The organism is Flavobacterium sp. ZT3R18 (assembly GCF_007097385.1).
Classification (GTDB): domain Bacteria; phylum Bacteroidota; class Bacteroidia; order Flavobacteriales; family Flavobacteriaceae; genus Flavobacterium.
In genome coordinates, this window is sequence record NZ_VJZS01000014.1 from 1 (window position 1) to 57671 (window position 57671).

The window sequence follows — 57671 nt, forward strand, 5'->3', positions numbered from 1 at the left end:
ATAGGCAATGTTATTAGTCATAATGCCATAATAACCATAGGGGCATCCCGACAACATGTCTATTTGTTGGTCATTTCCTAAGGAACGGGTAACTACAATTCGATACGATTTATCACCGCCAAAAGGGGTGTAATTTGTGGTAGCCACTTCTTTTTTTTCAAAGTTAACTTCAATGGTTTCCCATGTTTTTATCAGAGCACAATGTTTTCTAAATGATTCGGAATTTACATTTCGGATATAAAAACAAGTAGCTCTTTGGCTTACCAATTCGACAACTAATTGTTGATAGGATGCTGAATCTGCTCTAAAATGCCCTATCTTCACTTTATTAGCATCCAAATTATCGAAACATCTTTTCAAAGTTTCGCTTTGTTTATATTTTGCAGGAGTATTACCATTATGATTTTCGATATGTACAGGTAAGCGACCGATGAAAGCAAAGTTAGGATGATAGCCATTTGTCTTTTTGTAACTCTTTTTTGCGTCTTGTTTTGCAGTTTCAACTACCACATTGTCAAAATCTAAAGTGTAATTTTTAACCATTGGGTCTAATTGTTTTGTTTTTACGCAAAGTGCTACAATAGAATCATTTAGACCGTTGTTGAAATTGATTTCATGTACAATCCCCTTACTGGTTACCTCTTTAATTGTTGTTGTTTTTAATTCTTGACAAGCATATTCAACGGTGTCTGCCGATGGGATATTAGCGAAGAATTGGTCGCTAAATTTAGATTTAAACTGCTTTAAATCAGAAATATAATCCCCTTGACATACAGCGTTCCCGAATAAAGATAAGATTATGTCAGAATACGAATATTCCGCTCTAAAATGACGAAAACCTATTTTATTATCAAGGAACTGAGGGATGCCTGAGCGATTTATAGCATTATAAATTAAATTTAAACCTCCAAAAGGAGTGACATTCTTCGAAGATATTATAACTTTGTCCATAGTCGCATTTTGTGTTTTCGCAAAGACAATTTACACCTTTTTGGTGAGACTATAACTGCCCTAAAGCTAGATTTATCAACACTTTGGGGCTTTTTATTGCAGTAAGTTGCGACTACTGGGAGATATTTAAACTAATTTCTAATGAAAAAAATTGCATTGCTAATGGCTGTATCTACTTCAATAGTATCTTTTGGCCAAAGCCCAAAAGAAAAAGGTATGAACTATCCTCAGACTCCAAAAGGAGAAACTGTCGACGTTTATTTTGACACCAAAGTCAGTGATCCCTATCGTTGGCTCGAAGATGATAAATCTACCGAAACCGCTGCTTGGGTAAAAAAAGAGAACAAAGTTACCTATGATTATTTGGACAAAATTCCCTTTAGAAATGCTTTAAAAATAAGACTTGAGAAACTCTGGAATTATGAAAAAATAAGTGCACCATTCAAAGAAGGGAATTTTATTTATTATTACAAAAACAACGGATTGCAAAATCAGTCGGTTTTGTATCGAAAAGATGGCAAAGGGAAAGAAGCCGTTTTTCTGGATCCGAATACCTTTTCAAAATTAGGAACTACTTCTTTAGGTGGAGTAGATTTCTCTAAAGACGGTTCAAAGGTAGCATATTCTATTTCTGAAGGTGGAAGCGATTGGCGAAAAGTAATGGTGATGGATGTCGATAACTTCAAGATTCTGGAAGATACTTTAGTCGATGTGAAATTTAGCGGTATCTCTTGGAGAGGAAATGAAGGCTTCTATTATTCCAGTTATGACAAACCAAAAGGAAGCGAACTCTCGGCCAAAACAGACCAGCATAAATTGTATTACCATAAATTAGGAACTGCTCAAAAAGACGATCTAGTGATCTTTGGCGCAGACCTAAAAAGACGTTACGTAAACGGTGGAGTTACCGAAGACAATCATTATTTAGTTATTTCGGCTGCCAATTCTACTTACGGAAACGAATTGTATATTCAGGATTTAACCAAACCCAATAGCCGTATTGTTTGTATAGTTGACAATTTTAATAGTGATAATGGTGTGATTGATAATGAAGGCGAAAAATTATTTATAGAAACCGACTTAAATGCACCCAACAAACACATTGTGAGTGTAGAGGTCAACAATCCAAAACCAGAAAACTGGAAAGACGTTATTCCCGAAACCGAGCATGTTTTAACCGTGTCAACAGGTAGTGGGTTTATCTTTGCCAATTACATGAAAGATGCTGTATCTATTGTAAAGCAATATGACTATTCTGGAAAATTAGTGCGTGAAATTCAATTGCCAGGTCTAGGAACTGTTAGTGGTTTTGGTGGTAAGGCAGCAGAAAAAACACTTTATTATTCGTTTACCAATTACACTACACCGGGAACTATATATTCTTTTGAACCAAAATCCGGAAAATCAGCAGTGTATCAAAAACCTGAAGTAGATTTCAAAAGCGAAGATTATGTTTCTACCCAAGTATTTTATACTTCCAAAGACGGGACAAAAATTCCAATGATAATTACCCACAAAAAAGGATTGAAACTCAACGGAAAGAACCCAACGATTCTTTATGGATATGGCGGATTCAACATTAGCTTGACGCCTAGTTTTGGAATTTCTAATGCTGTTTGGATGGAAAATGGTGGGATTTACGCAGTGGCCAACCTTCGTGGAGGTGGAGAATACGGTAAGAAATGGCACGATGCAGGAACCAAAATGCAAAAACAAAATGTCTTTGATGATTTCATCGCAGCAGCCGAATACCTAATTGCCCAAAAATATACTTCTTCTGATTTTCTGGCCATTCGTGGTGGATCAAACGGAGGGTTATTGGTGGGCGCTACCATGACACAACGACCAGATTTAATGAAAGTGGCCTTGCCAGCGGTGGGCGTAATGGACATGTTGCGTTACCACACTTTTACCTCTGGAGCGGGTTGGGCTTTTGATTACGGAACATCGGCAGACAATAAAGAGATGTTTGAATACCTAAAATCGTATTCGCCAGTTCAAAACGTAAAAGCAGGAGTTCATTATCCAGCAACTATGGTTACCACAGGGGATCATGACGATAGAGTAGTTCCTGCGCACAGCTTTAAATTTGCGGCTGAGTTGCAAGAAAAACAAACAGAATCGAATCCAGTATTGATTAGAATCGATATCAATGCAGGCCATGGAGCTGGAAAATCGGTTGCGGCAACGATACAAGAGAATGTCGATATTCAGGCTTTTGCACTCTATAATATGGGGTTTACAGAACTGCCAAAATAAAAATGGTTTAGTGACACAAATCCAGAAAGAGTAAACTTTTTCAGGACGAGACACTATCCTTTTCGTTTTCAGACACTTCTGTTTACACTTCAAAAAATGGCTGTATTCTTTCATAATGTTTTGCTAAAAGGAGAAAACTTTAGGAAATAATTTTTAACTTTGAGATATATCAATAAATATCAGAATATGAAAGTACAAATCAACACAGACAAGAATGTAGAAGGTAGCGAAAGACTTGATGCTTATTTTTCAAGTGAAATACAAAGAGTATTATCCCGTTTTGATGATAAGGTTACCCGCATAGAAGTGCATTTTGGAGATGAGAATAGTGTAAAATTAGGATTAAACGACAAGCGTTGTCTTATAGAAGCCCGACCAGCCAACATGCAGCCTATAGCGGTAACAGAACATGCCGAAACCATCGAAAAAGCTTTTAATGGGGCGCTGGATAAAATTAAGAAAACGTTATCTACTGCGTTTGAAAAACAAAAAGCATATTAAGACCAATCAACGCCAAAGAGCGAAAGAATATATAAAAGAGAGGCTGTCCCATAACGACAGCCTCTCTTGTTTTTGTAGCTATTCAGGTAGTTTTCAGTTTTTAGTCGCAGTTTTCAGTCCAAAAAGCGTGTTAATTTATAATTGACTCTCTTTTTTATAAATATTGTTAAGAAAATGAATTGCAATGTTTACAGATACCTATGAAAACTGAGACTGAGACTGAAAACTGCGACTTGAATAGTACTTGTATTTTGGGCCATAAAAAACTATTCATCAAACAACAAAGGAGCCAATTGCTCATCTCTCTGGTACACATCATCATAAAAACGAATCACCCCATCGGCATCTACCCAAGTAGTAAAGTAACCAATGAACACTGGGATTTTGCTTTTTAGAGTGTACCAGTTTTCTTCTCCTTTATTCATGGCGGCGTCTATTTTTTCGGGAGTCCAGTTTGGGTCGTCTTTCAGGATTTCATTCGCCAATTGTATGGGTTTGGCTACTCGAATGCAACCGTGGCTAAAAGCTCTTTTTTCACGGTTGAACAACCCTTTAGAAGGAGTGTCGTGTAAATAAATTGAATAGGGGTTGGGGAATAAAAATTTCACTAATCCCAACGAATTTTTTGGCCCTGGTTTTTGTCTTATAACACCGTTTTTACGTTCCATGTTGTGTTCTTCAAGATAATTTTCGTTTTCGGCTATGCCCGGCTTGATTTCTTTTTTGATAATACTAGAGGGAATGTTCCAATAAGGACTAAAAACGATATAGCGCATATTGGCACTAAAAATCACAGTTTTGTTCAAGTCTTTCCCCACGACAACCTTTGATGTCAAAACGGTTTTCCCCTCCTTAAAATAAGTCAACTCATAGGCGGGAATATTGACTACTATTAATTCTTTGGATGCAGCAATGTCGGCGGTTATCCAGCGGCAACGCTCCATATTGACCATAATGGTTTTGATGCGCTCTACAATAGGAGTATTCAAGGAAGCGATGGTTTTTTTGGTAATATGATTGTTTTTGAGACTTCCTGTACGGTTTTTGTATTTCAAAATTCCGGTAATAAGAGAATCGTCATAATTCGCGCTTTCAGAATCGTTCGCTAAATCGCCCAGTACAAACAAACGGTGTCTTATTTGTGCAATGGTTTGGGAAGAATCGCCAGGCTTAAAGGCGATGAAACTAGTGTCGGTCACAATAGGATCCCAAGAGTTGTCTTTTGCTATTTTTTTATATTTTTGAAGTACTTCTTTTAGACTATAATATTGCCCAAATACTTCTTTTTCGTTCTTTTCAATCAATGAAGGATTGGCCATTATAGAGTCTAAATAATTGATGTAGGATTGTTTTTTTCGAGGTAAAAACCAACCCAATTCAATAGTTTTTTTGGTATCCAGCCCTTTTAAAACTTTATGGACATATAAAAAATAAAAGGACGACATGAATAACTCATCCGTTGCATTTGGTTCTGAAACGGTTTCCGAATTTTGAAAAATAGCATCCAATTTTTTTTTGTAAGGGATGGTGGTTTTAATCCCTTCCTCTTCCAGATGGTTGATTTTATTATACAACAAATGCCCCACTTCTAAAACTCCTTTTTTGTCATACCAAATATATTGGTAGTTGCGTTTAAGGTACAACTGGGTTACTTCTTTTTGGTATTTTTCTAATTCAGGATATTTTTTAAAAAACGGACGAACTAAGGTACTATCAAAAGAAGGGCCATTGTTGACTTTAGCGGCCTTTAGTTTAGAATCTTTAGCGTTTTTTTGTTCACAGGAGAGAACGAGAAAAGAAAAACCAATTATAATGAGGGATAACAGTAATTTTTTCATGTCAAGGTAATATTTTTTTGTAGAATCCCGATTGTAGTTTTTTATTAGATATGGCATAAAATTACAAAAATAAACGCACTATTAAAATCATTATGACTGCTTTATATACTAAAAAAGCTACCTTAAAAAATGTATTTTAAGGCAACTTTTTTAGTAGTAAGAATTGTTGAATGCTTTCTTAAAATTGGAAAGCAGCTCCTATTTGAAAAACTTGGCTTTTTCCTTGACTATTGTAGTCTCCCTCTTTGAATACGCTATTAAAACTACTAATGAAACGACCATTTATAGACAGTCCTAAAGGCAGGTTCAATGATGCACCGAATGCCCATGCTGGATCAAAAGTTTCATAGTTAAAGTCTGGATCAATAAGTTGATTTTTAGGGTCTGATTTATCACCTATTTTAAAACCGAATTGTGGTCCTGTTTCAAAACTCAACATTTTTACCACATATACTTTCGCCAATACTGGTACAGTGATGTAGTCAATCGTGTAGTCCCCTATACTGTTACTGAAACCCTGACTAGAATACTGTAGCTCAGGCTGTATAAAAAGTAGACTTTTTATTAAAGGAATTTCCTTGTAGATACCCGCGTAATATCCCGTTTGAGTGCTTGAGTTGTAGTAATCGCCACTTATAGTCGATATATTTACCCCTGCTCTAACTCCGAAAGCTTGTGCTGAAACTGCATTAGATGCCAATACTATAAAAGCACCTAATAATAAAATTTTTAATGATCGCATAGTTTTTGTTTTTAGATTAACAACCCATTTGTAGGGTTTATTGACCCCAAAAGTACTATAAATTTCATTGATCTTTTGTGAATTTTGAATAAAATAGCATTAAAATCACTTCTGGATAAGGGTAAAACCTCCATTTTAGTTTTAAAAATAGGAATACTATATTGTTAAGATTTTTCAGGTATAATCGATGGAGTTGTGTTTTATTATACTAACTTTGATTTGTAGTGAATTATGATTTTTTTAAATAATTGTCTGATTTTATGTGATTTAAACAGGGATTTTTTACCCTATTGTACTTTTTAGAAAAAAAATAACAGCCATGAATCAAATTGTAGAAAAAAGGAAAGCGTTTTTAAAAACGAATCGATTTAGAAAGGTTTTGAAAATAATTGGGTATTTCTGTATTGGTTTTATAGGGTTGTTGCTTGTCTTTTTTATCGGATTGAGGGTTTATTTTAATCAAAATAAATCGGAGATAATGACAGAAATCAATCAGAAAATCAATGATAATATTTTGGGTCATGCCAGTATTGGCGATGTGGGTTATAAGTTCCTGATTGGTTTTCCTAATTTTACAGTGGTGCTGAACAAAGTAGAACTTCGAGACAGCTTGTATGCCATTCATAAAAGAAGCGTGCTTAAAGCAGAAGAAATTGAAGTGCGATTGAATGTGCTGAGTTTGTTGAATAAAAAAGTAGCTATAGAAAAGGTTGTATTAATTGATACTAAAATTGATTTGTTTAAGGATAAAAATGGAGTTTCAAATTCCAATATATTTAAACCAAAACCTAAAACAAATCAGCCAAAAAGCAAAACCGAGACCGAAATCGATGAGGTAGATTTTAAGAATGTGGTCTTTATTTCCCAAAATTTGCAAAGAAATAAATTATTCCATTTTGAAGTAGCGTTTTTAAAAAGTAAAATAAACTATACAGATGACGGCTGGCAAACGGATCTTTTTCTGGATGTTTTTGCCAAAAGCATGGCTTTTAATACCATCAAAGGGAGTTTTATAAAAGACAAAAGAGTACAAGGGAAGTTGGCTGTTCAATTTTCGAAAGAAAAAAATAGAATAGACGTGCTTACCGAAGGACTTGGAATTGGCGAGGATGATTTTGACATCAAAGCAAGTTTTGGTTTGGATAAAGATCATCCTATGATGGATATCAATATCAGCACTCAAATTTTATGGCTGGATGCGGCTCATTTGTTAGACCCGAATTTGTTTAAAATTCTGAATCATTTTAATATTACCAAACCACTCGATGCTCAATGTAGCATTATTGGAGATATGAATGCCAAAGGGGATCCCGAAATCATTGTTGATGCCCAAATAAAAGACAATGTTTTGGTTACTCAGGATGGTACTGTTACTGACTGTAATTTTTCGGGAAGATATATTAATAATTTCAAAAATGGGTTGGGATACAATGATATCAACTCTGCAGTTATTGTTAAAAACTTCACAGGAAACTACGAAGGAATTCCAGTGAATATACCAATAGCAGCGATTAATAATTTAGAGAAGCCTATAGCAACTGGAGATTTACATTCTAAATTTGATGTAGAGAAATTAGGAAGTATTTTTGGAGAGGATGTCTTTAAATTTAACGGAGGAACCGCTAATGTCGATTTTAAATTTAATGTAGATATAGTTGCATTACGTATTTCTAAACCTCGTTTTACGGGTAAAGTGAATATAATAAATGCCAACCTGCTTTATAAACCCAAAAACCTTGCTTTTCTAACGAACATTCTCCTTGATTTTACAGATGAAGCCTTGCATATTAGAAATATTAAATACCAAAGAGACAAAAACATCGTTTTCCTCGACGGAAAAATAGATAATTTTCTGAATCTGTATTATGATGATCCAGAAAATATGGTAGCGGTACTCAACCTCAAAAGCCCATTTATGGATTTAAAAAAATTAATGAGTACTTTGGCTTACAGTGAAAAAAAGGCGAGAGTTAAAAAAGTAACTGCTAAAGGAGGAAATAAAAAAAGAATAGCTCTTCTTCAAAAATGCCAAGTGGTTTTGAATTTGAATTTGGATAAAATGGTGTACGCAAATTTGACTGCCAAAAAGGCTAAAATTATTGTAGTAGCCAAGAATAGGCAGTTTTTTATCAAGCACGGATCAATTGAAACTTGTGGTGGGGAAATTGCATTTGCTTCTCAATTGATTCCGCAAAGTGATTTTTTTAATGTAAAAGCAAATGTAAATATTACAACTGTTGATATTCCTCAGTTTTTAACTTCGTTCAAAAATTTTGGAATTACATCATTTAAACCCAAAAATATAAACGGAAATCTTTCGGCAAACGTTGATTTATCTCTAAAAATGACAGCAAACGGCGATTTGGTAGATGAATCTGCGAATGGAAATTTGCAATACGATATCAAAAAGGGATCACTAACGGATTTTAAACCAATTATGAAAGTGGGTAAGTTTGCTTTTCCGAATAGAGATGTAAAGCATATCGTGTTTAATGATTTATCGGGACGATTAAACATGGATGGAAGTAAAGTGAATGTTGATTACTTCAAAGTGAGTTCGAATGTTTTGAATTTTGATGTAGAAGGTATTTATTCCTTTAAAAAAGGAACTAATTTGGGATTGACAATTCCACTGAGAAATCCAGAGGACGATTTTAAAATAAAAGATAAAAAGGAAAGAGCTGCCAAACGATACAAAGGGATAGTGTTGCATTTGTTGGTTGTGGATGGAAAAGATGGTGAAATGAAAATAAAAATGGGAAGTCTTCCAGATAAAAATAAAGTAACGGTTAAGTGATTCGATGTACTTGGAAATTCAGGATGTAATTATCAATGTCGTTTCCTTAAGGTTTGTTTTTGTCATTTCGACGAAGGAGAAATCACATATAGATTGCGTAATGTGATTTCTCCTTCGTCGAAATGACAAACTGGAGCCGATTAAATTCTTAAGGAAACGACATTGATATAATTAGTACCAAAAGCAATCAAAAACAAATATTATCCATATATGAAAACATTTTTTTTAAGTTTAGCCCTATTGGCAGTAGTTAGTTTTGATTCTTTGCAATATAAAGAATCAGATGAAAAACAACAGGTCAATGCAACCCTTGATGCTTGGCACAAAGCCGCTGCCGAGGCCAATTATAATGCGTATTTTGGGATGATGACCGAGGATGCAATTTTCATCGGAACGGATCCAACGGAGAATTGGGATTTAAAAGCCTTTCAAGCCTTTGCAAAACCTTATTTTGACAAAGGAAAAGCTTGGGATTTTAAAGCCATGGAACGCCATGTTTATTTTGATAAATCAGGAAAATTAGCATGGTTTGATGAGCTGTTAAATACACAAATGAAAATTTGTAGAGGCTCTGGAGTGCTTGTCAAAATTGATAAAGAATGGAAAATCAAGCATTATGTTTTGTCTATGACGATCCCAAATGACAATACCAATGAAGTGATTAAAATCATTGCTCCCATTGAAGATGCCTTGATTCAAAAAGGGCGATCTAAATGATAATTTTTGATTTTTTTGTTTTTAACAAAGCCTAAAGCTTTCGGTCTTATATAATTCCTTAATTTTGCCGAAATTGTAATTATATCGTGGGAAGTAAAAATAAATTAAAAAGGTTCAAAGAAAACGAAACATTTACTAATGTTTTTCAACCAACAAGAGAAGAAGTAGTAGGAGATTTGTTTCCGCTAAGAGGGAAATGGAATTCGGAATTTTTTAAAAACGAGAATCCATTGGTGTTGGAATTAGGTTGTGGTAAAGGCGAATATTCTGTTGGCTTGGCCGAGAGATATCCCAATAAAAACTTTGTAGGAATCGATATCAAAGGTGCTCGTTTCTGGCGTGGTGCAAAAACTGCCGTAGAGACAGGATTGCATAACGTGGCTTTTATTCGAACTCAAATTGAATTGATCAACCACATTTTTGCCGAAAATGAAGTCGATGAAATTTGGATTACTTTTCCGGATCCCCAAATTAAATACAAAAGAACCAAACACAGAATGACCAATTCGGAATTTCTGCAATTGTATAAAAAAATCTTGAAAAAAGAGGGGGTTGTCAATCTTAAAACCGATAGCGAGTTCATGCACGGCTATACATTAGGATTACTACATGGTGAAGGTCATGAGGTATTATACGCGAACCATAATGTGTATGTAAACGAAGGAAGTCCAGAGGAAGTTACGGCTTTTCAGACATTTTACGAAAAACAATATTTGGAAATTAACAAAGCAATTACGTATATTCGTTTTAAAATAAAATAGTTTTCAGTCGCAGTTTTTCGTTTTTAAACTGAGACTGCAAACTGAGACTGCGAACTGAATATGGCTATAGTATTACCCTTTTTTTTTGGATTCATCGCTGCAGCGGTTGGTATTACGCCGCCTGGATTGATTAATATGACCGCGGCAAAAGTAAGCTTGAAAGACGGCAGAAACGAAGCGATCTCTTTTGCTATTGGTGCTACCGTAATAGTTTTTTTTCAAACTTTTTTGGCTTTGTTATTTGCTAATTTTATTGATAGTAGACCTGATATCATCAATAAACTTCAAGAATTTGGACTTTTTATTTTTTTTGCATTAACCATTTATTTTTTTTGGAAGGCGAAAAAACCAAAAATCTCAAAATCTGAAACTAAAACACGCAGTAAAACCAATCGGTTTTTCCTAGGGATGTTGCTTTCTGTTTTGAATTTATTCCCTATTCCGTATTATGTTTTTATAAGCATTACGTTATCATCTTATGGGTATTTTTTCTTCACTAAAGGATTTATTTTGTCATTTGTTTCGGGTGTAGTTATCGGATCTTTTTTGGTTTTTTATCTTTATATTTTGTTTTTTAAAAAAAGAGAATCTAAATCTTCCTTTTTGATGGATAATGGAAATTATATTATAGGAACTATTACGGGATTGGTTTCTTTATTCACAATATTTAAATTGATTAAGGTTTATTTAGGGTAAAAATGGAAACTACAAGTGACAATTTTTTCGAAAGGGTTTATGCAGTGGCAAGACGTATCCCATACGGGAAAGTGACTTCTTATGGAGCCATTGCCAAAGTTTTGGGGTCTGCACGTTCTGCCAGAATGGTGGGCTGGGCTATGAATGCGGCCCATAATCTAGAGGATGTCCCGGCACATCGGGTGGTGAATAGAAAAGGGTTGCTTACTGGGAAACACCATTTTGATGGAACCAATCTCATGCAACAATTACTGGAAAGTGAGGGAATTGTTGTGGTGGATAATCAAATTATAGATTTCGAGTCTGTTTTTTGGGAGCCGGAAATGGCAGTGTAACTAAATTACTGAGCCCGTTTGTACTTTGAATTTTAATGGAGTGCGTAACCTTCAAAAATGCAGTTTCTATTATAGTTTTTATTGTACAGCACTATCAATAAATCCAATCCAAATCCTTTACAATTAGAACTTAATCCGTTATCTTTGCAATCTAAAATCAGTTTAAATAAACATAGTCTTTTTTGCTGAACACTGTCCCGATAGCTATCGGGAGAACACTGAAAAATTAAAAAAAATGAAATTAGATAGAAAAGATATTCTTAAAGCATTAGAAACAATCACTATTGCTGGTGAAGGTAAAAATATGGTAGAAAGCGGAGCCGTCGCAAACGTAGTCACTTTTGGAGATGAAGTTGTTGTAGACTTGGTATTGCATACACCAGCGATGCATATCAAAAAAAGAGCAGAGGACGATATCAGGAAAACGATACTTGAATTAGTTTCTCCAGAGGCCAAAATTAAAGTAAATGTAAAAGTTGAAGCTGCTGAAAATCCAAATCAAATCAAAGGGAAAGCCATTCCTGGAATAAAAAACATTATCGCTGTAGCTTCTGGAAAAGGAGGTGTTGGAAAGTCAACAGTAACGGCAAATTTAGCGGTGACATTGGCTAAAATGGGATTTTCCGTGGGTGTTTTGGATGCTGATATTTATGGGCCATCCATGCCAATTATGTTTGATGTAGAGAATGAGAAGCCAATTTCGGTTGAGGTTAATGGGAAATCAAAAATGAAACCGGTTGAGAGTTATGAAGTAAAAATGCTTTCTATAGGATTTTTCACTTCGCCAAGCCAAGCCGTAATCTGGAGAGGTCCAATGGCATCTAAAGCCTTGAATCAAATGATTTTTGATGCAGATTGGGGAGAATTAGACTTTATGCTAATTGATTTGCCTCCGGGAACAGGAGATATTCATCTGTCGATTATGCAATCATTGCCGGTAACCGGAGCAGTTGTGGTTAGTACCCCACAAGCCGTTGCCCTTGCCGATGCAAAAAAAGGAGTTTCAATGTTTTTATCTGATGCCATAAACGTGCCAGTTTTGGGGATTATTGAAAACATGGCTTATTTTACACCTGAAGAATTGCCTAACAATAAATATTATATCTTTGGGAAAGAAGGTGCAAGAGACTTGGCTCAAGATCTTGGCGTTTCCTTTTTAGGAGAAGTACCAATTGTGCAGTCTATTCGTGAGGCAGGAGATTATGGTCGTCCGGCTGCATTGCAAACAGGATCTGTAATTGAAAGTGTTTTTGAAGAAATTACACGTAATGTAGTAAGTGAAGTAGTGAAGAGAAACGAAAACTTAGCGCCTACTGAAGCTATAAAGATTACAACAATGGCTGGATGTTCAGCTGTTAAGAAATAAGATTCTAAACTTCTAAAGGAGAATATAAAAAATGATGAAAACAGAAGAATTAACAAACAATGTTTTAAAAGCGCTAGATGAAATCAGGCCTTTTTTGAATTCAGATGGAGGAGATATTACGCTTATTTCAATTGATGAAGGAAAACATGTGAAAGTACGTCTTGAAGGAGCTTGTACTAGTTGTAGTGTGAATCAGATGACTTTAAGAGCAGGGGTAGAAACGACTATCAAGAAGTATGCTCCACAAATAGAAACGGTTGTTAATGTTTTGTAAAAGCATGGCAAAAGTGACTGTTGTTTGGTTATAGCAGTCGCTTTTTTATATAGGGATACCATAGCTGTAATTTTTTAGTGAAATAAATACTACTATAAAATGATAAGATTCTGATTGTCCCTTGTTAAAGCTTTGGTTTACACTTGTTAAATCTCAATAAAAAACGAAACTTTTTGGCAATTATCATTAGAGAATTGCCAGTAAAACAGAGGCTTTTTCTATTTTAACTAGGAATTCAAGCAAATAATTCAACTTTTTTTTCTTTGAAAATTCAAATAAAAATTTACATTTGTAAAACTAACTTACAACCTTGAATTATGAAAAAACAGTACTTATTAATTATTCTATTTTTATGTTTTTATAAAAATTATGGGCAAGAGCCAATACAAGAATCATTTGTGTCCAAAACGTTAGTTAATATTGACGAAGAATGGAGTGAATTGAATTTTGGATCTATGGTTAATGTTTCCTCAAATAGTAAAGGGCAATTAAAGATAACCAATGCTGAATTTTTGACGGATCTTAGTGGAGGTAAAGCTAAAATGTTGGAGGGAAGCGCCTATAATTCGGCCGAATTTAGCTCACAAACATTGACTAAAGAAAAAACAGAAAAAAATGGTTTAGTAAACTTAACTTATGAAGGGAAGTTAATATTTAAAACTCATGACGGAGTTTATGCGCCCTCTTCAAAAATTATTTTTATAGTGAATCGAGCAGATATTATTGGGTTAAGAATTCTTAATAATGAAAATAGAAAAGAATATGTATTAAGCCTTGAAATTAAAGAATAAAAAATTGGAGTTTAAACGACTTCGATAAAAAAAAACACAAATTACACGAATGGACGTTTTAATAAAGATTAAAGATAGAGAAGGAGTTGTTCATGAATTGCAGGCGCCAACGGACATGGCAATGAATATAATGGAATTATGTAAAGCTTACGAGCTCCCTGTTGAGGGTACTTGCGGCGGTATGGCCATGTGTGCTTCTTGTCAATGTTATGTTCTTAATGATGTCGCTTTGCCTGAAATGGGAGATGATGAAGAAGCAATGCTCTCCGAAGCGTTTTATGTAAAATCGAATAGTAGGCTGGGATGTCAAATTCCAATTACCGAAAATCTTGAAGGCTTAGAATTAGAATTAGCACCAGAGAATTAGTATTCAGTTTTCAGTCTCAGTTTTCAGTAAGTAACTGGAAACTGAGACCGTGACTGAGCAGTTTTTAAATTATTGCTAGATGTTGTTCGTGAATGTGCTCTTCGATTGCATCCCAAAGGCCTATTCTTTTTTCTAAGGCTAAAATCGAAATTCCCTGTACTTCGGACCATTTTTTCGGATCCTCTCCACAAAGTTCAGTAATCATTTTCATTGCCATTGGTCCGTGTTCATCGGCATCCAATTCGATGTGTCTTTCAAAATAATAAATTAACTTACTTAAATCGTTAGCTGGAAAATTTTCTTGAAAATTTCTCAGTATTTCAGTAAACATACTCGGAATCAAATCTTCCCTGCCAAAAGTAAATGCAGCTGCAATTTCATGTGATTTTCCTTCTTCGATTACTCTAAAAGTAAAATCAAGGAACGCTTTAATATTGGGATGAAGATCACTTTTTTTAATAGCAACAAATATATTTTGAAGTGAATGAAGCTCTTCTAAAAAATGTTCTATTGCTGTTGTACGGGCTCCGCAATCTTGCATGGCCTCTAGATACATTTCAAAATGACTCAGACGTCTGCCGTCAATGGTCAAATCACTTTCCTCTGCCAACACAATTTCGTTAATTAAATACCTAGTTTCTGGATTAGAGGTCGCAAACCATGGCGTTGTAGTACATGTTAATTTAGCTTGTAAGGCTTTTAATAAAGACATAAAATCCCATACCGCAAAGACGTGATTTTCTAAAAATCGATGTAAATCTTCAATTGTATTTACTTTTTGGTATAAAGGATGGTTTAATAATTGTTGTTTTTGGGTTTCAATACCAGTATTTATTGTTGCAATATTCATTGGGGGATCTTTTTTTAGTGCAAAAATAAAAAAGCTTCTCGTTACCAAGAAGCTTTTACTATCAATTTTATAAATACTTTAATAGTTGTTTAGAACTATTTGAAAGCAGAGATTCCAGTAACATCCATTCCTGTGATTAGCAAGTGAATATCATGAGTTCCTTCGTAGGTAATTACCGACTCTAAGTTCATCATGTGACGCATAATAGAATATTCTCCAGTGATTCCCATACCGCCTAACATTTGCCTAGCTTCACGAGCAATATGGATGGCCATGTCTACATTATTTCTTTTGGCCATAGAGATTTGAGCAGTTGTAGCTCTTCCTTCATTTCTTAAAACCCCAAGTCTCCAGGTTAACAACTGTGCTTTGGTGATTTCAGTAATCATTTCGGCTAATTTCTTTTGTTGCAATTGCGTTCCTGCAATAGGTTTGTCAAACTGAATTCTTTCTTTAGCATAACGCAAAGCAGTGTCGTAGCAGTCCATTGCGGCACCAATGGCACCCCAGGCGATTCCATAACGAGCCGAATCCAAGCATCCTAGTGGCGCTCCTAAACCTGATTTGTTCGGCAGTAAGTTTTCCTTAGGTACTTTTACATTATCAAAGATCAATTCTCCAGTAGATGAGGCACGAAGCGACCATTTATTGTGCGTTTCTGGAGTGCTAAAGCCTTCCATTCCACGTTCTACGATTAAACCGTGTATTCTTCCTTCTTCGTTTTTTGCCCAAACAATGGCTATATCTGCAAAAGGAGCATTCGAAATCCACATTTTGGCACCATTCAATAGATAATGATCTCCCATATCTTTAAAGTTGGTAATCATACTTCCTGGATCCGAACCATAGTTTGGTTCTGTCAAACCAAAACACCCCATGAATTCTCCAGTGGCTAGTTTTGGTAAATATTTCATTCTTTGTTCTTCGTTTCCGTATTTCCAAATAGGGTACATCACCAATGAAGATTGTACAGAGGAAGTAGATCGAACACCAGAATCACCACGCTCAATTTCTTGCATGATTAATCCATAAGAGATTTGGTCTAATCCAGCTCCACCATATTCGACAGGGATATAAGGGCCAAAACCGCCTATTTCACCCAAACCTTTTACAATTTGTTTTGGAAATTCCGCCTTTTGGGCATATTCTTCTATAATAGGAGAAACTTCGCGTTTTACCCAAGCACGGGCAGAATCACGAACCAGTTTGTGTTCTTCACTTAATAAATCATCTAGATTGTAATAATCCGGGGCTTGAAATAAATCGGGTCTCATAGTTTATAGTTTTTAATGGAACAAATTTACATAAAGAAATATAACAAAAGCAATCTAGAATGTTATATTAATTCAAATACATTTAAATATAGTATTTCTTCTCTTTTTCGACCAGTAATTTTTCTTTCAATATTTGATTTTCTTTCTTTAAAGAATCGATTTCTATTTTTAAAATGTTGATATACTCTTGTTGATTGTCCACCATTTCTTTAGGGACGCTATAGTAGTGATTAGTATTTGTTTCAGGAGTTGTACTTATTGAATTGTCAATTGACGTACTTTCAGGTTCAAAAATGGTCTCAAAGGGAACGGATAAAATACTAGCTAATTTTTTCCATTCCTGATTGCTAATTTTGGTTTTTCCATTTTCCCTTCGTCTATACGAATATTCTTCTATGCACAGCAAATCTGCAATTTCTTTACAGCTTAATCCTAGGTTTTTTCGAGTTTTAATCAATTTTGATTTTTCCATAAACATTGATATTTTATCACGAATGTAGGGATATTTTTTATATATGTTTAAAATATGTGCGAAAAATGTTTGCTTTGTGTAAGTATATGTTTTATTTATAAATATAAATTTGAAAATAATTTTTTTTATTTATAGCAAAGTCAATATAAATAAAGGGATGTTTTTTTTTAAAATTAACAATAACCAACCACACTTCTTTAGCAATTGAAGTAAAGAAGCAAAATAGTAATCCGATTAATGATAAAATTAGTAAACCAATATCTTAGTTTAAACTTTTATTTAAATATAAAAGAAGAGTTTGAAGAATCATTTCTTTCCCATCCCAATTATCCAAGTGTATTCGCAATAACGGATTCTTTAGATATGTTGTCTATAGAAAATATAGCGATAAAAGTTCCGAAAGAACAGCTAGGAGAATTACCTATTTCATTTCTTGCACTTTTTGAGGGCGATTTAGTTTTAGTGACAAAAAATGAAAAGATGATCCAAATTGAGTCCGAAAGGGGAGTGAAAACCACCTTAGTTATAGATGATTTTTGCAAAGGCTGGAGTGGAGTTATAATAGCAATAGAACCCAATCAAGTTATTACAACAGAAAAGGAATCCAATATCAAATGGATGGCTTACAGTTTTCCTGTTTTAAGTTCAATCCTTTTATCAATTTTTTATAATAATTATAGTGTAAGCAATGCGATATTACTTTTTACTTCTTTAGTTGGTGTTCTGGTCAGTATTTTTATTGTTCAAGAAAAGTTTGGAGTGAAAAATGAAATAGTTTCAAAATTGTGCAATATCAATCCAAATGCTTCCTGTGATTCGGTTATTCAATCTCATGAAGGGGAGATTAATAAATGGATGAGTTTTACAGATTTGCCATTGCTTTTTTTTAGCGTTAATATAGTTTCGGTTTTATTGAACCCAACTTATTCCAGTAAAATAATTGCTTTACTCAGCGTTATATCATTTCCTATTATTGGTTACTCCATTTGGCTTCAAAAATTTAAAATCAAGAAATGGTGTATGCTCTGTTTGGCAGTATCGACTATACTTGTTCTGCAAGGTTTGGTGGGTTACTTTTTAGAACAGCCGTTACTGTCGAATGTGATTTTTAATGATTTTAGTTATTTGTTTTCTATAGTGGCTTGCACTTCGTTATGGTTTATGATAAAACCAGTATTAGAGTCTAAGTTTAAAGCGGAAAATGAAGTAAAAGAATTGAAGAAGTTCAAAAGGAGTTATACTGTTTTCGAATTTTTATCAAAAGAAGTTCCTGTAAAGGAAGGGTTCGCTAAGCTACAAGGCCCACAGTTCGGTAATCCTAAATCGAGTATAGCACTTACAATTATCCTTAGTCCAAGTTGTGGTCATTGTCATAAAGCATTTGAAGAAGCCATTCACTTAGTATATAAATATCCTGAAAAAATATTTTTGAATGTTCTATTTAATATTAACCCAGAGAACAATGACAATCCTTACAGAGCTGTAGTGGAAAACTTATTAGAAATCAATAATATATTTCCTGAAAAAATAGAAAAAGCCATTTCGGATTGGCACATCCGTAAAATTGGATTGGATCCATGGTTAAAGAAATGGAAAGTGGGTGTTATCTCCATGAAAGTGAACCAACAAATTCAGCAGCAATACGATTGGTGTTTAGAAAATGAATTCAACTACACTCCCGTTAAAATTGTAAATGGAAAATTATATCCAAATGAATACAGCATCAGTGAATTAAAATATTTTTTAAATGATTTTTCTGAGGAGAAAGATGCTGCAGAAATGGAAAGTTTAGTCCGACTTTAAAATATAAAAAATATTCTTGCAAGGATAGACTCAAACCCCAAGTGTCTTAAAACGATTAGGGTATTAACTAAATATTAAAAACTATAATCATGTTAAAAAACATTTTAAAATTAGAAGGAGCTCAAAAATTGAGTAAGAATGAGCAAAAATCAATCATTGGTGGTGGCTCATGTGAAAGGATTAATTGTGGATTGGACTTTGAATGCAGGTATGGCCGTTGTTTTCCGACAGAATAATATTTGAGTGATTTAACTCGTTGGCTTGAGTTTTAATCAGTACTTACAACAAGGGTGGGTATTTATATTTTTAAAGATAAAAAATGACAATGGCAATAGCTGTTGTCATTATGACTTTTTAACATTGTCAAAGACATAAACTCCAAGTGTCTTAAAACTATTGGAGTATTAACTAAAGAATAAAAACAATAATCATGTTAAAAAACATTTTAAAATTAGAAGGAGCTCAAAAATTAACTAAAAAAGAGCAAAAGTCAATTAACGGAGCGGGAGCATGTCAAGGTATAGATATTTTTATTTGCTGTCCAGATACAGGATTGTGTTCGTGTGCTCCAAAAGGGACTCCATGCATGTTGAGTTAAATAACATTGGACATAAACCTCAAGTGTCTTAAAATGATTGAGGTGTTAACTAAACTATAAAAAACTATTATCATGTTAAAAAAGATTTTAAAATTAGAAGGAGCTCAAGAATTGACGGAATTGGAGCAAAAAGTTATTAAAGGAGGTCTTCCATATTGCGAGTTCGGATATCCAATTCGTATTTTCGAAAACGGTCGTTGGAAATGGATCTGTAGTGGAGAAGAGATTTAATGTTTTCAAACTTATAATACAGAAACTTTTTACTAAGATTACAATTGAAGTAAATAGTCTTTTTTGAAGTTATTTTAAACATAAAGACTCAAACCTCAAGTGTCTTAAAATGATTGGGGTATTAACTAAACTTTTAAAACTTTAGATTATGTTAAAAAGAATTTTAAAACTAGAAGGGGCTCAAAAATTAACTAAGAATGAGCAAAAACAAATTGATGGAGGTCTATTGATTAGAAAATGTCCATGGGGAACTTACGACTGTGAAGGTGATGGCAGATTTTGTATAAAAAGTGGACAATATTGCCCATAAGAAATCAAACCTAAATTCATTTAAGTTTTAACACTAATCTGCTTTATTTTAAGCATGTATTTCATTTCGACAGAGGTACCCTCCCCCTAAGTGTACTGATATGATAGGGGATTAACCAATTTCTAAAACTTTATATTATGTTAAAAAATATTTTAAAACTAGAAGGGGCTCAAAAATTAACCAAAAATGAGCAAAAAACTTTAATTGGCGGGATACTAATAGGTTGTCCGGCTGGAACACATCAATGTGAGGATTCAGGTCCTTATAGATGTGTAAAGAATGGGATGATGTGTCCATAATTTAGATTACTATAAAGAGGGAGCTATGTGATAAGGAGTGTTATTGCATAGCTTCTTTTATTCGGAATTTCAAGTGACACAAAACTCCAAGTGTCTTAAAATGATTGGGGCATTAACTAAATTATTAAAATTATAAATCATGTTAAAAAACATTTTAAAATTAGAAGGAGCTCAAAAATTAACTAAAAAGGAGCAAAAAAGTATTTCGGGTGGGTATGTGCCGATCTGTTGTTTAAGATGGAATCCTAGAACTAGAGTTTGTTCTCTATGGGATGACGCTTGTTTGGGACAATAATATAAAGTTGTAGTAAAACAATTCATTTAGGAGCTATTAAATTTTCTTTATTAGCTCCTTCTTGTAAAGGTATTCTATTAATAATTCTACTTATTTAAAGTCATTGTATTAAACTCTAAATATAATAACTGCTTTTTTTAGAGAGAAAGTAAGTTTCTCAAAAAAAATTGGGTATTAATTAAACTACTAAAAACGTATAATCATGTTAAAAAGCATTTTAAAATTAGAAGGTACTCAAAAATTAACTAGAAATGAGCAAAAAAGCATTTGCGGTGGAGATACACCTCCAAATTGCTATGATCCTGAAACCGAAATGTATTCATGTCCACTTCGTATAGGCAGAACTTGGATCTGTGTTTATTGTTAAAACGGTTTAATACGATAGATAGACACAAACCTCAAGTGTCTTAAAATGATTGGGGCATTAACTAAATTATTAAAACTATAAATCATGTTAAAAAACATTTTAAAATTAGAAGGAGCTCAACAATTAACTAAAAAGGAGCAAAAATCAATTAATGGGGGATATGGATGTATTAGAACCTTTTATTGGACAATGACAGCAGCCGAATGTGCTGATGAAGGGGGCATTTATAATGCGAGTACTGGAAAATGTCGCGTTAGTGAAAACATTTGTCTATAGTTCAATTTTTTCATAAAGATAGTAGAGAGAAGATTTATTTTTCTCTCTATTTTTTTATAGTAGTTATATGAAATAAATGTCTTAATTTGCTTTCAAAATAATAAGTGTTACATTGAAGAAATTTCCCAACTACAAACAGGCCGATTCTAAAGACTGCGGCCCTACCTGCTTAAAAATTATTGCCAAGCATTATGGCAAAACGATAAACATTCAAGAATTAAGAGATTTTAGCGAGACCACTCGCGAAGGCAGTAATTTATTATTTCTAAGTGATGCTGCCGAGAAAATAGGCTTTAGAACTTTGGGAGTAAAACTCAATTTAAAAAGTCTAGAAGAAGTGCCTTTGCCTTGTATTTTGCATTGGAACAAAGAACACTATGTAGTCCTGTATAATGTTAAAAAAGGAAGGTATTTTATTTCAGACCCCGGTTTTGGGTTAATTGAGTATAATGAATCCGATTTTATAAAATTTTGGATAGGGAATAATGCCGATGATACTACTCAGGAGGGTATTGCTTTATTACTGGAAGCTACGCCAAAGTTCTTCCAGTCTGAATTTGACAAGGAAGAAAATAAGGGATTTGGATTTGGATTATTGTCTCAATATGTATTGCGATACAAATCCTTCTTAATGCAGTTAAGCGTTGGTTTATTAGCCAGCAGTTTGTTGCAGCTTATTTTTCCTTTCTTGACACAAAGTATTGTCGATGTTGGGATTCAGAATCAAAATATTCATTTTATTTATCTCATACTGTTTGCGCAATTGTTTCTTTTTGCGGGAAGAACAGGACTAGAACTCATTCGGAGTTGGATACTTTTGCATCTTTCTACAAGAATAAATATTTCCCTAATATCAGATTTCTTTATTAAATTAATGAATTTGCCCATTTCATTTTTTGATGTTAGAATGACCGGAGATATCATGCAACGCATAAATGATCACCATCGAATAGAAAAAATTTTAACTACTTCTTCCTTAAATGTATTGTTTTCTGTAATCAATATGTTTATTATGGGAGGGGTATTGGCCTATTATAACCTTCAAATTTTCTTTGTGTTTTTTGCAGGAAGCATACTGTATTTTGGTTGGATTACCCTATTTCTTAAAAGAAGAAAAGAGTTGGATTACAAGAGATTTTCGGAAGTAAGTCAGGAACAAAGTAAAGTGATGGAGCTCATCAACGGGATGCAGGAAATTAAATTGCACAATGCCGAAAAACAAAAACGCTGGGGATGGGAATACGTACAGGCGAGATTGTTTCGGGTTTCTATAAAAGGATTGGTACTAGAACAAACACAAACGATTGGTTCATCGGTTATAAATGAGTTAAAGAACATTTTTATTATTTTCCTTTCGGCAAAATTAGTGATAGACGGATCCATTACTTTAGGGATGATGATGGCAATAAGTTCTATCGTGGGGAGTTTGAATGGCCCAATTACCCAACTTATTGAGTTTGTCCGTGAATTGCAAGACGCCAAAATTTCCTTGGCTCGTTTGTCTGAAATTCACGAAAAAGAAGATGAGTCCCAACAAGAAATGCATCAAACACACGATATTCCAAAAGACAGTGCTATTGTTATAAAGGATTTGTGTTACCGTTATCTGGGGTCGGATATTTCTGTTTTGGACAATCTGAATTTAACGATTCCTGCCCGAAAAGTTACCGCTATCGTGGGCGTTAGCGGAAGTGGAAAGACTACCTTAATGAAACTATTGCTTAAATTCTATGATCCGGACAAAGGGGAAATCAATTTAGGAAATACCCAACTCAAAAATATTGCACAAAAATCTTGGAGAGCCAACATAGGTGCTGTAATGCAAGAAGGCTTTATTTTTAATGATACGATCGCCAATAATATAGCCGTAGGAGTGGATTTAATTAATAAAGAGCGTCTGGTGTATGCAGCAGATGTGGCCAATATCACGGAATATATCTTAGGATTACCACTAGGATATAATACTAAAATAGGTAGTGAAGGAGTAGGGATGAGTACCGGACAAAAGCAACGATTACTTATTGCCAGAGCTGTTTACAAAAACCCTGAAATGTTGTTTTTTGATGAAGCTACTTCAGCCTTGGATGCCAATAATGAAAAAGTAATTATGGGTAAACTGGATCTTTTTTTTAAGAATAAAACGGTAGTGGTTATTGCGCATCGATTGAGTACAGTAATGAATGCCGATCAAATTGTGGTGCTAGACAAAGGGAAAATTATCGAGATGGGAAGTCATTCGGCATTGGTAGAACAAAAAGGAAATTATTTTGAATTGGTTAGAAATCAATTGCAATTAGGGAATTAAGAAGGAGATGGAAGTTGGAAGAAGGAAGAAGGAAGAAGGAAGAAGGAAGAAGGAAGATGGAAGTTGGAAGTTGGAAGTTGGAAGATGGAAGTTGGAAGCGGGGGTGTTCTCGATATTGCGATTTCGAACTTCCAGCTCCCAGCTTCAAACTCCCCGCTAATAAACACACACTATGAGTTTTAAATTTGAAAGATTAATAATCTGGCAAAGAGCAATGGATTTTGGAGGGGATATTCATAAGCTTTCGATACAATTTCCTAAAAATGAAACCCACAACAAAAGACATTTTTCTTCCGAATAAAAAAAAGTGGGTTCCTGACAACCAAATTGCAAATGTTTTTTCGGAAGAAATGTATAATCTTTCGTCACAAATTCTTAGAGCTTCAGATTCTGTAGCTTTAAATATTTCGGAAGGTTCAATTTTACAATCTAATCTAGAATTCAATCGATTTTTAGGATATTCTGTTCGTTCATTGGCAGAAACAATAACTTGCTTATATAAAGCGGAGAGAAGAAATTACATTAGTAAAGAAATATTTGATAAACATTATAATGAAGCTTTTAATTTAATGAATATGTTAATAGCCTTCAAATCTAAAATAAAACAATAAAAATGCCTGAATTACCAGCTACCAGCTCCCAACTCCCAGCTCCAGACTTCCAGCTTCGCAGTGAAGAAGTACAAGATATTCTTACTCGTGTTCCGCACTGGATGATTCGCTGGGGAACCGTTTTGATTTTTGGAATCATCATGATGCTTTTTTTTGTGTCTTGGTTTTTAAAATATCCGGATGTAGTAAGTACCGAAATTGTCATTACAACTACAATTCCACCTGAGAAAATAGTTGCTAAAACTACTGGAAGAATCGAAGCTATTTTAGTAAAAGATAAAGCAGCAGTTTTAGAAAATACGACACTTGCCATAATTGAGAATAATGCCAATTATAAAGACGTTTTTATTTTAAAAAACGGTATCGATCATTTTGATTTAAATGGGACTGTAAAATTTCCGTTTCATTTACTGGAAAAAGCACAATTAGGAGATGTTGAAAGTGCGTATGCCATTTTCCAGAAAGAATATTCTGCCGAAGAACTCAATACACAACTGCAACCTTTTCAAATAGAAAACAAAGCGCAGCATTCTGAGAATACTCAAATAAAAGAGAGGTTGAGGCTATTAGAGCAGCAAAAAACAATAAATGAAAGCGAATTGCAACTCCAAAAAAATGATGTCAATCGTTTTGAAGTTTTGTATAATAAAGGAGTAGTTTCTACCCAGGATTTTGAAAACAAGAAATTAGGTTATCTTCAAGCTGATAAGAATTATAAAAGTTTATTATCCTCGATTTCTCAATTAAAATCATCTTTAATTGAGAACACAAAATCAAGTCAAAGCTCTCAAATAAATGGGACTAGAGAAACAGTAAATTTAGATCGTAGTGTGATGCAAGCTTTTTATCAATTAAAAAAAGCAATAAAAGATTGGGAGTTGACCTACACTTTAAAGTCATCTGTTTCTGGAGTGGTTACTTTTTTGCAAGTTTGGACAAAGAACCAATCCATAGCCTCGGGAGACAATGTATTTTCGATCATACCCACAATAAAAGAAGGATATGTAGGCAAAGTAAAGGCTCCTGCATTGAATTCTGGAAAAATTAAGGTGGGACAAAAAGTAAATATTCGATTGTTCAATTTTCCTGACAGGGAGTTTGGTGTTTTAAGGGGGAAAGTAAGTAATATTTCATTGGTGCCAGACAAAGACGGTAATTTACTAATAGATGTGTCTTTGCCAAAGGGATTAGAGTCTTCCTATAAAAAGCAGATTCCTTTTCAGCAAGAAATGAAAGGATCTGCGGATATTGTGACCGAAGATTTGAGATTGTTAGAACGTATTCTCTACCAGTTTAGGGATGTTTTCAAAACAGAGTAGTATTGAGATTACCTTATATGTCAAAACAAAACTGACAATTAAAAGGTATAAGAAAGTAAGCAAGAAGTGTTGGATAGAGCGATACAATTTTGTAATATTGGGGGATAAATTAATAGATGTTAATCAGCTGTTTTCCCCAAATCAGCCAAAATCAAAATTATGAAAAAACAAATAGCGCTTATTTTATTATTATTAGCAGGGTCAATCGGGTATTCACAAACACAAACACAAACACAAGCTCTGGATTGCAGTAAACTTAAAAACTTCAAAGCGTATAATCCAGACTATCCTAAAAGGACTTTTGTGGTAAAAGGTGCCACTCAAGAAAGTTATGACAACGGAGTGCTTCAATTGGTTTGGAGTGTTAAGTGGATCAGCGACTGTGAATATGAAATCACTTGCGTTAAAAAGCTTGGAGAATCTCAGATGGAAATAGGGGATAGAATTATTATGACAATTGTGAGTATTGACGATGACTGTTTCACTGTTAAAAGAACTTTTTATAGTAAAAATTTTCCAGAAGGAGATGTTGATCCAGGTAGCACATACTGTCTAGCAAAGTAGTAGATCAGTTTTAAAAAAGTTGAGAAAGTTAAAGGATTTTTATTACATCTTCAAATAAAAATCCTTTGTCAGCTCAATGTATTCAGGAGTATAGACGTGTCGAGCCGTTTCAATAATCAATTCATTTGTAAGTACAGTTGCGTTTTCTTTTCGGCTAAAAGCCAATAAGCTACGCTTGATTTCGGTGGTTGGAGTTCCTTTGACTCTAGTAATTTTTATAGGATACAATTCGTATTCTTTGGCAAGAGCCATAAAGTTGCCCTCTTCTTTGAATGGGATAATGACAGCGAATACACCGTTTTCCGAAAGCAATAAATCGGCAGCTTCGACCAAATCCTCAAAAGGCATAGCATCGGCGAAACGTGCGATATCGCGTTGTTCGTTTTCGGATTTGTAATCGTCGGTATAGAAAGGAGGGTTAGAAACAATTAAATCATACTCATCCTCAGGTTCTTCGACAAATTCGTCTAACCCGGCATGAAAGCAAAATAAGCGATCACTCCAAGGGGAATTTTCAAAATTGTCTACTGCTTGTTCGTAAGCTTCGTCATCAATTTCCAGTGCATCAATTTGTTGGGCGTTACTTCTTTGCGAAAGCATTAAAGCAATAATTCCAGTTCCGGTTCCAATGTCCAAAACACTAAATGGATTATTGTCTATCGGAGCCCAAGCGCCAAGTAAAACACCATCAGTTCCAATTTTCATGGCGCAACGGTCTTGTTCAATGGAGAATTGTTTGAATTTAAACATTAGATTTTTGATTGAAGATTAACGATTGCTGATTTTTGATTTAAAAACATAACAACTGAGAAGTAGTATCAAAAAGTCATCCTATTTGGTTAATCAAATAAACTTTTCTACAAATACATCTCGATCAGCCCTTCCGGTAAATCCATCACGACTTTTTTGTTTTCACGGTCTATTTTAACCAAGAAATGATCAATCATAGGAATAAGAATTTCAACATCGCCTTTCAATACTTCAAAAAGAGGTTGGGCAGTAGTGTCGTTGATAGATTGAATTTCTCCAACAAATCCTAGACGTTTGTCTTCTACTTCAAAACCAATAACTTCGTGAAAGTAGAATTTGTTACCTGTAAGTTTAGGCAACATTTTAAGAGGAAGGTAAAGGTCGTTGCCTATAATGGCATCGGCTTCTTCTTCGGTATTCAAATCTTCAAAACGAATTCTGAGGAAATCATTTTTGTGCAACGAGCAATTTTCAATAAAAAAAGGAACCAAGTGTTTGTTGCATTCAACAAACACTGATTCCAAGTTTTCGTATAACTCAGGTTCGTCCGTGTCTAAATAAGCCAGAACTTCTCCTTTGAAACTAAATTTTTTGGCGATTTTACCCAAATAGAAACAATCTTCTTTACGCATCTTCGCCTTCTAAATTATGCTTCAGTTGTTTCGTTATTTTCTTCAGCAGCAGGAGCTTCTTCAGCAACTTCTTCTTCAACAGCAGGAGTTGCAGCAGCAATAGCATCCGCTTCTGCTTGTGCAGCAGCAGCTAAACGTTTTGCGTTTACTTCTTGTTCTGCTTTGAAAGCTTTTGCTTTATCAGCCGCTTGAGCTTTAGTCAAACCTTCTTTTTTAGCATCAACTTTTCCAGCTTTAGCTTCTAACCAAGCAGCTAATTTTGCGTCAGCTTGTTCTTGAGTTAAAGCTCCTTTACGAATACCTCCATCAAGGTGGTGTTTCAATAAAGCACCTTTGTAAGAAAGAATTGCTTTAGCAGTATCAGTAGGTTGTGCACCATTGTGCAACCATTTTACTGCGCTATCAAGGTTCAATTCGATAGTTGCTGGGTTAGTATTTGGATTGTAAGTACCGATTTTCTCTAAGTATTTACCATCTCTTTTTGAGCGAGCATCTGCTGCTACAACCCAGTAAAAAGGTTTTTGTTTTTTACCGTGTCTTTGTAATCTAATTTTTACTGACATAATCTTGTGATTAAATTTTGAGGTACTCGACCTCGATTAATTAAGGGTGCAAAGATACATCTTTTATCGAAACAAACTAATTTGGTTGTTACTTTAATGAGTGATAATGGGTTAGAGGCGTTTCTGTCTTTGATTTTTGATGAAAATTTAAATAATTAATTTAAAATCCTTTATTTTTGTGTTTCAAAATCAATTGTATGAGTAGATTTTTTTGGGTTATCGCCTTGTTTTTTGTTTTGGTTTCTTGCGAAGATCAAGTTCAGTTTAGCGACCCTTCTTTTCAGGGATTGAAAGATAATGTGATATGGAGGGCGACTTTGATTGTTGCTGTTCAATATCCTGATGGATCTTTGGTTATGGATGCTTATAAAAAAAATGAGATTTTAACGTTAAAAACGAAGTCGACAAAACCTCAAGTATATAGTCTAGGAGTGGACCTTATAAATAGAGCCACATTTGCTCAGGAAATATATGCCGAAAAAACTGCTTTTTCGACTGGTACTAATAATGGAAATGGTCAAATTGAGATTACAGAATACGATGCCGTGAATAGTACAATTACAGGCACTTTTAAATTTAATGCAAAAAATGAATCGAAAGATCCTCTAGCCAGTCCTAATGTCAATTTTCAACAAGGTGTTTTTTATCAAGTGCCGCTCACTATCATTGCAAAATAGATGGTTTTTAGGTTGAGGAAATAGTTGTCTGCATCAGACAAAACAAAGTCAGAGGCGACAACGAATGTCAGACTAATTTTTTTGAAATTTCAGGCATTGAAGATCGATTTTAAAACTTAAGGTAGGGGGGTCAATTTTCTATTGTAAAAAAAATAGTAGAGGGTCTTGGGAGTGCTATTCGGGTTGTTTCGGAAATTGATAAACCGACTAAAATTAGTTTTTTAGTGCCAAAATAGTGATTCGCTATAAAGTTAAAAGGCTCTATATCACAAATTATTTCATAAATAAGCTAATTTATAGTTGTTTAGAAAAAAAATAGAGTACATTTGCTTCAATTATTATAAATAAGTACTTATGAATATTTTTGTTGGAAGCCTTCCATTCAGTATTGAGGAAGCAGATTTAAGAGAGTCTTTCGAGGCTTACGGAGCAGTTGATTCAGTTAAAATTATCACAGATAAATTTACAGGAAGAAGTAAAGGATTTGGTTTTGTTGAAATGACAAACGATGATGAAGCTCAAAAAGCAATTGACGAATTGAACGGTGCTACTGTTCAAGGACGTGCAATCGTTGTAAACAAATCTGAACCAAAACCAGAAGGTGAAAGAAGAAGTTTTAACAATAACAGTCGTGGTGGAGATTCACGCGGTGGTTATGGTGGTGGAAACAGCCGTGGTGGAGACAACCGTGGAGGTGGAGACAGAGGAGGAAGATATTAATATTCTTTTCAATCATATATTAAAAAGGTGTCAATGTAAATTGACACCTTTTTTGTTTCCTCCATCCCTACTTAATTGTAATTAAGTTGAGGATTTTTGATTGTGGATTAACGATTTTTGATTGTAGATTTGGTGTTAGTAAATACAAAATTACTTGTTTTCAGGGATTCACCATCAGCAATCAAAAATCGTTAATCAAAAATCTACAATCATTTTTTTACAAATTAGCAACTAACCAGTCACCAACTTCGCTAGTTTTGTATGCTTTTACTCCTTTGGCAACTAAATCTTCGGTTACAATTCCTTGCTCCAATGATTTGTTCACTACGGCTCTAATGGCTTTGGCTTCCTCTTTTAATCCAAATGCATCTTCAAACATCATCGCTGCAGATAGAACAGTCGCCAATGGATTGGCTATATTCAATCCCGTTGCTTGTGGATAAGAACCGTGGATTGGTTCGTATAATGAAGTATGTTCCCCTACCGATGCAGATGGCATTAATCCCATTGATCCTGAAATAACAGAAGCTTCGTCAGTCAAAATATCTCCAAATAAATTCTCTGTAATCAATACATCATAAGAGTTTGGCCATTGTACCAAACGCATCGCAACCGCATCTACGAATTCGTAGCTTACTTCAACCTCTGGGTACTCTTTTTCCATAGCTTGTACCGTTTCTCTCCACAAGCGAGACGTTTCCATTACATTGGCTTTATCAACACAACATAATTTTTTGGTACGTGTCATGGCTAATTCGAATCCTTTTTTAGCCAAACGTTGTACTTCAACACGAGTATAAACACAGTTGTCGAAGGCCGTTTCTCCATCGTCTCTTCTTCCTTTTTCTCCAAAATAAATTCCCCCAGTTAATTCTCTCAAGAAAACCAAATCAGTTCCTTCAATACGCTCTCTTTTTAATGGAGAATTATCAATCAAAGAAGGGAATGTAAAGGTTGGACGCACATTGGCAAACAAACCTAATTTTTTACGCATTAACAATAACCCTTGTTCCGGACGAACGGGTGCGCTAGGATTGTTATCGTATTTTGGGTGTCCGATAGCTCCAAAAAGAACAGCATCGGCAGCCATACAAATTTCGTGCGTTTCGTCAGGGTAAGGAACACCAACGGCATCAATGGCACAAGCTCCTGTAAGTGCAGGCGTCCAAGTAATTTCGTGGTTGAATTTTTTGGCAATGGCATCTGAAACTTTAACTGCTTCGTTAATTACTTCTGGTCCGATTCCGTCTCCGGCTAAAAGGGCAATATTGAATTTCATTGTTGTTTATTTTTAATTATATTTTTTAATTGAATTTTAATTTTTTGCTTCTACTGGAAATAGTGTGAACATTCATTGTTTTTTTTCAAACCATTAAGATATTAAGTTTATTAAGAAAAGCGACAAACCTTAATTTTCTTAATGTCTTAATGGTTCAAGATTTTTGAAAATTGTATTTAAATGTTTTGAGTTCTACACAAATACCATAAGAATCATTTTTTTAATCAGAATTTGAAAATTTAAACTACCACGACATTCAGCATTTTTTGTGTGGCAATGATAGCGGCAACCGTTTGATCGGAGTCTAATCCTCTTGTTTTAAATTCTTTTCCGTTGTGGGTCCAAGTGATGATGGTTTCGCATAGTGCATCCGAGCTACTGCCTGGAGGGATACGAACCGCATAGTCGATCAATTTGGGCAAAATCATTTTTTTTGTTTTATAAATCTTGGAAAGTGCATTCATAAAAGCATCAAATTGACCGTCTCCTTGTGCATTTTCTTCTATAATTTCTCCGTCAATTTTTAAACAAAGAGTTGTTGAAGGGCGTAATCCTTTGGCATGAACCAATATGTATGATTCAACTACAATTTTTTCTTCATAGGACTGACTGTCTAATACGTCTGAAATGATGTACGGCAAATCTTCTTTGGTAACCGTTTCTTTTTTGTCTCCCAATTCGATGATTCGTTGGGTAACCAATTTTAAATCTTCGGGGTTTAGTTTTAATCCTAATTCTTGAAGATTTTTTTCGATATTGGCTTTACCAGATGTTTTTCCTAAAGCATATTTTCGTTTTCTTCCAAAACGTTCCGGAAGTAAATCATTAAAATACAAATTGTTTTTGTTGTCACCATCAGCGTGAATTCCTGCCGTTTGGGTAAAAACATTATCGCCCACAATAGGTTTGTTGGCAGGGATTCTATAGCCTGTAAACGTTTCAACCAATTTGCTTACGGAGTACAAAGACGATTCTTTAATGTTTATTTTTACTTCGGGCATGAAATCATTAATCACGGCTACGGTACTCTCAAGCGGTGCATTTCCAGCGCGTTCTCCCATTCCGTTTACGGTAACATGCAGTCCGCTGATGCCTGCTTTTACGGCTTCCATCACATTGGCAACACTCAAATCATAGTCGTTATGGGCATGGAAATCAAAATGAATGTTAGGGTATTTTGCCGTAATTTTAGAGATAAATTCAAAAGTATCCGATGGAATAAGAACGCCTAAAGTATCGGGTAATAATATTCTTTTAACGGGTTGTGTCGCCAAAAAATCCAAATATTGAAAAACATATTCAGGGGAATTGCGCATACCGTTACTCCAATCTTCGAGATAAACATTGGTCGCAATTCCGTTTTCATTGGCCAAAGCAATAGATTGTGCTATTTCGGCAAAATGTTGTTCGGGTGTTTTTTTTAATTGATGTGTCAAATGATTTAGAGAGCCTTTGGTCAACAAATTTTGAACTTTGGCTCCTGCATTTTTCATCCACTCGATAGAAATTCCACCATCGACAAAAGCCAAGACTTCGATTCGATCGGTATATCCTTTTTCGGTAGCCCAAGACATAATTCCTTTTACCCCTTGAAATTCACCTTCGCTTACGCGAGCAGAGGCAACTTCGATTCGGTCAATGTTTAATTCTTCCAGCAATAATTGCGCAATGGTTAATTTCTCTGCGGCAGAAAAAGATACTCCCGAGGTTTGTTCCCCATCGCGAAGTGTGGTATCCATTATTTCAATTTTTCTTTTTTCCATGTTTGATAGTACTATTTGCTTTTGGCTAGAATATTCTAATCGTTTTTGTATCCAATTTTTACTCGTGGTTTTTCATCTTCCGCTTTTGCATTTAGTTCGTCTAAATAGGAAAACACCAATTCAATATTCTTATCGTGATTTTCGAGTTTCTTCTGTATTTGCACTATGTTAATCTTCATCTCACTAGTGTCCAGAAGCATTTGCTTTACTTTTGTGAAAGTACGCATGATTTGAATATTTGTTTGAATAGCTTTGTCGCTTTTAAGTATACTAGAAAGCATCATCACACCATGTTCCGTGAAGGCAAAAGGAAGCTTTCGGGTTCCACCCCAACTTGATGTCACAATTTGTGATATCAAGTTGTCAAATTCAACTTTTGAAACCTCAAACATAAAGTCATCAGGAAATCGCCCGATATTTCGTTTAACGGCTTGATTTAAAACTCTTGTTTCTACTCCATAAAGTGTTGCCAAGTCTCGGTCTAGCATTACTTTTTGATTTCGAATAATGTAAATCTTATCCGTAATTGTTTCTTCTGAAATTATCAAATTACTACTCATCGGTTATATCTTTTTCGCTTCAATTTCAAATAAGCTCAATGTTATTCCTTCATAATGTTTGGGTAAACCTTCATAATCTGGGGTAATAATTCCAAGGAAATTAAAACCACATTTTTGATAATAGTCAATTAAAGACTGATTGTCTCCCCAAGTATCCATTCTCAAAAAATCCAAACCATTCTCTTTTGCAAATGGCAATCCCCAATCGATTATTTTTTCTACAAAATGCTGCCCTCTAAATTTCGGATGCGTTACTATTCGATGAAAATAGACGGCTTTGTCTTCATTGTTCTCTTTCCAAATACTTTTGTCCTCAAATGTTATGGCAAAGACACAAGCAATTTCGTTATCAATTGTAATTTTCCATTGGCGATTTTCAGAGATTTCTTTTTCTACTAATGCTCTGTCAAAACCTTGCCATTGTTTGTTGAATTTGGTTTTTTGATAGTCAATCGCTATATCATAAAATTCAAAAATGGAATCTATATCTTCAATCGTGCTGAGTTTGAAATCCATCGTATGTATTATTTTATACCTCCAAACACGGAGAAATTACTATTTTTATGTAAAACATCTACATACGAAAAGCCTACTTTTTTCAATACATCTAATTGATACATTACAGACCGCGGTGTGTCTTCTTTGGCGACATAAGCAAATACATTTTCTTGATACGCTTTGCCTCCAACACCTTCCAAATAGTCGGCATAACGCTTCCACATCAATTGGTCAATAGCGGGATGGTCGTGTTTAATTAAATCTGAAATCCAGAAACAACCTCCCTTTTTTAAACTTTTATATATTTTGGTAAAAACCATTTCCCATTCTTCATCTTCTCTCAAATGGTGCATCGCAGCTCCAGTTACCACAATATCAAATGTATCATTAGGCAATTCCATATTCAAAAAATCCGTTTGAATAGTAGTGATTTTCCCTTCTGAAACTTTAGAAATTCTTTCTTTTGCTTTATCCAACATCGGTTGGCTTAAATCAATCAAAGTGGAATCAAAATCAGGAATAAGCCCTAATAATTTCAAAGAATAATTACCGGCACCACAGCCCAAATCCAAAACTTGTTTGGCGTGAGGACAACAGGCACTGGCCGCTTGGGTCAATAATTCTAAACTCAAAGTCGCATCAACAGTACTGATTTGGCCCGTTTCTAAATTAGAAAAACGCTCTACTTCGTTGTCAAAACGCTGTTGTATTTCAGATAATGTTGATTTCATTTTTTATAATTTAAAATTATTTTTTATGTTCCAAAACCATTTCATAATGTTCCACAACCGGGAACGGGTTATAATAATGGTGCAACAATTTTTTCCATTCTAAATAGGTTTCTGATTCTCTAAAGCCAATTGTATGATCTTCTAATTTCTCCCAATCAACCAGTAACAGATATTTATTTTCTTCCTCGATGCATTTTCTCAAACTGTGACTCACAAAACCCGGAATGGATTGGATATACTGACTGGCAATCGCGAAGTCTTTTTCAAAATGATGTTCTTCTCCTTTTATTACCTGCAGAATGGCCATTTCTAAAATCATATTCATTTTTTATTTATAAACCCGACAGATTTTAAAAATATGTCGGGTTTCTTACTAAAACTAAATTGTATTAATTTTTTAGTAAGGCAGTTTGTCTGCAAATCCGGTGATTTCTTCTTTGATGTTTTGTAAATAGTCAATATCATCAAAACCGTTAACCATATTGTCTTTTTTATATCCAGAGATGTCAAAAGACTCTTTTTGACCCGTAGCTTTAAGCGTAATGGTTTGCTCAGGCAAATTGATCTCCAATTCTGTTTTTGGATCCGCTTCGATAGCTTTGAAAATAGTTTCGGCAAATTCAGGGCTTACTTGTACCGGTAATACACCAATGTTCAAGCAATTCCCCTTGAAAATATCTGCAAAGAAACTAGAAACAACCGCACGAAATCCATAATCGTAAACCGCCCAAGCTGCGTGCTCTCTAGAAGAACCTGAACCAAAGTTTTTTCCGCCTACTAATATTTTTCCGCTATAAGTTGCGTCATTCAAAACGAAATCGGTTTTTGGAGTATCATCTCCATTGTATCTCCAGTCTCTAAAAAGGTTGTCTCCAAAAGCTTCCCGTTTGGTAGCTTTCAGGAAACGAGCTGGAATGATTTGATCGGTATCCACGTTTTCTATTGGTAGTGGCACTGCACTACTAGTAAGGATGGTAAATTTATCGTATGCCATGGGAATTTTAGATTTTAGATTAACGATTTTAGATTGTTGATTTCTGTGTAGAAATCAAATCTTGACCGCTAATTTTTGTATAATATATATTGTAAAAAGTCACTGCAATAAAGAATTTAGTATTCCAACGAAATCTGAAATCAAAAATCGTTAATCTACATTCTTAAATCATCAAATCTCTAGGATCTGTCAGTTTTCCAGTAACGGCAGCGGCAGCAGCCATAATTGGACTAGCCAATAACGTTCTTGAACCAGGACCTTGACGACCTTCGAAGTTTCTGTTTGATGTACTTACCGCATATTTTCCGGCAGGAACTTTGTCATCATTCATGGCCAAACAAGCTGAACATCCCGGCTGACGCAATACGAAACCAGCTTCAGTAAGAATATCCAAAAGACCTTCTTCTTTAATCTGCGCTTCCACAACGTGAGAACCTGGAACTAGCCAAGCCGTAACATTGTCTGCTTTTTTTCTGCCTTTAACAATTTCGGTAAAAGCTCTAAAATCTTCGATACGACCATTGGTGCAACTTCCCAAGAAAACAAAATCAATTGGTTTGCCAATCATTACGTCATTTTCGTGGAAGCCCATGTAAGCCAAAGATTTTTTATAGGTTTCCTCGCCACCTTCCACTTGGTTGGCATTCGGAATATTTTTTGAGATACCAATTCCCATTCCAGGATTGGTTCCGTAAGTAATCATTGGTTCAATATCCGCTGCGTCGATATTCAATTCAGCATCAAAAACGGCGTCAGCATCAGTTTTCAAGGTTTTCCAATATTCGACTGCTTTTGTCCAAGTTTCTCCTTTTGGAGCATACAAGCGTCCTTCCAAGAAATCGAAAGTTTTTTGGTCAGGAGCAATCATACCACCACGAGCACCCATTTCGATACTCAAGTTACAAACCGTCATACGACCTTCCATAGACATTTCTTCAAAAACATTTCCGGCATATTCCGCAAAATATCCTGTTCCGCCCGAAGTTGTCAATTGTGCAATGATGTACAAAGCCACATCTTTAGGACCCACACCTTTGCTCAAAGTTCCGTTTACGTTGATACGCATTTTCTTTGGTTTTGGCTGCATAATACATTGCGTAGCCATAACCATTTCCACCTCCGAAGTTCCGATACCAAAAGCAATCGCTCCAAAAGCACCGTGAGTAGAAGTGTGGGAATCACCACAAACGATAGTCGCACCAGGCAATGTAATTCCGTTTTCAGGTCCTACAACGTGAACAATACCATTTTTTTGATGTCCCAATCCCCAGTGTGAAATACCATATTCAGCTGCATTGTCTTCCAGCGCTTTCAATTGATTGGCAGATAAAGCATCAGCAACCGGTAAGTGTTGGTTTATAGTAGGAGTGTTGTGATCGGCTGTTGCAAAAGTACGCTCAGGGTACAATACCTTGATGCCTCTTTCTTTTAAACCTAAAAAAGCTACAGGACTAGTCACTTCGTGAATAAAATGACGGTCAATAAAAAAGACATCTGGTCCATCTGCTATTTTACGCACCACGTGCGAATCCCATACTTTGTCGAATAATGTAGTACTCATTTTAACTATTTTTTAGTGTATTTCTCTTTTATAATCTGGACAATTTCCTAACAATTATATCATTGGCCACAAATTTAGAAAAGAAAAGAAAGTGGTCAATTTCGAAAAGTCGTTTTATACGATACCCAAAAGGTGTTTACGACTCCGTAGTACTTTAGTTGGTTGTTATGACTAAAATTCACTCTTTTCAATTTGACTTTCAATTTCTTTTCAAAGTTGTTTCGATACTGTTTGTTGTGTTTTTGATAATTCGTAAATTTATCGTAAAAAAAGCATGTAAAACGGAGATTTGTTTAAAAAATAACCACAAAACATTTAAAAATGGTGATTATTGTTGTGGTTTGTATCGTGGCTGTTTTGTAAAAATGAATAGAAAAATCAATTTATTGAGCTATAAATGATGTGTTATTGGCGTTTTTCGCCTCCCTTTTTTTTAGAAAAAACTACGACATCCAAAAAGGAGAAGAAATAAATATTAGATGTTTTGAAGAGCTGTTTTTGAAAGAAACCAAAGTTGTAAATCAGTTCAAAAATAAGTTGGGCGTGCCACCATTAGGAAAAGGGGCCAACTGATTATTGCGCTCATTCGGCCCCTTTCCCTAATACTGTCGGGCTATCTGGGCTACTTCGGTAGCTTCCGTCTATCCCTCACGCGCTCGCAACAACATTTGAGGGACTCAAGAAGTGTTTTTTCACGAATGAAATTTAAAACTTACACCTTAAACTTTATTTTGTGAAATGCCATTTTTGTTAATAACTTAAGGGCCTCAATCTATATAAAAAACCTAAATTTGACCCTCCACCATTTTGTGTTTCAATACTTTTTATAGTCCATGAAATCAATATTTTAAGATTACGAAGTACTATGACTTGAACCCATTGGACGAACAGGCGAAGCAATTTGGAATTTGGAATTTTTTAATTTGTTTTTTTATAAAAGTATGTACTTAATATTCGATACCGAAACCACAGGATTACCCAAGAAATGGGGTGCACCCATTTCTGACACAGACAACTGGCCAAGATGCATACAAATCGCATGGCAGTTGCACGATGATATGGGGAAACTCATTGAGCATCAGGATTATTTGGTAAAACCAGATGGGTTTAATATTCCGTATGACGCCGAACGTATTCACGGAATCTCTACCGAGTTGGCCGAAGCCGAGGGTATTTCTTTGGGTGAAGTTTTGGAGAAATTCAACGTGACGCTGGGCAAAGCCAAGTTTATTGTGGGTCAGAATCTAGGTTTTGATATCAATATTATGGGCTGCGAATTCTATAGAATGGGAGTCGATTCCCCTATGGGTGCGATGCCAATTTTGGATACCTGTACCGAGGTTACTGCTTCTTTATTGAAATTACCCGGAGGACGTGGAGGGAAATTTAAATTACCTACGTTAACAGAATTACACTCTTATCTTTTTAACAAACCTTTTGCGGAAGCGCACAACGCCACTGCCGATGTCGAGGCAACTACCCGTTGTTTCTTGGAATTAATCCGTAGAGATATTTTTACCAAAGAAGAACTCGATGTTGAAGTAGGTTATTTCAAGGATTTTAAAAGTAAAAATCCGCATGAAATTGAGCTGATAGGTTTAAAACATATCAATCTAAAAGAAGCTTCGGATAAAATCCGACTTCAATTTGGAGAGAAACAAGCTGTTTCGGTTTCCAAAGAAGAACTGAATGAGAATAAAAAGGTATTAGTCGATGCGCCTTTTGTGCATTTACACAATCATACACAGTTTTCGGTTTTGCAATCCACCATCAGTATTGCGGCATTGGTCAAAGCAGCGGCACAACAAAAAATGCCTGCGGTGGCGATGACGGATCACGCCAATTTGATGGGTGCTTTCCATTTTGTTCGCGATATTTTGGCTCATAATAAAAATGCCAATGCCAAGAATAAAGCAGCCATAGAAAACGGCGAGGAACCTACCGAAGTTCCTATGAAACCAATTGTAGGTTGCGAATTTTTTGTCTGTGAAGACCATAAAAACAAGTCTGTTAAGGATAATGGGTATCAAATAGTACTTTTGGCGAAGACCAAAAAAGGCTATCATAATTTGGCCAAAATGTCTTCTATCGCTTATACCGAAGGGTTTTATTATGTACCCAGAATAGATCGAAAAGTCATTCAGCAGTACAAAGAAGATATTATTGTCTTGTCTGGAAATCTCTATGGTGAAATCCCAAACAAAGTCTTAAATCTTGGAGAAAACCAAGCCGAAGAAGCTTTGCTTTGGTGGAAAAATGAATTCCAAGAGGATTTCTATATCGAGTTGATGCGTCACAATCAAGAGGATGAAAATCGGGTGAACGCTTCCTTGATTACGTTGGCAAGAAAGCACGAAGTAAAACTGATTGCGACCAATAATATTTTTTATATTGATAAAGAGAATGCCAATGCACACGATATTTTGCTTTGTGTGCGCGATGGTGAAAAACAAACTACGCCAATAGGTCGTGGTCGTGGCTATCGTTTCGGATTGCCAAATCAGGAGTATTATTTCAAATCGGGTGATGAGATGAAACAGCTCTTTGCCGATTTGCCCGAAGCTATTTCGAATATTTCGGAGATTGTCGATAAGATAGAAATTTTCGATTTAGCACGAGAAGTATTGCTTCCTAAATTTGAAATTCCAGTTGAATTTAATGATCCCGAAGATGAAAAAGACGGCGGTGTACGAGGGGAAAATGCCTATTTGAGACACCTTACTTTTGAAGGCGCCAATCGCAGGTATCCTGAAATTACAGAAGAAATTCAAGAGCGATTGGATTTCGAGTTATTGACCATAAAGAATTCGGGTTATCCGGGGTATTTCCTGATTGTACAGGATTTAATTGCCGAGGCCAGAAGCATGGGCGTTTCAGTGGGGCCGGGAAGGGGATCTGCGGCGGGATCGGTGGTGGCGTATTGTTTGAAAATCACCAATATCGACCCCTTGATGTACAACCTGCTTTTTGAGCGTTTCTTGAATCCCGATCGTGTGTCACTACCCGATATTGATATCGATTTTGATGATGAAGGACGTAGTAGCGTAATGGATTATGTGATTCGAAAGTACGGATCCAAGCAAGTGGCACAGATTATTACCTATGGTAAAATGGCAACCAAATCCGCGATTCGAGATACGGCGCGGGTACTGGATTTGCCATTGTTTGAAGCCGATAAAATTGCGAAGCTGATTCCGGGAATGATGCCATCCAAGTGGAATTTGGCTCGTTTTTTGAATGAGAAAGAAGATGTAATTAAGAAAGCGGTTCGCCCAGAAGAGTATGATAAGATTAAGGAATTAATCGAAATTGCCGGCCAAGGAGATTTAGGAGGAGAAACCATTCAGCAGGCCAAGGTCTTAGAAGGGAATTTACGAAACACGGGGATTCACGCCTGTGGGGTGATTATCACGCCAAGCGACATTACCAATTTCGTTCCTGTAGCTACCGCCAAGGATTCGGATTTGTTTGTTACCCAGTTTGATAACTCGGTGGTTGAAAGTGCCGGTTTGTTGAAGATGGACTTCTTGGGTCTGAAGACCCTTACTCTGATCAAAGACACCGTTAAATTAGTAAAATACAGAAGCAACATAGATCTCGATCCCGACACATTTCCTATTGATGATTTAAAAACCTATGAACTTTTTCAACGTGGAGAAACGGTAGGGATTTTTCAATATGAGAGTCCGGGGATGCAAAAATACATGAAGGAATTGAAGCCAACGGTTTTTCCCGATTTGATTGCCATGAATGCCTTGTACCGTCCAGGACCGATTGCCTATATCCCAAGTTTTGTAAAAAGAAAAAATGGCGAAGAGGAAATTATTTATGACTTGGATGCCTGCGAAGAATTACTAAAAGACACCTACGGAATTACCGTTTACCAAGAACAGGTAATGCTTTTGTCCCAAAAACTGGCGGATTTCTCTAAAGGGGATGCCGACGTTTTGCGTAAAGCGATGGGAAAAAAACAAAAGGATGTACTGGATAAAATGAAACCTAAATTTGTGAATCAGGCTGTCGCCAAAGGGCATGCCGCAGACAAATTAGAAAAAATATGGAAAGACTGGGAAGCCTTTGCGGAATACGCCTTTAATAAATCGCACTCGACTTGCTATGCTTGGGTGGCTTATCAAACGGCTTATCTAAAAGCCAATTATCCTGCTGAATATATGGCGGCGGTTTTGTCTAATAATATGAGTGACATTAAGCAGGTTTCTTTCTTTATGGAAGAGTGTAAACGTATGGGATTGCAGGTTCTTGGGCCTGATGTCAATGAATCGTTTTACAAGTTTACCGTAAATGATGATTATGCGGTACGTTTTGGAATGGGAGCCATAAAAGGGGTGGGTTCTGGAGCTGTTGCAACCATAGTAGATAACAGAAAAGACGGAAAATACAAGTCTATTTTTGACTTGACCAAGCGTATTGATTTGCGTGCGGCGAATAAAAAAGCACTGGAGAATTTGATTCTGGCAGGTGGATTTGATTCGTTTGAAGGAACCACAAGAGCTCAATATTTTCATGATGATGGGGACGGAATTACGTTCTATGAAAAATCGATTAAGTATGGATCTAAATTTCAGGAGAATGAAAATTCATCGCAGGTAAGTTTGTTTGGCGAAAGCAGCGATGTGCAAATTGCCGAACCCATAGTACCTCCTTGCGAAGACTGGAGCACGATGGAAAAACTAGCCAAAGAGAAAGAGGTGGTTGGGATTTATATTTCGGGTCACCCGCTGGATGACTATAAGTTTGAGATGAAATATTTTTGCAATGCCAAATTGGAAGCCTTAAAAAACATGGAGTTTTATGTAGGGAAGGGCCTCACTTTTGGAGGGATTATTACCAATGTGCAACACCGTGTGGCTAAGAACGGAAAAGGATGGGGGACTTTTATGCTCGAAGGATATGACGAAAGTTATGAATTTAAAATTTTTGGTGAAGAGTATTTAAAATTCAGGCATTTCTTTATTCAAAACAATTTTACGTTTATGAAAGTGATGATAAAAGAAGGTTGGGTGAATCAGGATACAGGTAAAAAAACCGATCCTAGAATGCAATTTGTATTGGTGCAATACTTGCAGGATGTGTTGAGCACTTTTGCCAAAAAGTTAATCCTTTTGTTGAATGTAAATGACTTGGAGACCGAATTTATTCATAAACTGAATCGGCTTTTTCAAGAAAACAAGGGAGATAACACCGTAGCTTTTGAAATTATGGAGTTGGAAAAAACAAAGCGAATCGTAGAAACGGCAACGGAGTTTACTGAAAATGAAGAGGAATCTTTTGTGGATGAAAATGAAGAAGCGGTCGAAACGACACAGACTAAAACAGTTACAGAGGTCGAAGAAATAAAAGTGGTAACCAAATTGTCGATGCCAAGCCGAAAGCTGAAAATTCAAATCTCGAACGAATTATTGTTCGAATTAGAGAAAATGCATGTTAATTTTAAATTGAATTAAAGGAAAAACGAATTATTTAACATAAAAGCACTTAGATGAAACGATACAAGGTTTTGTCTAAGTGTTTTTTTTATGTTAAATAATTGATGAAATTGTATGCGTGCATTCAATTTATTGATAAATCAAACGTTAAAAAACATTTTTTTGTTTTTGTTATAATATTATTCTGCTTAAACTGTAAATTTTAGATTCTAAATATTAGCAATTTACTTATGGAATTATAGTGATTTTAACTATATTGATGCGTTATGTTAAAAACAATTAATACAAAACAATTATTTTGTGTTATTCCGTATTGCTATGTTTTAGGTATAGTGAAATAAATATATTTTTGTTGAAATTAAAATTTCAAAAATGAAAGCAAAAATATTTTTATTCGGATTATTAGTTTCTACTATGACTATGGTAGGACAAACTACAGGTACTACAGACAGTAAGCCAGAAACTTGGTATTTTAAATTAGGAGGTTCTTATTTTGTACAAACAGCTGCGACAGAGTTTCCAACTGTTTCTGGTGCATTGCCAAACACTGATGTGTATGCTGCAAACGGGAGTACTTTAGTCTCTAGAGAAACAAATCATGGTTCTTTTGGAGAAGGATTCCGTACAGGTTTAAATGTTGGATATCGTTTTTCACCACGTTTAGGTGTTGAGATGGGATTTAATTATTTCACTGGAAAAGACAAAACTATGGTTGAAACGGTAAATAAACTAGCAGGAGCTGGGCCTACTTTTGCAACAGGTACAGCTGAAGGAAAAATCACTGCTTTTGATTTAGCTCCAGCAATTGTTTTGTTTTTAGGTGAAACTCATGGTTTTGAACCTTATACTAAAGTAGGAGTTATTGTTCCTATAGTTGGAGATTTGACGATTGAAACAAATAGAACGTATACTAATCCACTTGGAACTACAAATACTTATTCTAAAGATGTTGTATTGCCAAATCCAACAGTTGGATTTATGGCAGCTTTAGGTACTTCTTATAAATTAGGTAAAAACATTTCTCTTTTTGCTGAGTTGGAATACCGTAACTTTACTGTTCATGGAAAAACTAAAGAAACAAAAAAATACACAGAGAATGGTGTAGATAAATTGAACACAACTACATCTTTTAGAGATGGATCTTATTCTTCAAATCATGTAAATTATGTTGAGCAAATTAATACTACTTCAAATACTAAGGTAACTAATTCAGCTGGTTTTGATAAAGATAAGGCTACCGATGATATTAGTTCTTATGTTGGAATTAGTGGATTAGGTTTGACTTTTGGATTGAAATACAGTCTATAATCAAATGCGATTGAAATACACTAAAGACCTTCTGAAAAGAGGGTCTTTTTTTTAGGAGTAAATGTCTTGAAATCCCTGATGTCCTAGCCCTGATAGTAGTGAAAATCCTTTTATTACCCTGTCAGGGTTCAAAACCCTGACAGGGTAATAAAAGATTGCAACGGATAGCAGGAAATAGCTCCTAATCATGTAAGCCGATAGTTTACGGTAATAAAATGCAATTAGAATGAAAACCAATTATTCTGTTTGATAAAATCATAAAGAGTCTTTCGGTTCTAGAAGTGATTGACCTGAAAATAAAAAGTAAACTTAAAAAATAGCTGTACCTTTGCCGCTTTTCCCAAAGAAACCCCAATGAAAACTTATATAAATACCTACATAAATAACTTTAGAGGTTTCTCTAAAGAGATTTGGATACTAGCTCTTATTACCTTTATTAACCGTGCTGGCGCAATGGTAATGCCGTTTTTGGCCAAATACTTGCACGAATATCTTTCGTTTTCTTTTGAAGATGTGGGTTGGATGATGGCTTGTATAGGACTTGGGTCTCTTGTAGGGACTTGGATTGGCGGGAAACTTACGGATAGAATTGGGTTTTATACGATCATGCTTTTGAGTTTGCTACTGGCGGGGTTTGGGTTTATATCCTTGGTGTTTCTTTATGATTTTACCGAAATTTGTATTGGATTGTTTGTAATTAGTGTCATTGCAGATATGTACAAGCCTGCAATGTATGTGGCTGTGGGGAATTTTAGCACCAAAGAAAATCAAACAAGATCATTGACATTGATTCGTCTTGCGGTAAATCTAGGGTTGGTTTCTGGGCCTGTTTTGGGAGGACTTATTGTTGCTTCTGGTAATTATGAATACCTTTTTTGGGCGGATGGACTGACTTGTGTTATTGCAATTGTAGTTTTTATGTTACTCATTGATGAACGTAAAATTACGAATTCACAAATGCTTAAGGTCGAGGAGGCTAAGGTTAGTTTTAGTGTTTTTAGTGATTCTAATTACATCGTTTTTTTGTGTGCTAGTTTTGTTACTGCATTTTTGTTCTTTCAATTGTTTACGACCATTCCGGTTTACAATACGACTAAATTTCACCTCAATGCAATCGAGATTGGGTTGATTTTATCTTTAAATGGGTTGCTTATTTTTTTGCTAGAAATGCCTTGTGTAAGCTATTTAGAAAAAAGAAAAATGGAACCTTCTAGAGTTATACTTTTCGGTTCGTTTTTTATGCTATCAGGTTTCTTTTGTTTGCTTGTTGCTAATTGGATTCCAGTGCTGTTATTGAGTATTGTCTTGATTACGATTGGAGAGATTTTGATTTTTTCGTTTTCGAATACCTTTGCATTATCCCGAGCCAAAAAAGGTTTCGGCGGGCGATATATGGCAATGTACACGATGAGTTTTAGCTTAGCCCAAATCTTGAGCCCCAAAATAGGATTTGCTGTAATTGGAAAATACAGCTTTATGACTAACTGGATACTGATGTGTGTCATTGGAATTTTGGGTATTGTTTTGTATTTTTCATTAAACAGAAAAATTAATACCGAAAAAAGAGCTTCGGTTGTCCTTAAATAAGGATATTTAGTAGTTATTCAACCTTTTGTTAGATTTGTAACTTGTTAAGAGGGCGAAATTTAGCACGGATTTAAATCCATGTAATTTCTGATTGCAATTTTCTCAAATCATTTGTATCTATAGTATAAGTAGTTATGTGTAATTTGCCTTTGAACGAGACAAAAAGCAGCAAGATCTCATTAAAAAACGGACTTAGATTGAGCTTTTTTATGTAAATTTCGGACACATTCATGCAGTGACTTACAAATCTCCGATGTTGTTTATTACTAGTTGAACGCAAGACTTATCATTAAAATAAAATCCGAAAAAGATGGAAAATGAACAATTGAGCAATAATTTAATCAATAAAAGTTTCAAAACGGTTATCGTTATATTGATATTAGTACTATTAAGCGGGTTGTTTTATGTTTATAAAAGGGCGGATCGTTCTAAAAGTGTCATTGTAACACTCCAAAATCAAAAGGCATATACCTTGAAAGAGTTGCGATTATCGGAGTCGAAACTTAATAAAGTCATGGTCAACAATAACAACTTGTCTAAGCAACTAGCAACTGAACGAGCCAAATTAAAAAAACTAATCGCAGAGTATCAAAAAGCAGATGTGACTGAAAGCTTGAATTTAAAGTTTCAGAAAAAATCGCAAGACCTTCAGAACAACGTTTTTTTCTTGATGAAAGAATTGGATAGATACAAGAAAAAGGCCGACAGTACAAGCGTAGCACTAGTTACAACAAAGAAAACTAACGATAATTTACTGTCTAAGAACAGCGACTTGAAAACTCAAAACAAGAGTTTGAATACTAAAATTGAAGGAGCGGCAGTATTATCGTATCTTGATTTTAAAATTACTCCTTACAAGTTAAGAAATTCAGGAAAGCAAATAGAAACTGACAAAGCAAGTAGAGCTGATTTGTTGAAATTAAGCTTTACGATTGCCGAAAATAGATTGTCTAAAGCCAAAGAGAAAAAATATTACATTCAAGTTATAGACAACACTAATAATGTTTTGGGCGATAATAAAACCATACTTTTTGGCAAAAAAAGCCTTAGTTACAGCATAGAGAGCAACGTAAATTATAAAAACAAGTCGGTTACAATTGACACTGAAATTCCGGTAAGTGATTTGACCAAAGGAATGTATTATGCCAATGTTTTTGATGATTCTAATATGGTTTTATCAACAAGCTTTGATTTAAAATAAACGGCTGATTTCATAAAATAAAAGTGTGATAAATGAATTAAAGCTAGATCTCGAAAACCGGAGTAGGGTTGAAAATAGCTATTAGCAATGCTTTTATAATGAAAACTAATTTAGGAATGGCATTTGGTTGGTTTTTAATTTCTAAATTTGTTCCCTAGTTAAAAATAAGTATTTAAATATAAAAAAAAAATAGTATGGCATTAGCAATAACAGACGCTACTTTTGAAGAAGTAGTTTTGAAATCAGACAAACCGGTAATGGTAGATTTTTGGGCAGCTTGGTGTGGACCTTGTAGAATGGTTGGGCCAATCATTGACGAACTAAGCAACGAGTACGAAGGGAAAGTAGTTGTAGGGAAAGTTGATGTAGATGCAAACCAAGAATTTGCTGCAAAATACGGTGTTAGAAACATTCCAACAGTATTGGTTTTCCATAACGGAGAAGTAGTAGGAAAACAAGTTGGAGTGGCTCCAAAACAAACGTATGCAGATAGCTTAGACGCATTGTTGTAATTAATAGTTACAGGAAGCAACGTTGTTTTACAATATAAAGACAAAAGGTTTGGCGAAAGTCAAGCCTTTTTTTTATTTTTAACCAAATTTAAAGATTTTAGTACAATGAGAATTCCTAGTTATTTACTTTGTTTCTTTTGGATGGCCGTTTCGGGTCAAGTGATTCAACCTTCGGATGTGTTAGCGCAGGAAGGAGTTTCTAAAGAATTGACGGGTTTTCGTAAAAAACAAGTTTCGGAAGTGTCTTATAATTTATCTTTTGCCATTCCTAAAGATAAAGAGCAACCGATTCAATCGAAACTTATAGTAGAACTCAAAATAGCGGATATAAATCAGCCTTTGTATTTTGATTTTAATGAGAAGAAAGAGAATCTGCAATCGGTGGTAATAAATAGGCAGTCAATAGCGATACTTCATGAAAAAGAACATCTCATTATCCCGAAAAAATGGTTGAAATTAGGGCTAAATACTATTGAAATTGCATTTGTAGCGGGGAATTTGTCATTGAATAGAAATAGTGATTATCTCTATACCTTGCTGGTACCTGATAGGGCAAGGACTTTATTTCCTTGTTTTGACCAGCCTGATATCAAAGCTACTTATACTATGGCAATTACAGCACCCAAAGAATGGGAGGTTTTGGCTGGAGCCGAAGTGGTTAAGCAAACCAGTCAAGATGATTTTGTAACCTATCAATTTAAAAAGTCGGATAAGATGAGTACGTATTTGTTCTCGTTTGTTGCTGGGAAATTTACGAAGGCTACAATGAATCCGGGGCATTTTAATATGACAATGTTGTATCGTGAAAGTGATACCGCAAAAATAAAAGCGAGTGCTAATGTGATTTTTGATTTACACGAAAAGTCTTTGTCTTTTCTAGAAAAATACACGCAACAACCTTTTCCTTTTCAGAAATTAGACTTTGTAGCTATTCCTGCTCATCCCTTTGGAGGAATGGAACATATAGGAGCAATACAGTACAAAGAAGCTACTTTGTTCTTGGACAATAGTGCTACTAATACCGAAAAACTGGAAAGAGGGAAGCTAATAGCTCATGAAACTGCTCATACTTGGTTTGGTAATTTGGTTACCATGAAATGGTTTGACGATGTTTGGATGAAAGAAGTGTTTGCTAATTTTATGGCCGACAAAATTATGAATCCGACTTTTCCAGAAATTAATCACGACTTGCAATTTTTGTTGGCTCATTACCCAACAGCTTATAGTGAGGATCGTTCGGCGGGAACACACCCTATTAAACAAACACTGCCTAATCTGAAAAACGCAGGGTCGCTTTATGGAAGTATTATTTATGATAAAGCCCCCATAATGATGCGTCAACTAGAAACAACGATGGGGGTTGATCGTTTTCAAAAAGGAATTCAGCAATACATGCAGCGATTTGCTAATGATAATGCGGATTGGAATGATTTAGTCAAAATTTTAGATCAAGAAACACCATTGAATATAAAAAAATGGAGCAAAGTTTGGGTTAATCAATCGGGTAGGCCTTTGCTAACTGACATTGTAGAATATGATGCTAAAAATAAAATCAAAAGTTTTAAAATCCATCAAAAAGCCGAAGATGGTTCGTCTAATGTATGGCCACAAATTTTTGAAATAGGATTAGTATATCCCGATGGTGTTAAGGTAATAAAAGTGGCATTAGAAGGGAAAATCACTAAATTGAATGAAGCTATTGGTTTAACAAAGCCCAGCTTGATTATTTACAATTACAACGGTTATGGTTACGGTGTGTTTCCTGTGGATGCTTTCAATTTGAGTCAAATAGCTGTTATATCTAATGAAGTGGCTCGGGCATACAGCTATATAAATTTATATGAAAATGTATTGACAGGAAAAATAACTCCTGCAATGGCTTTTGATTGTTTTTTGAAAGGAATTGAAGGGGAGAAAAACGAATTAATAGTGCGATTGTTGTCTGGTCAATTGAGAGATATTTACTGGATGTATTTTACAGAAAAACAACAACAGGCCAATCAAAAAGGGTTAGAGAATCTTGCTTATGAATCATTGAAAAAAGAGTTGCCTCCCAATATCAAAAAAATATTTTTTGGGCTATTTAATGCTGTTGCATATTCAGAAACAGGAAGGGAACGATTGTTTCGAATTTGGAATAAAGAGGATGTTTTTGATAGCCTAAAACTTAACGAAGACGATTATACGAATATAGCAATGGATTTGGCGGTTTTTCAGCATCCGAAAGCTGTAGAAATTATGGAGAAGACAAGGTTAGCAACTACAAACCCCGATAAACAAAAGCGATTGGATTTTTTGATGCCGTCACTGTCAAATGACCAAGGAGTTCGAGATGCTTTTATGTTATCTTTGAAAGAGGAGCAAAATAGAGTCAAAGCACCATGGGTAATATCGGCTTTAGGCTATTTAAATCATCCGTTGCGTCAGGGAAGTAGTCAAAGACACCTTCGCCTCTGTCTGGATTTAGTTGAAGAAATTCAAAGAACAGGAGATCTTTTTTTTCCTAAAAGATGGTTGTCAGCCAGTATTGGAAGATATTCTTCTGATTTTGCCTATACTGTTGTAGCGGTTTTTTTAAGAGAGAATCCAAATTTCAGCCCTGTTCTAAAAAGAAAATTATTGCAGGCTACAGACGGCTTGTACCGTGCTCAAAAAATTAAAAGAGATACCGAATGAAAATCGAATCGCAAATAGAAAAAATATCCAGTTTTCAGCATTTAGAATTGTTAGCCAATCAAGTGGTTGAAGGTTTTATTTCGGGTATGCATAAAAGTCCGTTTCATGGATTTTCGGCAGAATTTGCCGAGCATAAAGTGTATAATATTGGCGAAAGCACCAAACATATTGATTGGAAATTATTTGCCAAAACAGATCGTTTGTACACCAAATGTTTTGAGGAAGAGACTAATTTGAGGTGTCATATTATTATAGACAACTCCTCGTCGATGCATTATCCTAAATTGAAGGGTAATCAGCCGTTTTATGAGAATAAAATAGGTTTTTCGGTATTAGCGTCGGCGGTTTTAATGAACCTGTTGAAGAAACAACGCGATGCGGTTGGTCTAAGTGTTTTTTCGGATAGTTATGAGTATTACGCGCCAGAAAAAGGGAGTGATCGTCATCATAGAATGATATTGAACAAGCTCGAAGGGCTTTTGGAAGACACAAAAGAAAAAAAGCAAACCGATACCATTACCTATTTGCATCAGATAGCCGAGAAAATTCACAGGCGTTCGATGATTATTTTGTTTACGGATATGTTTCAGTCGGAGAATGAAGAAGCACTTTTTAATGCGTTGCAACATTTGAAGCACGACAAGCACAAAGTTGTTTTATTTCATGTGGTAGACAATGAAACGGAGCTAAAATTTGATTTTGATAATGCACCAAGGAAGTTTATTGATGTAGAAACTGGAGATGAGGTAGTGATTTTTGCCGATAATGTGAAGGAAGAATACGAAAAACAGGTTGGGAGCTACTTCAAAAAGTTAGCTTTGACCTGTGCTCAGAACAAAATAAAGTACATTCCTGTTGGGGTTGGCGAAAGTTTCGAGAAAATTCTAATGACCTACTTGGTTGAAAAACAAAACTTTGGATAATGCTATGAAAAAACATTCAAAATTCTTTAGTAAAAGGCTTGTGTAAACGAAAATCTATTGTATCTTTGCCACCGCAATAAAGCAGAGGTTTGGTAGTTCAGTTGGTTAGAATACATGCCTGTCACGCATGGGGTCGCGGGTTCGAGTCCCGTCCAGACCGCTAATATTGGGGAAGCCTTTCGTAACAGAAAGGCTTTTTTTGCCAATATACAGTATCTAAAGCTAGTTGTGTTGTTTTCTCGTCAAATGACGAGATCGGTTTGTAGTTAGACCAATGAAAAGCTTTCCACTTTGTGGATAGCTTTTTTGATTTACAGAAGTTTGTAATTCGCTTAAATGGGATCAAGTTCAAAAGTTTGGATCCGGAATAAGAAGGATTCTGTCTTTTTTGATGCTTAAAGTCTCTTTTGATTGTCTAGATTAGCCCTGAATTAAGGGATTAATGGACGATTGTAGGTGAATTTGTTTAAAAATTCATATCGGTATTCTTTGATTTTAAGGGAGTTGAATTTTTTTTTGATACTTGTGTTATAAAATAGTTGCGTAAACGAAAATCTATTGTATCTTTGCCACCGCAATAAAGCAGAGGTTTGGTAGTTCAGTTGGTTAGAATACATGCCTGTCACGCATGGGGTCGCGGGTTCGAGTCCCGTCCAGACCGCAAATATTGTTTAAAGCCTTTCTTAACGGAAAGGCTTTTTTTATGGATGAAAATTAAAATCTATAGCACACTACAAAACTTAATTTTCTTAATATCTTAATGGTTCAAGATGCTTGAGAATTATATTTCAAAATGTTTTGATTTTTTAGGCAAATACTATAAAGAATAATAGTTTTTAAAACAAAGCCGTTTTATTCTGCCATACTATCCAAAGAAACAATCCCAGATACATCATGCACACCACAAACGTCATAAAGGAAGAAGCTAAGAAGCCTAATAGCGATCCTGTCGCTGCTTTCAATGCGCGTTGGTGGTCTTTGTAATCATAAATAAGTTCGCCTATCAAAGCGCCAACAAACGGACCGATAAGAAAGCCCAAGGGAATTGGGGCGAAGATGCCAACAATCAAACCGATATTGGTTCCCCAAATGCCATAGGAACTCCCGCCAAATTTTTTGGTTCCCTTCGAAGGAATGATATAATCCAGAATAGTTAGCGCAATAGTGATCAATGCCGAAATACCAAGAATCCAATAATTGGCAGGAACGGCAGTAGTAAAGTACAGCAATACGATACCAACCCAACTGATGCTTGGCCCGGGTAAAACAGGTAAGAAACTGCCAAAAACACCCACAACAACACAAATAAGTCCTAATAGTAAAAGTAGAATATCCATAAAAATATTTTTAGTAATTTTGAAGTCGAAAATACAACACGCATTGCATATACGAATATGAGAAAAATAATTGTATTTTTATAGCATTTTAGTCCCATTCAAAAAACAAACATTGAAGCAGTATTCCCTTTTTCTAGTCTTTATACTTTTTAATTCCTGTCAATATTTTGACAAACAAGTTCCTTCTGAAAAGGAATTGTTGCAAAAGGAATTGAAGTCAATCAATTGGAAAGAAGTCGATGAATACCCATCGGTTGTTGATTGCGATAAAATTGAAGACAAAAAGCAACGCCAGCAATGTTTTTTTGATGTTTTGACGCAATTAATACAAGAGAAATTGAGTAACGACACGCTGGCAATGCTTTATCCAGAGTTAGACACCATAGAAGTTAAAGTGACTATTTTCCCCAATGCAACCATGCAATTTGAGCCGCAATTCCCCAAAGATTCGGTGGCTTATGATAAAATAAAAATTGACAGTATTCTAAAAGCTCGTTTGGTAGATTTCCCCAAAATAAATCCAGCCATCAAACGAGGATTACCCGTAAAAACCCAGTTTATACTTCCTGTAATTCTAAAAGTGGAGTAGAGTAGATTTTAGATTTTAGATTTTAGATTTTAGATTTTAGATTTTTGTGCGAACTCAAATTTTATACTGGGATCAGATTTTTGATTTCAAAATGTTGAAAATGAATTGTTTTCAACTGATTGTTTAGTGCGATTCATCAGAAATCTAAAATCTAAAACCTCCTCCCTTTCCACTCGTATTTCCCAAACAGGCAATATAACGCCACAGCCGTACTAAAAAAAGGATACCATAAACTGCTTAAAAGCAAATAGCGGATTTTCTGTTTCGTCAAGAAACGATTGGTTTGTAGTATCAATACAGCGTCTATTCCAAATTTGATTAGGAAATACAATCCAAGAATCGGAAAGGAAATCAAACCAAAAACAGTAAGTCCAAAGCAACAAACCAAACCAAAATTCGCCATAAAGACAAGCAGTCCCAACCTTTTTCCAAAAGTACTTTCATAGGATGTCGTTTTAGATGCCCAGCGAACGCGTTGGTAAAACAACGATTTCCAATCATTTACTGGTTTTGTCGTTACAATGGTATTCTTCGATTTTAAATAGGCCACTTTTTCAGGGTATTGGGCTAACGCTTTTTGTAATAGAAAAACATCATCGCCACTGGCAATTGCACCATTTCCCTCGAAACCATTGAGCTTTTGAAAAAACGATTTGGTATAAGAAAAATTAGCGCCATTGCACATAAACCCTTTTTTAATTCCAAAACTGCCTATGGTTGCACCTTGTAAACTGGCCAAATCCAATTGCTGAAAATGATGTAAAAAGGAATTCTGACAATCGTAAGTAACCGCTCCTGCAATCATCGAAACGGGGTGCAACTGAATGAAATTATCTAACGTTAATAACCAGTTTTTAGGAACCACACAATCGGCATCGGTGGTAATGACCCAGTTGGTTTTTACGTTTTGCATGGCGGTTGTAATAGCGTCTTTCTTGGGGGAATTAGAAACCCGAATATTGTCTATGGTAGTAATCTGAAATGCTTCGCCAGTTCGCTGTCGCTCGGGTTTAAAATCTAAAATCTGCAATCTAAAATCGGAAGCATCATCAACCAAAATCACCTCAAACAAATCCGTTGGGTAATTCAACTTTGAAAAACTTTCTAATAAAACCGGCAAATTTTCGGCTTCATTCCGAAAAGGAACAATAATGGTAAAGCTGGTTTTTGGTGGTAAGCCAAGGTATCCAAAGGAATTTATTTTGGCAAACCCAAAAATAAGCCAACCAATAGCGATCAGATAAATAAGCAAAATCACGCTAAAAATAATTGCAATCATACTTTATGGGGTTAATTTGTTTTGTCAATATAATCCCCATTTAGAGGGCGGGGGGTAAAATTCAACACATAATAACTCCCAATAACCACTGGTAAAACCACGTTTAGAAACCACATTAGCGTCGTGACAAAAACCACCACCCACTCGTTTACGCCCAATATCCCGAAGAAATAAACCGCCACACTTCCCTTTACGGCAAAATCCAAAAACTGAAAAGTAGGCAAAGAAGAAGCTAGAAAGTAAACACTGGATACAGCTGATATTAAAATTAAATAAGGTAAATCGACATCAAACGCCAAAAACAAAAAATAGTACTGATGCGAAAAAACCAAATACCTAAGAATAGCCAGAAAGGTATTTTTTTCATGAATCGATTTTGGAATTTCGTTAGTTTTATGAATGAGTTTTTCTATAGAATAGCCTTTGATATTGACTTTCTTTGAAAAAAATAAAATTCCAAATAACAAAAAACAAGCGCCAAAAAGAATGGCAATAGTTTTTGGGGTAATCACATTGTATTGTGCATTAAAATACAACAATCCAAAAACACCAAAAATCACAGTCAAGATCATTTGTATTCCGTTGCAAACCAAGTTTAAAAACACGACTTTTTTGGTGTCTTTTTTATCAAAATACAATGCTTTTCCGGCATATTCCCCCACGCCGTTTGGAGTAAATAATCCGGCGGTTAATCCTGCCAAAACCTGCTTGGTTGCTTCTGCGAGAGAAATTGGTTTGAGATAGGAAACCAAATATTTCCATTTTAGAATTTCAAATAAGCGGTTTAAAACGCTCAAAAGAAGAATAAAACCAATTCCTAAAACCGACTGGTTTTTATGAAACAACACCAAGAATTTCTGCCAGTCGAGTTTGTCGTTGTTGGCCAGTTGATTGTAAATAAAATAAAAGGCGCCGCCTACAATCAAAAGTTTGACTAGAAGTACAAGGAATTGCTTAGTTTTGTGTGGAATTGAAATCATACCGCAAAGTAAAGGAAAATCGTCGTGAAAATGGTGTTTTGCGAAGATTCACGAAGGATTTGTAAAAGAAGGCAAATGTTTTATAGTGAAATTAAACTTTGTGAATCTCTGTGTTGGCAGTGATTTTCCTAGTAACCAAGAAAAATCGTTTATAAACAACCTAAATATCTTTTTTAAATAGTTTTCTTCTATACAATTGCCTAACGTAATAAAAACAAACAATTTAGAAGCTATATTTTTTAACATTTGATATTGTAATTTTGTCCTATGAACAATAAAGTAATAAATAAAGAAGCAATTATAAAGTCCTTAACCAAAATGGTTTCAGACAAGGCTTTGGTTCGTTCATTCTTGAAAGGCAACACTCCTATTGAAAAATTAACTGAAAAAGGAATTAAGTTTGCCAAACCTATATAACTACACTTTCAACGAATCCGCAAACACCTATACCTTCTCAACTAAAAACAATATTGAATATAAAATAGTTTTTATTGTTGATGAAACCCTTGACTTTGCCTCCGATATTCCTATTCCAAATGTCTTTCAGATTATTATTGAAAAAGTAACTGATGATATAGAACCTTTTGACAGTTTAGTTTCAAAAACCATCGAAAATATTGTGACAATTTTCTTTATAAATGTAGAAAATTCTCTTATTTATATTTGTTCACAAGATGAAGAAAGAGCAGAAAAAAGATTCAATGTTTTCGATAGATGGTATAAAAAAAGCACTTTAAAATCTGTTAAAAAAGCGGATAATATTGTAAGGTTTGAATCTGGAGGAAATACATATATAATCTATTCCTCTTTACTATACCACGATGAAAACCCAAATATCGAATTTATTCTTAGTGCATATGAAAATATCGAAAGAGTTGTAAATGGAAAATAAAAACCACTGCCAAGTGGCGTTTAGCAATTTCATGTAATAGCTACCGTGTAACAACTTAAAAACAAACCTTGACAAAAGAACGCATCATATTAGGAATAGACCCCGGAACTACCATTATGGGTTTTGGATTGATAAAAATTGTCAATAAAAAAATGGAATTTTTGCAACTCAACGAATTGCAATTGTCCAAATACGACAATCATTACCAGAAATTAAAAATTATTTTTGAACGCACTATCGAGTTAATAGAAACACATCATCCCGATGAAATTGCGATTGAGGCTCCTTTCTTTGGTAAGAACGTACAATCGATGTTAAAATTAGGTCGCGCGCAAGGTGTGGCTATGGCAGCAGGGCTTTCCAGAGATATTCCCATTACCGAATATGAGCCCAAAAAGATAAAAATGGCCATTACCGGAAACGGAAATGCCAGTAAAGAACAAGTAGCCAAAATGCTCCAACAATTATTGGGCTTGAAAGAATTACCCAAAAATCTGGATTCTACCGATGGATTGGCAGCGGCAGTTTGTCATTTTTTTAATTCTGGAAAAACGGTTGGGGAGAAAAGTTATACCGGTTGGGATGCTTTTGTGAAACAAAACGAAGAACGAGTAAAAAAATAGTTTTCCGTTTTCAGTCTCAGTTGTCAGTGCATAACAGGAAGCTGAGACTGAAAACTGAAAACTGCGACTGAATACTAAATTATGTCAGGAATCTACATACACATACCATTCTGCAAGCAGGCGTGTCATTACTGCGATTTTCATTTTTCGACTTCGATGAAGAAGAAAGACGAGATGGTTTTGGCTATTGCCAAAGAATTGCAAATGCGCAAAAATGAGTTTCGGAATGAACTTGTTGAAACCATCTATTTCGGAGGGGGAACGCCATCGGTATTGACTACGGCAGAAATAGAATTCTTGATTGCCGAGGTTTATACCCATTATACCGTTGTTGAAAACCCGGAAATTACCCTCGAAGCCAATCCTGACGATTTATCGAGTGAACGAATTGTTGAATTATCAAAAAGCCGTATCAACCGACTCAGCATCGGAATTCAATCTTTTTTTGAAGATGATTTAATTATGATGAACCGAGCGCATAATTCGGCGGAAGCCCAAAAATGTTTGGAAGAAGCTACTAAATATTTCGATACTATTTCTCTCGATTTGATTTATGGAATTCCAGGAATGAGCAACGAGAAATGGAAGCAAAACATAGAAAGGGCTTTGTCTTTTGGGGTGCCACATATTTCGAGCTATGCCTTGACGGTGGAACCCAAAACAGCTTTGAAGAAACTCATTCAAACGGGAAAAATTGCCAAACCCAATGACGAATCGGCTCAGGAACACTTTGCGATTTTGGTAGAAACGCTCGAAGCCAATGATTTTATCCATTATGAATTGTCGAATTTTGGGAAAGCCAATTATTTTTCTAAGAACAATTCGGCCTATTGGTTGGGGAAAAAATACTTAGGAATTGGCCCTTCCGCTCACAGTTATGATGGGGTTTCTAGAAGTTGGAATGTTTCGAATAATGCCCTTTATTTAAAATCGATTCAGGAAGATAAACTGCCCAATGAAATAGAAATACTATCGATTGCAGACCGTTACAACGAATACATCATGACGGGTTTGCGAACGATTTGGGGTGTCTCTTTGGTTAGAATCGAAACCGAATTCGGAAGCGAATATTTAGAGTATTTACACAAACAAGCTCAAAAGTTCCTAAACGATGATCTGCTTTCTATTGACAATAATATTCTAAAACCTACTCCAAAAGGAAAGTTTTTGACTGATGGAATTGCAAGTGATTTGTTTTATTTAAATTTGGAGTAGAAACAATCGCAAAGAGGTTAGTTTAGAAGTAATAGATGAATTGTAACTATAATTGAAATAATAAATGAAAAAATATTTTGTGTTTCTTATTTTGACAATGGCATCAAATAGTTATGGTCAAAGAACGGATGATACTGAAATTGTACTGAAAAGTTACGAAGTCGAAAAACAACCAGTGTACAAGGGTGGAATAGGAGAATTTGATAAGTACATGAATGCAAATTTTCGGATTGATGCAGAAAAGGGATATGAAGGAAAAATGATTCTTGAACTTATAGTAGAAAAAGACGGATCATTATCTAACATAGCAATTATTAGAGATTTTGGGTATGGGACTTCTAGGGAAACTTTGCGCTGTTTAGAAGCGTGTCCAAAGTGGGAAGCAGGAGAAAAAAACGGAAAAAC

At 35.2% G+C, this 57671-nt stretch carries 58 protein-coding genes and 2 tRNA genes (1 of these 60 running past the window's edge); 40 read left to right on the plus strand and 20 right to left on the minus strand.

What is annotated here, in order from left to right; genetic code table 11:
* Positions 1 to 951, minus strand: a 951-nt coding sequence (locus FNW52_RS14375) for a transposase (RefSeq protein ID WP_143378145.1), incomplete at its 3' end; no start/stop codon positions are given.
* Positions 952 to 1092: 141 nt separating this feature from the next.
* Between FNW52_RS14375 and FNW52_RS14380 the strand changes: the two genes are divergently transcribed.
* Complete coding sequence (locus FNW52_RS14380; RefSeq protein WP_143378146.1) at positions 1093 to 3210, plus strand: prolyl oligopeptidase family protein; 2118 nt, start codon at positions 1093 to 1095, stop codon at positions 3208 to 3210.
* Between the two features lie 186 nt (positions 3211 to 3396).
* Positions 3397 to 3711: an HPF/RaiA family ribosome-associated protein gene (locus tag FNW52_RS14385; RefSeq protein ID WP_143378147.1), complete on the plus strand. Its 315-nt coding sequence runs from the start codon at positions 3397 to 3399 to the stop codon at positions 3709 to 3711.
* Between the two features lie 266 nt (positions 3712 to 3977).
* Here the strand turns inward: FNW52_RS14385 and FNW52_RS14390 are convergent, their stop codons facing one another.
* Both FNW52_RS14390 and FNW52_RS14395 read right to left on the minus strand, forming a co-directional pair.
* Positions 3978 to 5549, minus strand: a complete 1572-nt coding sequence (locus FNW52_RS14390; protein WP_143378148.1) for a murein L,D-transpeptidase — start codon at positions 5547 to 5549, stop codon at positions 3978 to 3980.
* Between the two features lie 178 nt (positions 5550 to 5727).
* On the minus strand, positions 5728 to 6291 hold the full coding sequence (locus FNW52_RS14395; RefSeq protein ID WP_143378149.1) for a porin family protein: 564 nt from the start codon (positions 6289 to 6291) through the stop codon (positions 5728 to 5730).
* A 319-nt stretch (positions 6292 to 6610) separates the two neighbouring features.
* On the opposite strand from FNW52_RS14395, the gene FNW52_RS14400 reads away from it, so the two are divergent.
* The 9 genes from FNW52_RS14400 to FNW52_RS14440 all read left to right on the plus strand — a co-directional run bounded on the left by FNW52_RS14400 (position 6611) and on the right by FNW52_RS14440 (position 14395).
* Positions 6611 to 9088 carry an AsmA family protein gene (locus tag FNW52_RS14400; protein ID WP_143378150.1) on the plus strand — a complete coding sequence of 826 codons (2478 nt, stop codon included), beginning with the start codon at positions 6611 to 6613 and terminating at the stop codon, positions 9086 to 9088.
* Positions 9089 to 9298: 210 nt separating this feature from the next.
* The gene (locus FNW52_RS14405) at positions 9299 to 9805 is read left to right on the plus strand and encodes a nuclear transport factor 2 family protein (protein WP_143378151.1); all 507 of its coding nucleotides are present in this window, start codon (positions 9299 to 9301) and stop codon (positions 9803 to 9805) included.
* Positions 9806 to 9891: 86 nt separating this feature from the next.
* Complete coding sequence (gene trmB / locus FNW52_RS14410; RefSeq protein WP_143378152.1) at positions 9892 to 10566, plus strand: tRNA (guanosine(46)-N7)-methyltransferase TrmB; 675 nt, start codon at positions 9892 to 9894, stop codon at positions 10564 to 10566.
* A gap of 60 nt (positions 10567 to 10626) precedes the next feature.
* Complete coding sequence (locus FNW52_RS14415; RefSeq protein ID WP_143378153.1) at positions 10627 to 11262, plus strand: LysE family transporter; 636 nt, start codon at positions 10627 to 10629, stop codon at positions 11260 to 11262.
* A gap of 2 nt (positions 11263 to 11264) precedes the next feature.
* Positions 11265 to 11597, plus strand: coding sequence for an MGMT family protein (locus FNW52_RS14420; protein WP_143378154.1), 333 nt, complete (start codon positions 11265 to 11267; stop codon positions 11595 to 11597).
* Positions 11598 to 11832: 235 nt separating this feature from the next.
* Positions 11833 to 12963, plus strand: coding sequence for an Mrp/NBP35 family ATP-binding protein (locus FNW52_RS14425; RefSeq protein ID WP_143378155.1), 1131 nt, complete (start codon positions 11833 to 11835; stop codon positions 12961 to 12963).
* A gap of 34 nt (positions 12964 to 12997) precedes the next feature.
* Positions 12998 to 13237 (plus strand): NifU family protein, encoded by a 240-nt coding sequence (locus FNW52_RS14430; RefSeq protein WP_116759479.1) that lies wholly within the window; start codon positions 12998 to 13000, stop codon positions 13235 to 13237.
* A gap of 317 nt (positions 13238 to 13554) precedes the next feature.
* Positions 13555 to 14028: a hypothetical protein gene (locus FNW52_RS14435; protein WP_143378156.1), complete on the plus strand. Its 474-nt coding sequence runs from the start codon at positions 13555 to 13557 to the stop codon at positions 14026 to 14028.
* 49 nt (positions 14029 to 14077) lie between these two features.
* On the plus strand, positions 14078 to 14395 hold the full coding sequence (locus FNW52_RS14440; protein WP_143378157.1) for a 2Fe-2S iron-sulfur cluster-binding protein: 318 nt from the start codon (positions 14078 to 14080) through the stop codon (positions 14393 to 14395).
* 64 nt (positions 14396 to 14459) lie between these two features.
* Here the strand turns inward: FNW52_RS14440 and FNW52_RS14445 are convergent, their stop codons facing one another.
* The 3 genes from FNW52_RS14445 to FNW52_RS14455 all read right to left on the minus strand — a co-directional run bounded on the left by FNW52_RS14445 (position 14460) and on the right by FNW52_RS14455 (position 16991).
* Positions 14460 to 15245, minus strand: a complete 786-nt coding sequence (locus tag FNW52_RS14445; RefSeq protein WP_143378158.1) for a DUF3050 domain-containing protein — start codon at positions 15243 to 15245, stop codon at positions 14460 to 14462.
* 95 nt (positions 15246 to 15340) lie between these two features.
* A complete protein-coding gene (locus FNW52_RS14450; RefSeq protein WP_143378159.1) occupies positions 15341 to 16519 on the minus strand; it encodes an acyl-CoA dehydrogenase family protein in 1179 nt (392 codons plus the stop codon).
* Between the two features lie 82 nt (positions 16520 to 16601).
* The gene (locus FNW52_RS14455; protein ID WP_185965991.1) at positions 16602 to 16991 is read right to left on the minus strand and encodes a helix-turn-helix transcriptional regulator; all 390 of its coding nucleotides are present in this window, start codon (positions 16989 to 16991) and stop codon (positions 16602 to 16604) included.
* A 237-nt stretch (positions 16992 to 17228) separates the two neighbouring features.
* Between FNW52_RS14455 and FNW52_RS14460 the strand changes: the two genes are divergently transcribed.
* From FNW52_RS14460 to FNW52_RS14485, 12 genes are all read left to right on the plus strand, one after another.
* Positions 17229 to 18794 (plus strand): vitamin K epoxide reductase family protein, encoded by a 1566-nt coding sequence (locus tag FNW52_RS14460; protein WP_143378161.1) that lies wholly within the window; start codon positions 17229 to 17231, stop codon positions 18792 to 18794.
* A 430-nt stretch (positions 18795 to 19224) separates the two neighbouring features.
* Positions 19225 to 19392, plus strand: a complete 168-nt coding sequence (locus tag FNW52_RS20790) for a hypothetical protein (protein WP_185965992.1) — start codon at positions 19225 to 19227, stop codon at positions 19390 to 19392.
* A 72-nt stretch (positions 19393 to 19464) separates the two neighbouring features.
* A complete protein-coding gene (locus FNW52_RS20795; RefSeq protein ID WP_185965993.1) occupies positions 19465 to 19623 on the plus strand; it encodes a hypothetical protein in 159 nt (52 codons plus the stop codon).
* Positions 19624 to 19771: 148 nt separating this feature from the next.
* Positions 19772 to 19933, plus strand: a complete 162-nt coding sequence (locus FNW52_RS20800) for a hypothetical protein (protein ID WP_185965994.1) — start codon at positions 19772 to 19774, stop codon at positions 19931 to 19933.
* Between the two features lie 137 nt (positions 19934 to 20070).
* On the plus strand, positions 20071 to 20232 hold the full coding sequence (locus FNW52_RS20805; protein ID WP_185965995.1) for a hypothetical protein: 162 nt from the start codon (positions 20071 to 20073) through the stop codon (positions 20230 to 20232).
* A 139-nt stretch (positions 20233 to 20371) separates the two neighbouring features.
* Entirely contained in the window at positions 20372 to 20527 is a 156-nt protein-coding gene (locus FNW52_RS20810; RefSeq protein ID WP_185965996.1) for a hypothetical protein, read from the plus strand.
* A 202-nt stretch (positions 20528 to 20729) separates the two neighbouring features.
* Complete coding sequence (locus tag FNW52_RS20815; RefSeq protein ID WP_185965997.1) at positions 20730 to 20894, plus strand: hypothetical protein; 165 nt, start codon at positions 20730 to 20732, stop codon at positions 20892 to 20894.
* An 84-nt stretch (positions 20895 to 20978) separates the two neighbouring features.
* Positions 20979 to 21170: a hypothetical protein gene (locus FNW52_RS14465; protein ID WP_143378162.1), complete on the plus strand. Its 192-nt coding sequence runs from the start codon at positions 20979 to 20981 to the stop codon at positions 21168 to 21170.
* Between the two features lie 112 nt (positions 21171 to 21282).
* On the plus strand, positions 21283 to 23475 hold the full coding sequence (locus FNW52_RS14470; protein ID WP_143378163.1) for a peptidase domain-containing ABC transporter: 2193 nt from the start codon (positions 21283 to 21285) through the stop codon (positions 23473 to 23475).
* Positions 23476 to 23738: 263 nt separating this feature from the next.
* A complete protein-coding gene (locus tag FNW52_RS14475; RefSeq protein ID WP_143378164.1) occupies positions 23739 to 24086 on the plus strand; it encodes a four helix bundle protein in 348 nt (115 codons plus the stop codon).
* A 2-nt stretch (positions 24087 to 24088) separates the two neighbouring features.
* Positions 24089 to 25405, plus strand: a complete 1317-nt coding sequence (locus FNW52_RS14480; RefSeq protein ID WP_143378165.1) for an HlyD family secretion protein — start codon at positions 24089 to 24091, stop codon at positions 25403 to 25405.
* 159 nt (positions 25406 to 25564) lie between these two features.
* The gene (locus FNW52_RS14485; RefSeq protein WP_143378166.1) at positions 25565 to 25969 is read left to right on the plus strand and encodes a hypothetical protein; all 405 of its coding nucleotides are present in this window, start codon (positions 25565 to 25567) and stop codon (positions 25967 to 25969) included.
* 42 nt (positions 25970 to 26011) lie between these two features.
* Here the strand turns inward: FNW52_RS14485 and FNW52_RS14490 are convergent, their stop codons facing one another.
* From FNW52_RS14490 to FNW52_RS14500, 3 genes are all read right to left on the minus strand, one after another.
* Complete coding sequence (locus FNW52_RS14490) at positions 26012 to 26719, minus strand: tRNA1(Val) (adenine(37)-N6)-methyltransferase (protein ID WP_143378167.1); 708 nt, start codon at positions 26717 to 26719, stop codon at positions 26012 to 26014.
* 107 nt (positions 26720 to 26826) lie between these two features.
* Positions 26827 to 27351, minus strand: coding sequence for a ribosome maturation factor RimM (gene rimM, locus FNW52_RS14495; RefSeq protein ID WP_143378168.1), 525 nt, complete (start codon positions 27349 to 27351; stop codon positions 26827 to 26829).
* Between the two features lie 14 nt (positions 27352 to 27365).
* On the minus strand, positions 27366 to 27914 hold the full coding sequence (locus FNW52_RS14500; protein WP_143378169.1) for a 30S ribosomal protein S16: 549 nt from the start codon (positions 27912 to 27914) through the stop codon (positions 27366 to 27368).
* Between the two features lie 197 nt (positions 27915 to 28111).
* On the opposite strand from FNW52_RS14500, the gene FNW52_RS14505 reads away from it, so the two are divergent.
* Together FNW52_RS14505 and FNW52_RS14510 are read left to right on the plus strand one after the other, a co-directional pair.
* Positions 28112 to 28591 (plus strand): DUF6252 family protein, encoded by a 480-nt coding sequence (locus FNW52_RS14505; RefSeq protein WP_143378170.1) that lies wholly within the window; start codon positions 28112 to 28114, stop codon positions 28589 to 28591.
* Positions 28592 to 28945: 354 nt separating this feature from the next.
* Entirely contained in the window at positions 28946 to 29311 is a 366-nt protein-coding gene (locus FNW52_RS14510; protein ID WP_116759447.1) for an RNA-binding protein, read from the plus strand.
* 217 nt (positions 29312 to 29528) lie between these two features.
* Here FNW52_RS14510 and leuB read toward each other — a convergent pair whose 3' ends face one another.
* From leuB to leuC, 8 genes are all read right to left on the minus strand, one after another.
* Positions 29529 to 30590: a 3-isopropylmalate dehydrogenase gene (gene leuB, locus FNW52_RS14515; RefSeq protein WP_143378171.1), complete on the minus strand. Its 1062-nt coding sequence runs from the start codon at positions 30588 to 30590 to the stop codon at positions 29529 to 29531.
* Positions 30591 to 30829: 239 nt separating this feature from the next.
* A complete protein-coding gene (locus FNW52_RS14520) occupies positions 30830 to 32353 on the minus strand; it encodes an alpha-isopropylmalate synthase regulatory domain-containing protein (protein ID WP_143378172.1) in 1524 nt (507 codons plus the stop codon).
* Between the two features lie 35 nt (positions 32354 to 32388).
* The gene (locus FNW52_RS14525) at positions 32389 to 32913 is read right to left on the minus strand and encodes an ORF6N domain-containing protein (RefSeq protein WP_143378173.1); all 525 of its coding nucleotides are present in this window, start codon (positions 32911 to 32913) and stop codon (positions 32389 to 32391) included.
* A 3-nt stretch (positions 32914 to 32916) separates the two neighbouring features.
* A complete protein-coding gene (locus FNW52_RS14530; protein WP_143378174.1) occupies positions 32917 to 33429 on the minus strand; it encodes a GNAT family N-acetyltransferase in 513 nt (170 codons plus the stop codon).
* A gap of 8 nt (positions 33430 to 33437) precedes the next feature.
* Entirely contained in the window at positions 33438 to 34142 is a 705-nt protein-coding gene (locus FNW52_RS14535) for a class I SAM-dependent methyltransferase (protein ID WP_143378175.1), read from the minus strand.
* A gap of 16 nt (positions 34143 to 34158) precedes the next feature.
* A complete protein-coding gene (locus FNW52_RS14540) occupies positions 34159 to 34467 on the minus strand; it encodes an antibiotic biosynthesis monooxygenase (protein ID WP_255515606.1) in 309 nt (102 codons plus the stop codon).
* 72 nt (positions 34468 to 34539) lie between these two features.
* On the minus strand, positions 34540 to 35136 hold the full coding sequence (gene leuD / locus FNW52_RS14545; RefSeq protein WP_143378176.1) for a 3-isopropylmalate dehydratase small subunit: 597 nt from the start codon (positions 35134 to 35136) through the stop codon (positions 34540 to 34542).
* A gap of 163 nt (positions 35137 to 35299) precedes the next feature.
* Positions 35300 to 36697 carry a 3-isopropylmalate dehydratase large subunit gene (leuC, locus tag FNW52_RS14550; RefSeq protein WP_143378177.1) on the minus strand — a complete coding sequence of 466 codons (1398 nt, stop codon included), beginning with the start codon at positions 36695 to 36697 and terminating at the stop codon, positions 35300 to 35302.
* A gap of 941 nt (positions 36698 to 37638) precedes the next feature.
* Here leuC and dnaE point away from each other — a divergent pair.
* The 9 genes from dnaE to FNW52_RS14595 all read left to right on the plus strand — a co-directional run bounded on the left by dnaE (position 37639) and on the right by FNW52_RS14595 (position 51012).
* Positions 37639 to 42162 carry a DNA polymerase III subunit alpha gene (gene dnaE, locus FNW52_RS14555; protein ID WP_143378178.1) on the plus strand — a complete coding sequence of 1508 codons (4524 nt, stop codon included), beginning with the start codon at positions 37639 to 37641 and terminating at the stop codon, positions 42160 to 42162.
* 354 nt (positions 42163 to 42516) lie between these two features.
* On the plus strand, positions 42517 to 43452 hold the full coding sequence (locus tag FNW52_RS14560) for an outer membrane beta-barrel protein (protein ID WP_143378179.1): 936 nt from the start codon (positions 42517 to 42519) through the stop codon (positions 43450 to 43452).
* 354 nt (positions 43453 to 43806) lie between these two features.
* Positions 43807 to 45039, plus strand: coding sequence for an MFS transporter (locus FNW52_RS14565; RefSeq protein ID WP_143378180.1), 1233 nt, complete (start codon positions 43807 to 43809; stop codon positions 45037 to 45039).
* A 310-nt stretch (positions 45040 to 45349) separates the two neighbouring features.
* On the plus strand, positions 45350 to 46240 hold the full coding sequence (locus FNW52_RS14570; protein ID WP_143378181.1) for a hypothetical protein: 891 nt from the start codon (positions 45350 to 45352) through the stop codon (positions 46238 to 46240).
* Positions 46241 to 46434: 194 nt separating this feature from the next.
* Positions 46435 to 46752, plus strand: coding sequence for a thioredoxin (trxA, locus tag FNW52_RS14575; protein WP_024980008.1), 318 nt, complete (start codon positions 46435 to 46437; stop codon positions 46750 to 46752).
* Positions 46753 to 46857: 105 nt separating this feature from the next.
* Entirely contained in the window at positions 46858 to 49428 is a 2571-nt protein-coding gene (locus FNW52_RS14580; protein ID WP_143378182.1) for a M1 family aminopeptidase, read from the plus strand.
* Positions 49425 to 50351 (plus strand): DUF58 domain-containing protein, encoded by a 927-nt coding sequence (locus FNW52_RS14585; protein WP_143378183.1) that lies wholly within the window; start codon positions 49425 to 49427, stop codon positions 50349 to 50351. The genes FNW52_RS14580 and FNW52_RS14585 overlap by 4 nt, the downstream gene beginning before the upstream one ends.
* 86 nt (positions 50352 to 50437) lie before the next feature.
* Positions 50438 to 50511: transfer RNA gene (locus tag FNW52_RS14590), tRNA-Asp, on the plus strand.
* Positions 50512 to 50938: 427 nt separating this feature from the next.
* Positions 50939 to 51012, plus strand: a tRNA-Asp gene (locus FNW52_RS14595).
* A gap of 175 nt (positions 51013 to 51187) precedes the next feature.
* Here FNW52_RS14595 and FNW52_RS14600 read toward each other — a convergent pair.
* Positions 51188 to 51688 carry a DUF456 domain-containing protein gene (locus tag FNW52_RS14600; RefSeq protein ID WP_143378184.1) on the minus strand — a complete coding sequence of 167 codons (501 nt, stop codon included), beginning with the start codon at positions 51686 to 51688 and terminating at the stop codon, positions 51188 to 51190.
* A 112-nt stretch (positions 51689 to 51800) separates the two neighbouring features.
* On the opposite strand from FNW52_RS14600, the gene FNW52_RS14605 reads away from it, so the two are divergent.
* Positions 51801 to 52277, plus strand: a complete 477-nt coding sequence (locus FNW52_RS14605) for a hypothetical protein (protein ID WP_143378185.1) — start codon at positions 51801 to 51803, stop codon at positions 52275 to 52277.
* A 151-nt stretch (positions 52278 to 52428) separates the two neighbouring features.
* Here FNW52_RS14605 and FNW52_RS14610 read toward each other — a convergent pair whose 3' ends face one another.
* A complete protein-coding gene (locus tag FNW52_RS14610) occupies positions 52429 to 53556 on the minus strand; it encodes a glycosyltransferase (protein WP_143378186.1) in 1128 nt (375 codons plus the stop codon).
* 11 nt (positions 53557 to 53567) lie between these two features.
* Positions 53568 to 54536, minus strand: coding sequence for a lysylphosphatidylglycerol synthase domain-containing protein (locus tag FNW52_RS14615; RefSeq protein WP_143378187.1), 969 nt, complete (start codon positions 54534 to 54536; stop codon positions 53568 to 53570).
* A gap of 267 nt (positions 54537 to 54803) precedes the next feature.
* Between FNW52_RS14615 and FNW52_RS20820 the strand changes: the two genes are divergently transcribed.
* The 5 genes from FNW52_RS20820 to FNW52_RS14635 all read left to right on the plus strand — a co-directional run.
* Positions 54804 to 54953, plus strand: coding sequence for a hypothetical protein (locus FNW52_RS20820; protein ID WP_185965998.1), 150 nt, complete (start codon positions 54804 to 54806; stop codon positions 54951 to 54953).
* Positions 54937 to 55428 (plus strand): DUF6169 family protein, encoded by a 492-nt coding sequence (locus FNW52_RS14620; RefSeq protein WP_143378188.1) that lies wholly within the window; start codon positions 54937 to 54939, stop codon positions 55426 to 55428. The genes FNW52_RS20820 and FNW52_RS14620 overlap by 17 nt, the downstream gene beginning before the upstream one ends.
* A gap of 68 nt (positions 55429 to 55496) precedes the next feature.
* A complete protein-coding gene (ruvC, locus tag FNW52_RS14625; RefSeq protein ID WP_143378189.1) occupies positions 55497 to 56051 on the plus strand; it encodes a crossover junction endodeoxyribonuclease RuvC in 555 nt (184 codons plus the stop codon).
* Between the two features lie 81 nt (positions 56052 to 56132).
* Complete coding sequence (gene hemW, locus FNW52_RS14630; protein ID WP_143378190.1) at positions 56133 to 57266, plus strand: radical SAM family heme chaperone HemW; 1134 nt, start codon at positions 56133 to 56135, stop codon at positions 57264 to 57266.
* A gap of 97 nt (positions 57267 to 57363) precedes the next feature.
* Positions 57364 to 57671, plus strand: partial view of an energy transducer TonB gene (locus FNW52_RS14635; RefSeq protein ID WP_185965999.1) — the 5' portion only. The gene runs 49 nt beyond the window's last position; the window shows 308 of its 357 coding nt (coding positions 1-308); it begins with the start codon at positions 57364 to 57366; the stop codon falls past the right edge of the window.

Coding starts and splice junctions, on each gene's coding strand:
- FNW52_RS14475 (WP_143378164.1), top strand. CDS start 23,739: ATGAAACCCACAACAAAAGACATTTTTCTTCCGAATAAAAAAAAGTGG.
- FNW52_RS14455 (WP_185965991.1), bottom strand. CDS start 16,991: ATGGAAAAATCAAAATTGATTAAAACTCGAAAAAACCTAGGATTAAGC.
- FNW52_RS14460 (WP_143378161.1), top strand. CDS start 17,229: ATGATAAAATTAGTAAACCAATATCTTAGTTTAAACTTTTATTTAAAT.
- FNW52_RS14425 (WP_143378155.1), top strand. CDS start 11,833: ATGAAATTAGATAGAAAAGATATTCTTAAAGCATTAGAAACAATCACT.
- FNW52_RS20795 (WP_185965993.1), top strand. CDS start 19,465: ATGTTAAAAAAGATTTTAAAATTAGAAGGAGCTCAAGAATTGACGGAA.
- FNW52_RS14440 (WP_143378157.1), top strand. CDS start 14,078: ATGGACGTTTTAATAAAGATTAAAGATAGAGAAGGAGTTGTTCATGAA.
- FNW52_RS20790 (WP_185965992.1), top strand. CDS start 19,225: ATGTTAAAAAACATTTTAAAATTAGAAGGAGCTCAAAAATTAACTAAA.
- leuC (WP_143378177.1), bottom strand. CDS start 36,697: ATGAGTACTACATTATTCGACAAAGTATGGGATTCGCACGTGGTGCGT.
- FNW52_RS14450 (WP_143378159.1), bottom strand. CDS start 16,519: ATGAGACCCGATTTATTTCAAGCCCCGGATTATTACAATCTAGATGAT.
- FNW52_RS20800 (WP_185965994.1), top strand. CDS start 19,772: ATGTTAAAAAGAATTTTAAAACTAGAAGGGGCTCAAAAATTAACTAAG.
- FNW52_RS14525 (WP_143378173.1), bottom strand. CDS start 32,913: ATGAGTAGTAATTTGATAATTTCAGAAGAAACAATTACGGATAAGATT.
- FNW52_RS14520 (WP_143378172.1), bottom strand. CDS start 32,353: ATGGAAAAAAGAAAAATTGAAATAATGGATACCACACTTCGCGATGGG.
- FNW52_RS14600 (WP_143378184.1), bottom strand. CDS start 51,688: ATGGATATTCTACTTTTACTATTAGGACTTATTTGTGTTGTTGTGGGT.
- FNW52_RS14510 (WP_116759447.1), top strand. CDS start 28,946: ATGAATATTTTTGTTGGAAGCCTTCCATTCAGTATTGAGGAAGCAGAT.
- FNW52_RS14565 (WP_143378180.1), top strand. CDS start 43,807: ATGAAAACTTATATAAATACCTACATAAATAACTTTAGAGGTTTCTCT.
- FNW52_RS20810 (WP_185965996.1), top strand. CDS start 20,372: ATGTTAAAAAACATTTTAAAATTAGAAGGAGCTCAAAAATTAACTAAA.
- FNW52_RS14535 (WP_143378175.1), bottom strand. CDS start 34,142: ATGAAATCAACATTATCTGAAATACAACAGCGTTTTGACAACGAAGTA.
- trxA (WP_024980008.1), top strand. CDS start 46,435: ATGGCATTAGCAATAACAGACGCTACTTTTGAAGAAGTAGTTTTGAAA.
- FNW52_RS20820 (WP_185965998.1), top strand. CDS start 54,804: ATGAACAATAAAGTAATAAATAAAGAAGCAATTATAAAGTCCTTAACC.
- FNW52_RS14430 (WP_116759479.1), top strand. CDS start 12,998: ATGAAAACAGAAGAATTAACAAACAATGTTTTAAAAGCGCTAGATGAA.
- FNW52_RS14465 (WP_143378162.1), top strand. CDS start 20,979: ATGTTAAAAAACATTTTAAAATTAGAAGGAGCTCAACAATTAACTAAA.
- FNW52_RS14610 (WP_143378186.1), bottom strand. CDS start 53,556: ATGATTGCAATTATTTTTAGCGTGATTTTGCTTATTTATCTGATCGCT.
- FNW52_RS14580 (WP_143378182.1), top strand. CDS start 46,858: ATGAGAATTCCTAGTTATTTACTTTGTTTCTTTTGGATGGCCGTTTCG.
- FNW52_RS14385 (WP_143378147.1), top strand. CDS start 3,397: ATGAAAGTACAAATCAACACAGACAAGAATGTAGAAGGTAGCGAAAGA.
- FNW52_RS14380 (WP_143378146.1), top strand. CDS start 1,093: ATGAAAAAAATTGCATTGCTAATGGCTGTATCTACTTCAATAGTATCT.
- FNW52_RS14485 (WP_143378166.1), top strand. CDS start 25,565: ATGAAAAAACAAATAGCGCTTATTTTATTATTATTAGCAGGGTCAATC.
- FNW52_RS20815 (WP_185965997.1), top strand. CDS start 20,730: ATGTTAAAAAGCATTTTAAAATTAGAAGGTACTCAAAAATTAACTAGA.
- FNW52_RS14540 (WP_255515606.1), bottom strand. CDS start 34,467: ATGAATATGATTTTAGAAATGGCCATTCTGCAGGTAATAAAAGGAGAA.
- FNW52_RS14500 (WP_143378169.1), bottom strand. CDS start 27,914: ATGTCAGTAAAAATTAGATTACAAAGACACGGTAAAAAACAAAAACCT.
- FNW52_RS14560 (WP_143378179.1), top strand. CDS start 42,517: ATGAAAGCAAAAATATTTTTATTCGGATTATTAGTTTCTACTATGACT.
- leuD (WP_143378176.1), bottom strand. CDS start 35,136: ATGGCATACGATAAATTTACCATCCTTACTAGTAGTGCAGTGCCACTA.
- dnaE (WP_143378178.1), top strand. CDS start 37,639: ATGTACTTAATATTCGATACCGAAACCACAGGATTACCCAAGAAATGG.
- FNW52_RS14400 (WP_143378150.1), top strand. CDS start 6,611: ATGAATCAAATTGTAGAAAAAAGGAAAGCGTTTTTAAAAACGAATCGA.
- FNW52_RS14405 (WP_143378151.1), top strand. CDS start 9,299: ATGAAAACATTTTTTTTAAGTTTAGCCCTATTGGCAGTAGTTAGTTTT.
- rimM (WP_143378168.1), bottom strand. CDS start 27,351: ATGCGTAAAGAAGATTGTTTCTATTTGGGTAAAATCGCCAAAAAATTT.
- FNW52_RS14390 (WP_143378148.1), bottom strand. CDS start 5,549: ATGAAAAAATTACTGTTATCCCTCATTATAATTGGTTTTTCTTTTCTC.
- FNW52_RS14480 (WP_143378165.1), top strand. CDS start 24,089: ATGCCTGAATTACCAGCTACCAGCTCCCAACTCCCAGCTCCAGACTTC.
- FNW52_RS14395 (WP_143378149.1), bottom strand. CDS start 6,291: ATGCGATCATTAAAAATTTTATTATTAGGTGCTTTTATAGTATTGGCA.
- FNW52_RS14585 (WP_143378183.1), top strand. CDS start 49,425: ATGAAAATCGAATCGCAAATAGAAAAAATATCCAGTTTTCAGCATTTA.
- leuB (WP_143378171.1), bottom strand. CDS start 30,590: ATGAAATTCAATATTGCCCTTTTAGCCGGAGACGGAATCGGACCAGAA.
- FNW52_RS14420 (WP_143378154.1), top strand. CDS start 11,265: ATGGAAACTACAAGTGACAATTTTTTCGAAAGGGTTTATGCAGTGGCA.
- FNW52_RS14415 (WP_143378153.1), top strand. CDS start 10,627: ATGGCTATAGTATTACCCTTTTTTTTTGGATTCATCGCTGCAGCGGTT.
- FNW52_RS14505 (WP_143378170.1), top strand. CDS start 28,112: ATGAGTAGATTTTTTTGGGTTATCGCCTTGTTTTTTGTTTTGGTTTCT.
- FNW52_RS14570 (WP_143378181.1), top strand. CDS start 45,350: ATGGAAAATGAACAATTGAGCAATAATTTAATCAATAAAAGTTTCAAA.
- FNW52_RS14435 (WP_143378156.1), top strand. CDS start 13,555: ATGAAAAAACAGTACTTATTAATTATTCTATTTTTATGTTTTTATAAA.
- FNW52_RS14445 (WP_143378158.1), bottom strand. CDS start 15,245: ATGAATATTGCAACAATAAATACTGGTATTGAAACCCAAAAACAACAA.
- FNW52_RS20805 (WP_185965995.1), top strand. CDS start 20,071: ATGTTAAAAAATATTTTAAAACTAGAAGGGGCTCAAAAATTAACCAAA.
- FNW52_RS14490 (WP_143378167.1), bottom strand. CDS start 26,719: ATGTTTAAATTCAAACAATTCTCCATTGAACAAGACCGTTGCGCCATG.
- FNW52_RS14615 (WP_143378187.1), bottom strand. CDS start 54,536: ATGATTTCAATTCCACACAAAACTAAGCAATTCCTTGTACTTCTAGTC.
- FNW52_RS14530 (WP_143378174.1), bottom strand. CDS start 33,429: ATGGATTTCAAACTCAGCACGATTGAAGATATAGATTCCATTTTTGAA.
- hemW (WP_143378190.1), top strand. CDS start 56,133: ATGTCAGGAATCTACATACACATACCATTCTGCAAGCAGGCGTGTCAT.